The sequence below is a fragment of the Eikenella sp. genome (genome assembly GCF_057315495.1).
On sequence record NZ_DBHKXY010000062.1, the window covers coordinates 1 to 47,300 of the forward strand.

Here is a 47,300-nt window from a genome sequence, read left to right on the forward strand (position 1 = left end):
TTGCAGGCTTACTTTTCTCAACCTGTGGTGTAAACAACGCGACGATTTCCTACAGATCAGGCTACCTGAAACACTGCAAGGGCAGGTTTTATCCCTACCCGCCGCCTGCTTCCTTTTCAGGTAGCCCGCCTGAGGCACGCTGGCACCGCCCGCCCTTTCCCGTAAGAGGGGCCAGGGCGGGAGGGGATAGGCAAGCCGCAGGACGGCACTTTGCCGCGCACCCCTTTTCAGGTAGCCCCATGCGGCATAAGGCGGCAAAGGCTACCTGAAAAAGCAGAGTTGGTTTGAACTCCGCAAAAATTTACGTTTTCAGGTAGCCCCACCTGAATACGGCTGCAAAGGCATCGAGGCTACCTGAAACCGCCAAATCCACACTAAATAAAGGAATCCACCATGTTCACCCCCGTCAAAACCCTGCCCCAAGGCACCATTTTTTACACCGACCTGGTCGGTGTTTCCCTGTTTGCCGCCTGGCTCGACGCATTCGAAGTGCTGCTGCAAAGCCACCCGCGCCTGGCCACCGTGTGCGCCCCGATGCGCCTGCAAAAGGAAGAAGCCCAGATTGTGGCCGACCGCAAGCTCTATCTCGACTGGATACGCGCCCACCGCCCGCTGCTGGACGAACGCTGCGCCGCCATGCTGCTGATCGAGCCCGATGCCGAACAACTGGACCTGATGCGGCAGCAGTCGGGAAAAATGGCGCCCACGCTTGGTGTGAACTACATTGTGGAAGCCGACTACGCCACCGCCATCCGTAGCGCCGAAGCCGCGCTGGCCGCCTTCAGCCCGGAAAAAGCCTGAGGAGGCCGCCCGTGGCACATGATTCATCCCGCCCGAACCGGCGCGACTGGCTGCTGCTCGCCACCGCCGGCACCTACAAATTCACCCTCATCGGCTTTTATCTGGTGGCGCTGATGACCATCCTCAAAAGCGGCGGCTTCAACCTGAAGCAGCTAGGCTGGATTTACCTAATCGGCAGCGTGGAGAGCGGCAAAATCCTGTTTTCCACCCTGATCGAGCGCTACCGCATCGGCCGTTGCGGACGCTTTCGCGGCTGGATGCTGGTGTCGCTCGGCGGCATCGGCCTTGCCCTGCTGGTGTTGCTCGCCATCAACCCGCTGCACAGCTTCCCGCCGCTGGCCGCCGCCTGCCTGCTGCTGTGCGCCTGCGGCACGCTCTACGGCTGCGCCGTGCTCGGCTTGAGCTGCGTTTTGCTGCCCTACCGCGAGCGCGGCTTCGGCGGCGTGATTCAAACCGTTGCCGCCCGCGCCGGAAAGATGGTGGGCGGCGCGCTGGTGCTGCTGGTGTTCCGCCGCTTGGGCTGGCAGGCCGCCGTGGGGCTGGTGTTGCTGTTTAACGTTTTGCTGCTGCAAGTGTGGTTTTACCGCGAGCCGGAGGCCGATACGCCGCCCGCCGCCGGGTTTGGCACGCTGTTTGCCCGCATGCTCGGCTTCTGGCGGCTGCCCGGGCGCGGCCTGCGCTGGCTGCTGCTTTTGGCCGCCGCCGCCACGCCCTACGCCTGGATTGCCGCCACCTTCGTGCCCAAACTGGGCGATTTGGGCTTCAGCCCCGCGCAAACCGGCACGATTCTGGCCGTGGCCATCCCGCTCTCCTGCATGACGGTTACGCCGCTGGCGGGCTATCTGGCGCGCAAGCAGTCGCGGCGGCGCATCGTAACCGCGCTGTGTGTGCTGCAGCTGCCGTTGGTGGCTTCGTTTGTTTGGATAGACCGTGCCGCCGCGCTGCACCATTGGCTGCCGCCGCTGCAAATCGTGGCGCTGAGCCTGATCTATACCCTGCTGCTGCCCGTGATGCTGGCGCTGATGATGGACAAATCTGAGCCTGCCACCGCCGCGCTGGATAGCAGCCTGCAATTCTCCGTGCTGCTGGCCGGCACTTACGCCGCGGGCTTCGCCAGCCTGCGCTTGGCCGAACGGTGGGGCTATCCTGCTTCTAACAGCGTGGCGGCAGTCTGCGCCGCCTTCGCCTTTAGCGGGCAGCTGTTTGAATATAAGGCACAAGGGAGGAATGTGGTGGGTTGATTAGCTCAGAAGTTGAGAAAGAAAGCTAGCTGAAATATGGTTATCAGGTAGTTTCAGACAATAAAGGCTACCTGAAAAGTGGGTACAGTTTATCTGTATTTTCAGGTAGCCTTTTTTGATTTTTGCTATATACGCTTGGGCGGCGGCTGTGGCAAAATGCCAGCTTGATTTTATCCCCGCATATTTAAGGAGTGCCACCATGTCCATCAGCAATGTAGTTCGCATGATTGAAGAAAACGATGTCCGTTTCGTTGATTTGCGCTTCACCGACACCAAAGGCAAACAGCACCATTTCACCGTACCCGCAGCCGTGGTGCTGGACGATCCGGAAGAATGGTTTGAAAACGGCCAGGCTTTCGACGGCTCGTCTATCGGCGGCTGGAAGGGCATTCAGGCCTCCGATATGCAGCTGCGCCCCGATCCGGCCACTGCCTTCATCGACCCCTTCTACGACGATGCCACCGTGGTGCTCACTTGTGATGTGATCGATCCGGCCAGCGGCCAGGGCTACGACCGCGACCCGCGCACCATCGCCCGCCGAGCCGAAGCCTATTTGAAAGCCAGCGGCGTGGGCGACACTGCCTATTTCGGCCCCGAGCCTGAGTTTTTCGTGTTTGACGGCATTGAGTTTGAAACCCATATGCACAAAACCCGTTTCGAAATCAGCTCCGAAAGCGCCGCCTGGGCGAGCGGTTTGCATCTGGACGGCCAAAACACCGGCCACCGCCCGATGGTGAAAGGCGGCTATGCCCCCGTGGCGCCGGTGGATGCCGGGCAGGATTTGCGCTCCGCCATGGTCAATATCTTGCAGGAAATCGGCATTGAAGTGGAAGTGCACCACGGCGAAGTGGGCACCGGCAGCCAGATGGAAATCGGCACCAAATTCAGCACCTTGGTACACCGTGCCGACCAAACCCAAGACATGAAATATGTGATCCATAACGTGGCGCACAACTTCGGCAAAACTGCCACCTTCATGCCCAAACCCTTGATGGGCGACAACGGCAGCGGCATGCATGTGCACCAATCCATTTGGAAAAACGGCCAAAACCTGTTCGCCGGCGACGGCTATGCCGGCTTGAGTGACACCGCCCTCTACTACATCGGCGGCATCATCAAGCACGCCAAAGCGCTGAATGCCATCGCCAACCCCTCCACCAACTCCTACAAACGCCTGGTACCGCATTTTGAAGCGCCCACCAAGCTAGCTTATTCCGCCAAAAACCGCTCCGCTTCAATCCGCATTCCCACCGTGCACAGTGTGAAGGCCCGCCGCGTTGAAGTGCGTTTCCCAGACCCCACCGCGAACCCCTATTTGATGTTCGCCGCGCTGCTGATGGCCGGGCTGGACGGTATCCAAAACAAAATTCACCCCGGCGATCCGGCCGATAAAAACCTCTACGACCTGCCACCGGAAGAGGATGCATTGGTGCCGACCGTATGCGCCTCTTTGGAAGAAGCCCTGGCCGCTCTCAAAGCCGACCACGAATTCCTGCTGCGCGGCGGGGTGTTCAGCCAAGACTGGATCAACAGCTACATCGCCTTCAAAGAAGAAGACGTGCGCCGCATCCGCATGGCACCGCACCCGCTGGAATTTGAAATGTATTATTCGCTGTAAGGCAGAATGGCAAGGCTACCTGAACAATCAGGTGGCCTTTTTTATACCAAATATCGCAAGCCAACTTTCGCTACAGTGTTGTTTCGCTTTGCCGTATTTCCGTACTGCCTGCGGCTCACCGCTTTGTATCGAAAGTCGATTTTTCTTGCTAGATTTGCCGAAGCTGCCGCTTGTTGAATGTTTCAGGTAGCCTGTATCCCGTAAGTGCACGAGACAAAATGGCGGCAGATTGAGCAAAATCGGATAGTTTGAAGCAGGGGAGTGCCAGTATGATGCCGCCTGTTTTAAATTATCCCGGCAATAAAGGAACACATCATGGGCGCACGCCGCAAATTTCCGATTCCGCTCAGTTATTTCAGTACCACCATCGGCCTGTTCGCTTTGGGTTTGTCGTGGCGCTATGGCGCAACGGCAGGCCTGATGCCGGCTTGGCCTGGCGAAGGGCTGCTGGCGGCGGCGTTTTCGGTGTGGCTGGTGCTGGTGGCGGCTTATGCGTGCAAGATATTGGCTTATCGCGAGGACTTTTTAAGCGACCTTGGCGATTTGGTGCAATGCTGTTTTCTCAGTGCCATCCCGATAACCACCATCTTGGCCGGTATTGCCGGGCTGCCCTATGCCGCCGGGGCGGCACGCGTGCTGGTATATGCCGGCATTGCCGGGCAGCTGGCGTTTGCCATGTATCGTGCTGCCGGGCTATGGCGCGGGCTGCACAACTTGGCCGCCACCACGCCGGTGATTTATCTGCCTACGGTGGCCACCAATTTTGTGAGCGCCACAGCGCTGGGCGTACTAGGGCTGCATGATTATGCGGTGTTGTTTTTCGGCGCGGGGATGCTGTCTTGGTTTAGCCTGGAGGCGGCGATTTTGGGCAGGCTGCGCACGGAAGTGGCAGTTGCGCCGCAAGTGCGCGGGATAGTGGGCATCCAGCTTGCGCCGGCCTTTGTGGGCTGTGGGGCGTATTTTGCGGTAAATGGCGGTGCAATCGACACGTTTGCGCTGGCCTTGATGGGCTACGGCTGTTTGCAGTTTCTGCTTTTGCTGCGCCTGCTGGGCTGGTTTGCCGAGGGCGGGTTTAGCATGAGTTGGTGGGGCTTCTCTTTCGGCTTGGCGGCCATGTGCGGCTGCGGGCTGCACCTCTTGGCCGCAGGCAAGATGGTATGGCTGGGCACGGCGTTGGCAGTAAGCGGCTCGGCCGGGGTGGCGCTGCTGCTGGCGGGAACGCTGTATTTGGTGTGGCAGGGGCGGTTTTTGGTGCGTTAGGCTGCTTATGCCCTTGTTGTAAAGGCTACCTGAAAACAGTTGATACGGTTTCAGGTAGCCTTTTTGTATCGGAGGAAGGTATCAGAGTAAATCTAATTGCGCTAAAGCCTGTTGCAGCTGGTCGGTCGTCCAGCGGTTGCTGGCAGCGAGGGTCATGAGGGCGGTGGCGGTTTCGATATTGCATTTGCCGCCGCCCACTGCGCCGGCCTGGCGTAGGGCGTTGCCTTGGGCGTAGGCGGTGCCGGTGCGGCCGTGGTGGGCTTGGCTGATGTTGAGCAGCAGGCCGCCGTTTTGGCTGAAGTGTTGCACGGCAGCGAGCAATTCGGAGCTGGCGGGGGCGTGGCCTTGGCCGTAGGAAAGTAGGATGGCGGCTTCTTGGGGGAAGTGGCGCAGGCTGTGGGCGATTTGCTCGGGGCTGCTGCCGGGGGTGAGCAGGTGACTGCACACGCTGGCGCCGGGGTTGAAGCGGGTGGGCAGGCCGTTTAGGCGACGGGGTAGGGTGCCGGGCTGCCAGGTGCCGAAGTGGGCGTTGTCGAAGCCTTGGTCGAGCTCGGTGCTGCATTTGCTGCTGCCAATGGCGGGGTAGAGCCGGCCGCCGAAGGCGATAACGGTGTTGTGCAGCTGGGGGTTTTGCAGGGCGGCGATGGCGGTGCGGAGGTTGGCCGGGGCGTCGCTGTCGGCGGCATGGTAGGGCTTTTGCGCACCGGTGAGGACGATGGGTTTACCGCCGCTGTCGAGCGCAAGGGCGAGGAGGTTGGCGGTGTAGGCGAGGGTGTCGGTGCCGTGCAATACGAGGATGCCGTCGTGCGAGGGCAGGGCGGCTTGTAGGATGGCGAGCCATTGGGCCCAATGCTGGGGGGTGATGTTAGAGCTGTCGATCAGGGGCTGGCAGATGTGCCAGTGGAACACGGCTTGTTCGGCATAGGGTTGCAGGGCTTGTTCGGCGAGCTCGGCATCGGGCACCAGACCGGCGGGGCTGGGCTTCATGCCGATGGTGCCGCCGGTGTAGAGGACGAATATTTTTTGCATGGCGGAGTGTTTTGTTGGAAATGGGATATGGGATTATAGGGGCTAGCTGAAAAGTTGGGGTAGGGGATTGGGGTTTCTTTTTCAGGTAGCCTAGGTGTGTTGGGAGGATGGATTAAAGGCTACCTGAAAAGTCTTTTGCTTTTCAGATAGCCTTTTAGTTAGCTGATGGAATTACTGAACTTTAATCAGTTTAACATCGAATACCAGCACGGAGTTGGGCGGAATGCTGGGGTTGCCTTTGTCGCCGTAGGCGAGTTCGGCAGGGATGTAGAGGGTGTATTCGCCGCCTTCTTTCATCAGCTGCAGGCCTTCGGTCCAGCCTTTGATCACACCGTCGAGCTTGAAGGTAGCAGGTTCGCCACGCTTGATGGAGCTGTCGAACACGGTGCCGTCGAGCAATCTACCTTCGTAGTGTACGGTTACAGTGCTCTTGGCAGTGGGCTGTTTGCCGGTGCCTTCGGTTTTCACGCTGTATTGCAGGCCGGAGGGCGTAGTTTTCACGCCTTCTTTGGCTTTGTTGGCTTCGAGGAAGGCTTTGCCTTCTTCCAGCTGGCGGGTGGCCAGTTTGCCCATCTGGGCAGTGTGGTATTGCTGCAGGATATTGTTGGCTTCTTCATCGCTTACAGGCAGCGGCTGGCTGGCCATGCCGGCCTGCAGGCCTTTAATCAGGGTGGCTTGGTCGAAATCTAAGATGGTGTTGGCATCGCCCAGCTGTTGGCCTTGCAAGTAGCCGATGAGGTAGCTGGCTTTTTGCTGTTCGGTCATGCCGGCCAATACGTCGGAGGCAGCGGCAGGGCTTGAAGCGGCAGCGGGGCCGGAGGCAGCTGAAGCGGCGGCAGGGGCGGATGAGGTCGGAGCAGAGGCGTTGCTGGAAGTGGGCTGTTGGTTACAGGCGGCCAAGGCGAATACCACGGCGGCGGCCAGCAGGCCGGTGCGGAATGTGTTGGTTTGCATAAAACTCCCTAATGTGAATGAAAGGAAACAACAGCGGGCATTACATCATTTCCGCCGTGCCGTTTCAATCGGTTTTACCTGAATTAAAAGGCCTCGGCTTGTTTTTTCGCGGCGGAAGTGATGAAATCCCGTTTTTGCACCGAACACACAGAAAGATTTGCTATGCCACCCGTTTGCCTGCCGCGCGGCCCGATTATGGCCGATGTTGCCGCCCACCGCCTGAGCGAGGAAGAAAAACAACGCCTGCTGCACCCAGCCGTGGGCGGCGTGATTCTGTTTCGCCGCAATTACCAAAACCGCAGCCAGCTTCAGGCTTTGTGCGCCGAAATCAAGGCCTTGCGTACGCCGGAATTGGTGATTGCCGTGGATCATGAGGGCGGTCGGGTGCAGCGCTTTATCGAAGGCTTTACCCGCCTGCCGGCCATGAGTACGCTGGGCGGCATTTGGGAAGAGCAGGGCCAATCGGCAGCCGAAGCGGCAGCAGAGCAGGTGGGCTGGGTGCTGGCGGCAGAATTGCGTGCCTGCGGGGTGGATTTGTCGTTTACGCCGGTGTTGGATTTGGATTGGGGGCAGTGCGCCGTGATCGGTAACCGCAGTTTCCATTGCCAAGCTGATACCGTTACCGCGCTGGCACTGGCGCTGCAACGCGGGCTCAACCGGGGCGGCATGCAAAGCTGCGGCAAACACTTCCCCGGCCACGGCTTTGTTTCCGGCGACAGCCACCACGTGTTGCCCGAAGACCCGCGCAGCTTGGCCGAACTGATGGCGGCAGATATCCAGCCTTTCCGCGCTTTGGCTGCCGAAGGCATGGCCGCCGTGATGCCCGCGCATGTGGTGTACCCGCAGGTGGACAAACAACCGGCCGGTTTTTCGAGCATCTGGTTGAAGCAGATTTTGCGCCAGGATTTGGGCTTCAACGGCGTGATTTTTTCCGACGACCTCACCATGGAAGGTGCCAGCATGGCCGGCGGTATCCGGGAGCGGGCGGCACAATCTTTTGCCGCCGGCTGCGATATCGTGTTGGTGTGCAACCGCCCCGATTGGGTGGACGAGCTGCTCGAAGGCTTCAGGCTGCCTGAAAACCCGCAACTGGCCGAGCGCTGGCAATACATGGCCGGGCGCGGCACACCGGACGATTACGCCGCAGTAATGCAGCAGCCCGAATTCCAAGCCGCCCAAGCCTTCACCGCCGCACTTTCCTCGCCGCAAGATTTGGCCGGCGGGGTGAAAGTGGGCGAGGCGTTTTAAGGAGCATACCTATGTTGAACCCGGAAATTTTCAGCCTGCCGGAAGAAGAGCTGCCGGTAAAAAGCGTGCCGCAGGGCTATGCCATCGTGTCCGACCAGGTTGCCAAAGAAGGCATGCCGATCCGTTTTCTGTATCGCGAAGAGCCTGATGCCGCCTTTTCTCCCGACAGCGGCTGGCGGATGTTTTCCGGCTTTGAAGACGATGACTACGCCGACAATGCGGCCAACTTCCACCTCTACAGCCTGCAACGCATGGCTAACTACCAGCCGGCGATCGCCAAATTGCTGCACAGCCCCACCGGCTCGGTGTTTGAGCAGGATTTACACCAGCCGGATTTTGTGGCGGTAAGCGATTGGGAGATTCCGCAGGAGTGAGTTTGGCGGAGTCGCACATAGCAAATAAGGCTACCTGAAAAAAGTTTTTGCTTTTCAGGTAGCCTTTCTTCTTCCTAATATCTATATCAAAGCCGACTCACTCCCCAGACGGTGCGGCATAATATGCCCGTTCCCGCTGCATCTGTTCGCGGCGCAGCGGAGCGAGCAGGGTTTTGAGCAGCGCGCCGATCGGCGCCACGGTGAGAATCATCCCCAGCAGAAACACGATATACACGCACAATACCAACCGCCGCAACGGCGGCGACACGCGCCCTGCAGCCATCACCAGCTTGCCCCACACCAAAAAGCTGCGGTGTCCCACGCGCTCGCTGGCCATCAGTTTTTCGTTTATCTTCACTGCACCCATGTGTTGCAGCAGCGTTTCGTCTAATGTTTCATCACGCTGCAAAGCTTCGGCGGTGCGCTGCCCGAAACGCGCCACATCGGCGATTTCCGCTTCGCTGATGCCCGCAGGCGGCAGCCAATGCACGGCTTGCCGCTTGCCGGTAAACATCCACAGCGGTGTGGTGATGAAGCTGGCGGCGCTGCCGCATTGGTCGATTTTCACCACATTGCCCACCAGCCGCGCGCCCGCATCGGCCAGTAAGCGTTTCATTTTCTCCTGCGCCATCAGCCACATATTGCGGCAGCCGATTAATGTAAGTACCGGCGTATCACGCAACACCCGCCGCGCGGTTTCGCTTTGCAGAAACGCGGTAATCGGTTGGGCAGGAGATAAAAACCACACGCTGTAGGCAATCACTACCAAGTCATACCGCTCGTGTGCCAAAACAGGCGGCTCGATGGGGGCGGGTTGCAAATGCACGGTTTCGGGAAAGGCATCGAAAAACGGCAGGAAGCGCCAGGGAAAAGCAAACGGCTGCGCCGGCCGCAGCACCACATCGTCCACTTCAATCCCTGCCGTGCCGCGTATATCGCGCAGAAAACTCTCTTTCAGGCGTGCCAGCTGCCCGCTCTGCGAATACGACACCACCAACACACGTTTGCTCATCGTTATCCCAGCTTCCCAATTCAAAACGGCGGGATTCTAAATTTTAGCGGTTTTATTGTCAAATCAACGGGTTTATTCGGCTGTTTGGCTGCAATAGGCTACCTGAAACCATTTTGGATTCTGTCAGAACATGGTTTCAGGTAGCCTGTTGGGAGGCTAAGGCTAGCTGAGAGCCTAATCCGCGGCATAGCAGGAATCGCCATGCCCGCCGCCGCACCAATCCGTTATAATTCCGCCTTTCTATTTCCAGATAAGGCTTTCGGCTATGCAACACATCCACATTATCGGCATCGGCGGCACATTTATGGGCGGGCTGGCCGCCATCGCTCAAGAAGCGGGCTTCAAGGTGAGCGGCTGTGATGCCAAAATGTATCCTCCGATGAGCACACAGCTGGCCGATTTGGGCATTGCCGTGCACGAAGGTTTTGATGCCGAACAGCTGAACGAATTTCCCGCCGATGTGTATGTGGTCGGCAACGTGGCCAAGCGCGGCATGCCGGTAATCGAGGCCATTTTGAATCGCGGCCTGCCTTATGTGTCCGGCCCGCAATGGCTAGCTGAAAACGTGCTGCACGGCCGCTGGGTGCTCGGCGTGGCCGGCACGCACGGCAAAACCACCACTGCCTCCATGCTGGCCTGGGTGTTGGAATACGCCGGCCTGGCTCCTGGTTTCCTCATCGGCGGTATTCCGCAAAACTTCGGCATTTCCGCCCGCCTGCCGCAGGCGCCCAAAGCCGATCCGGCCAGCCGCTCGCCGTTTTTCGTGATCGAAGCCGATGAATACGACACCGCCTTCTTCGACAAGCGCAGCAAGTTTGTGCACTACCGACCGCGCACCGCCATTCTGAACAACCTCGAATACGACCACGCCGACATTTTCCCCAACCTCGCCGCCATCCAAACCCAGTTCCATCACCTGGTGCGTACCATTCCCGGCCAAGGCCTGATTGTGTGCAACGGCCGCGAAGATAGCCTGCAAACCGTGTTGGCGCAAGGCTGCTGGACGCCGGTGGAAAACTTCGACAGCGCAGAAGGCTGGCAGGCCGGTGAGCCGGACGGAAACGGCGCATTCGATGTGTTGCACCACGGCCAAACCGTCGGCCATATCGCCTGGCCGCTGTTGGGCGAACACAACCGCCTCAACGCGCTGGCCGTCATCGCCGCCGCCCGCCATGCCGGCGTGAGTATTCAGGTAGCCTGCGAAGCGCTTTCGCAATTCCAAAACGTGAAGCGGCGCATGGAAGTGAAAGGCTGCGTGCGCGGCATCACCGTGTATGACGATTTCGCCCACCACCCTACCGCCATTACCACCACCGTGGCCGGACTGCGGCAGAAAGTGGGCAGCGCGCGCATCCTGGCCGTGCTCGAACCGCGCTCCAACACCATGAAGCTCGGCAGCATGAAAGCCGCCCTGCCGGAAAGCCTGGCCGAAGCCGACCAAGTGTTCTGCTACGGCGGCGGCGTGGAATGGGACGTAGCCGCTGCCCTTGCCCCGCTCGGCAGCAAACTGCACACCGGCAACGATTTCGACGCTTTCGTGCAAAGTATCCTGAGCAATGCCAAGAGCGGCGACCATATTCTCGTGATGAGCAATGGCGGCTTTGGTGGGATTCATCAGAAATTGCTGGATGGCCTGGCAGAGTAGGTGTAACGCTGGTAAAAGTTTGAAATTACGTTTAAAATTTCAGGTAGCCTCCCCTTCGGGAAAGCTACCTGAAATTCAAGCCATCAATTAACCGTTCACCGAAAGTCAGCCATGAAACCCATCCTCACCGCCCTCCTCATCGCTGTCCTGTCTACCCCTGCTGCCGCTGAATGTCTGATTCAGGCCAATAGCATCGGCGGCATCCGCCTCGGCCAAACCCCCGCCCAAGTCAAGCAGCAATTCCCCCGCGCCCGCTTGCGGCGCACCAGCGACGGCGAAGGCGTCTCTTATATTGCCATTGCCCTGCCGAACGGGACGGAAATTATTGCCCATCAGGCAAGCGTGGAAGATGACAGCAGCCCATCTATTCAACCAGCGTGCCAAAATCACCATGCTCCAAACCTCCAGCCCAACCTGTAGCACCGCCTCCGGAGTTCGCCCGGGCATGACCCTGCAATCCGCAGTCGGCAAACTTGGCCGCGTGAAGCAGATTATGCAAAGTGAAATCGAAGCACGCGAGTTTGCCACCTTTGAGCGCCAGCCCGCTTGGTTGACCATCCAAGTGGAAGATGCCGGTCGCTACCGCCCTGCGGATGATGGCTCGCCTCGCAGCACTAGCCGCTACCGTCCCAACAGTAAAATCCTCTCTTTGTGGATTGGGCAATAAACCTGCTTAAGGCCGCATAAACCTAAGGCTACCTGAAACCGCCATAGTCGTTTAACTCCGTTGCAGCTAGCGCTTTCAGGTAGCCTGTTTTATCTATCGGCATACACAATCTGCTGCGATTTTGTGCGTACGGCATTGCTACGCTACACCACCCGCCATGGCATCCGTGCAAACAACGATTGAACAGCCGACATTTTTTCAGGTAGCCTCTCACTCCCCCAAGGCTACCTGAAGCCCAAATCAAGCGAACCCACCATGCCTCACACCCTCACCTGGCAAGAACAAGGCCAAACCCGCCAAGCCCCGTGGTGCAACACCGCTGCCCAAAAACCGCCTGCCGCGCTGACCGTGGCCGAAGCCGGCCTTTCTGCCAAAGCTGCACTCAAAAGTTTTCGCCAAGGCTGCGCTCTGCTTTGGCGCGGCGACTATCATCAGGCCGTGCAGCTGCTCTCCGCCGTGAAACGCCAGCTTCCCGACGCTGCATCGCCCGATTTCCACACCCACCGCATGCAGCAGGCCCAACGCAGCCGGCTGGCCAATATGCTGTTGGTGGAAATCGATGCCGGCTATCGGCTGAATTTGCGCCGTGCTCCCGATGTGGCTGCCGCCTTAGCCGACGTATTCGGCGAACCGAACAGCGAGCCATTCCTGTTGCCGCTCAATCTGCTGCTTGGCTTCATCGGTGCCCACCAATGGCACAAAAAAGGCGTAGAAATCCCCGCCCTCGGTGCGCACATCCATGTGCCGTTCGGCGTGTTCTCCCCATTGCGCGGCGAATATCTCAATCTGATCGCCGCCGCACCCCTGCCGCCCAGCGTCCAGAGCGCCTTCGACATCGGCACCGGTAGCGGCGTGATTGCCGCCCTACTCGCCCGGCGTGGCCTCCAAGCGATTACCGCCACCGACAACAGCCCCCGCGCCATCGCCTGCGCCCGCGCCAATTTCCAACGCCTCTGCCTGCCTCAAATCAAGCTGCTGCAAACCGATCTTTTCCCCGAAGGCTGCGCCGACCTTATTGTTTGCAACCCGCCTTGGTTGCCCGCCAAACCCGCTGCCGACATCGAAACCGCCCTCTACGACCCCGGCAGTGCCATGTTGCAAGCCTTTTTGCAGCAAGCCCCCGCCCACCTCAATCCCGGCGGGCAAATTTGGCTTATCATGTCCGACCTTGCCGAACACCTCGGCCTGCGCCAACCGAATGAATTGGCCGAACGCATCGCCGCCGCCGGCCTTACCGCCAGCCAACGCCTCGACACTCGTCCGCAACACCCCAAAAGCCGCGATGCTGCCAACCCACTCGCTGCTGCCCGCAGCCGCGAAACCGTGAGCCTGTATATTTTGCAACCGGCCGCAGAGGCTACCTGAAGCTTGAACTTCAACGAAGTGAAAACGCAGTAGAGTGCAGCATTAGCCAAATCGCTGCCAGAGTAGGCTGTTCTTCAAATCGTATTAAAGTTTCAGGTAGCCCATTACCCGATATAGGCTACCTGAAACTACCCAACACAAACAAAGCGCACCACAACGGTTTACGGTAGAATACGCCCCTCACACAAACCCCTTAAGAAATCAAAAGGAATCCCACATGCTCACCCCTGAACAAGTCCAAGCCATGATTGGCGAAGTCATCAATGCCGAAATGATCCAAGTGGAAGGCGACGGCCATCACTTTTTTGCCGCCATCGTTTCCGCCGATTTTGAAGGCCAACCCCGCCTCGCCCGCCACCGCCTGATCAAAGACGGCCTCGCCGACCGGCTAGCCAGCAACGAATTGCACGCCCTTTCCATCTCTGTAGCCGCCACCCCCGCCGAGTGGGCAGCCAAAAACGGGCAGTAATACAGCGAGCTTTATTAAACCAACCGCCGGCCTGATTATTTCAGACCGGCGGTTTTGTTGAGAATTAATCAGTAGCATATACCGCAATTGCCCAATACCCAGCCAAACAGTATAGACGGTGGGGGTTGCTGTGGTGTCTAAGCGGTTTAAGCAAACTCAGGTGCCTTTATTCACTTTTGTAAGGAACTATCTGGCTGCTTCATGTACCGACTAGCAGCTGTAAGGCTACCTGAAAGATGGCTTCGCAAGTTTCTGTGAGACTAAAAGTTTCAGGTAGCCTTTTGTGCGTTAAAACCGGGCTTTGATGCCGAGGGTTACGGTGCGGCCGGGGCCGGGGGTGGGGACGTTGCTCATCGGGTCGAGGTAGTAGCGGTTGGTGAGGTTGCCCACGCCGAGGTTGATGCTGAGCCTGTTGCCGATGCGGTAGCGGGCGTAGGCATCCCAGATGGTGGAGGCATGCCAGTGGTAGGCCGTACCGGTGGAGAACAGCATATGGCCTTTGCCTTCGGCAACAAGCTGGTCATGTTGTTTGCTGCTGCGGCGGCTGTGGTGGATGCCGCGGATGCCGAGCTCGAGTTTTTCGCCGAAAAGGCGCACGCCCAAGTCCAAATTAATAGAGTATTTGGGCTGGATGGATTGGTAGAACCTGGTTGCGCCTATGCCGCCTTCGATGCAGGTGGGCGCGCTGTTGTAGAAAATATCGTAGGCGAAGGCAAGGTTGGCATCACAGGTTTCTTGTTTTAAACGGTATGTGCCGCCGAGCGACATAAAGAAGCGGCCGAAATCGAGGCGGCTTTGCAGCTCGATGCCTTGGGTGATTTTTCGGTCGTACTGCATCAAATCTTTGTTTTCGTTGGTGTCGATCACATTTTTGATGGTGTTGGAGAAATAGGTGAGGCGCACGTCGCCTTCACGCAACCTGCCCCACAGCGGGGCGAAGTTGTAGGTGTAGCCGACTTCCCAGTTGGTGCTGCGCTCGGGCTTGAGGTCGATCGAGGGTAGCATGGGGTATTTATATACCGCGCCGGCAGACATATTGGTGGCCTCGTAGATACTGGGGAAGCGCGTCATCTGCGCCCAGCGCAGGTGCAGGCGGCTGTTGTCGGTGAGGTCGTAGCTGAGGGCGATCATGGGCGACCAGGCCGAGCCGTTCATGCGCTTCACCGGCGGGAAGTTGGCATCGCTGTTGGGGTCGATATAGGTATAGATACGCCCCGCTTCCATCTCATTATCGGTGCTGGCAATATCGCCCCGCCTGGTGCGGTAATCCGAATTATTGCCAAACGTTACCCCTTCCGTGTACATGCTCTGTCTATAGTTGTCATGTGTAATGTCAAGCACGCGGCTTGACGACCAATAGTGAAAACTTCCAGATTCAACCCGCAGGTGGCGGTAGAAGCTGCCCTGCCTGCCCTGCGGGTTTTCCACGCGCTGCTCAAAAAAGCCGTTTTCGAAAACGGGGCCGCTGAATTTCCGGTCGCGGTAGTGCGAGATTCTGGCCGACATCGGGCGGTAGAGCACGGTTTGGCTTTCGTCAAAATCCTGGTATTGGTCGTTGCTATCGACATAGCTGGTATTGCCGTCTTGGTTGTGGCGTGAAATGCTGTCATCGGGGAAGAAGCCGTGGCGGCGGTAGAAGTCGCGGTAGATTTCTTCCCAATCGTTCGGGCGGTTTTGCAGCTCAACTTTGGCGCGGTTATAGGCATCGATTTCCTCTTGGGTCATCACTTGCAAATAGGGCAATGCCAATCCGCTGATAACATTATCAATACCTTGGGTAACGGAGTAGATGGGGTCGCGGCGGGCACGGGCGCGGGCGAGTGCGTCGTCAAATGCCCAGAAGCGGTCGTAACGGATGCCAGCCTCAATCCGCAGGCGGCTGGTCGGCCGCCAGTCAAAACTCAGTTGCGCGCCCCACTCTTTGCGCCGCCCTGCACGCGGGCCGGTGAGCTTGGTGAGCGCGGTTACGGCATTCATGATGCCGAAAATGTCTTTGTCGTTGTTGGCCATAATGCTGGATTCATCGAGCTTTTCATATTGGTGGCGGCCGGAAAGGGTGAGGCTGAATTGGTCGCTCAGGCGCATGCGGTTGCTGAGGTTGAAGCCGGTGCGGGAAACCTTGGTGGTTTGGCGAGAACCGGCAAATACGGTGTTTGCTCCCTCAAACATAGGCGGGTCGTTGGGCGGTGTGTCGGCATTATAGCCTTCGTTAAGCAAATCTTGGCAGCTGTAGCCTTGTGCAAGATCGGGCTCTACATTGTGGCGGAAGCAGCGTGCCCAGGCATCGTATTTGGGATCGCCGTAGGGCACGGCCAAATCGGGGCCGCCGCTTTGGTGGCGGATACTGGTGGTGTTGACGCGCCATAAGTCGGCTTTGAGGTCTATCCAGCGGCTGCCTTCGGGCTGCCATTGGTAGCCGAGTTTGTAGGTACGGCTGTGGATATTGGAATCAATGCCTTGTATCGGCACGATTTCATAACGTTTCTGAGTCGTGTTGTTCCACAATCCGCTGAATCCAATCAATAAGGTATTGATAAAAGGATTTATCTCGCCGAAGCGGATTTTGGTATCCATGTAATGTAGGTTGATTTGCTGGTTGCGCGGCAAATACCAGTTGTTTTTTACAAGCAGGCTGCGGCTGGCCACGTTGCTGTTGGGCACTTGTTCACCCGGACGGTAGAGTTCAGCCATGTCGGGAACCAGCGTTTCGGAAAGCCCTGCACGCGGGTCTTCAGAGAGCACGCTGTTGCCCTGATAGCCTTCAAAATCGTGCTTGCCACTGAAATAAGTGCCTTTGCGCCGGTCGCTGTAGGCAATCAGGCCGTCTGCAATATCGGTTTTAAATGCAGCGGAAAACAGTAAGTTGCGGTCGTTTTTAAATTCGGCAAAACGACTGCCGGTACGCGGCTTGTCGTTATCTGCACCGTAGAAAGTCAGGCCGGAAAAAGCCACACCGCCATCCATCATGCCGGCTGCACCATCGGCAGTAGGATTGCCGGGCAAGGTGCGGTAGTCTTTGCCCAAATAATCGTTAAACCTATGAATTTGCTCGGTAGTATTATTGGAAAACTCGGTTTTCACTTCCACGCCCCAGCTTTTGCCTTCGGGGATGATGTCGGCAGGCTCGATGGTGCGGATGGACACCGCGCCGCCCACGCCGGACTTCACGCCGCGCGTCATGGCCGGGCCTTTTTCCACCGTAATACTGCGGAACAGGGCGGGATCGACATAATTGCGGTCGGCGATGCCGTAGTTGTTCATCCACACGTCCACGGTTTGCTCCGTGCCGTCGATGGTAACGGGGATGCGGCCTTTGCCGCTGATGCCGCGGATATTGGGCGTAATCGCACTGCCGGCGTTGCGGGTGTTCATGTTGTACACGCCGTTTAAGCCTTTGAACACGTCGCCGGCGGCATCCGTGCGGTAGCGTTCTAGGTATTCGCGGCCGGCGTAGACGCTGGAAACGTTTTTGCGGTACACGTTGTCTGCCCCGCGCTGGTCGCGGCTGCGGGCTTTGATTTCGATGGTTTCGAGCTCGGCAGAAGTATCGGCGGCGGCCTGCATGTGGGCAAAGGCGGCGGCCAGCAGCAACACCAATGCGCTGGGGCGAAAGACTTGCGGCTTCATTTGTTAGTATCCTGTAAATATTAGTAATCAAAATAGAAGATGAATAATGTTTATTCCTTATTTTTTTACAGCTATAATGAGAACAAACGTTAAGAACATTCTTATATTATTTAATTTGAGAATTATTTTCAATAGTAAAAAGGTATTAGTTCAGAGATGGGACGTGGAGGAACAACGAATCAATAGTTGTATACGGTTTGGAGAAACCAGAAGTTGGGCGAAGAACGTGCCTTATCGGCTACGATTTTGAAAAACACAGCAGTTTTCTTTACAATACCGCCCAGCAGCAATGCTGCCTTATTCAACCAATATTGAAAGAAGGAATGACTTTATGAAATCTAAACAAGCACTTTGGTTGTTGTGTGTATCTGCCGTACTCGGCCTTTCCGCTTGCGGCGGCAAAGGTGGTGAAGAACAGGCTCCGGCGCCGCAGCAACAAGCTTCGCAAAGCCAGGAAGCCAGCCAGCAGGCTGAAAGCAGCAGCCAACAGGAAGCCGCTTCTATGGATAACTTCCTGAGCAACGCCCAAGCTTTGCAGGCGGCAGAAGATTCCCTCAAAGCCTTGCCGCAGTTCTCCGGTAAGGAATTGAATGTATTCCAAGACGTTCAATTCTATGGCAGCAGCCGCCCGCGCATTGAAATCGACATCCAAGACCCTGAAAAACCGGACAATATCGACCACTACACCTATGAAGACGGCAAGTGGAGCGAACCGCAACCGGTACAAATTTCCGGCGGCGGCGACATGAAAGACAACGTGACCCCGCTGAACGACATCAAGTTTGCCACCGTGGCCACCATCGCCAAAACTTGGAGCGAGAAAGCCAAGGAAGTGGAAGCCACTGAAACCGAGCTGGATTTCGCCAGCTTTCAATTGTGGGTACCGGACCAAACCCGCCGCTGGATTACTTCCACCATTGAAACTCCGCGCGCCAAATACTCTGCTGATTTCAATGTAGACGGCACTTTGAAAGACTTCAAAAAGCAGTAATACAAAGAATAGCTTAGAGAGTAAGCAAAGGCTACCTGAAGGTTTCGGGTAGCCTTTTTCTTGGATGGGTAAAACCAGAGACCACCATATGCAGCCAAAGGCTACCTGAAAAATATGTGCTGCATCCGCTATATTTTCAGGTAGCCTTCATCCATTAAAACACTCTGCTCAAGCCACGGCCTTTTCCGCCTCTTCCAGCTGTTGCACTCGGTATTGCTTCGGCGTTTGCCCGAAATACTGCTTAAACGCGCGGTTGAAATGCGATTCGGACACAAAGCCGTTTTCCAGCGCAATACGCAAAATCGTATCCGCACTTGCCGCCAGCTGCACCGCCGCCTGTTGCAGGCGGATCGACAGCACAAAGCGGTGCGGGCTCTCCCCGATTACCGATTTAAACAAGCGCATCAGCTGTGCCCGCGAGAGTTTGGCCATTTCCGCCATCCGCGCAATCGACCAATCCTCCTGCGGCGCGAGCAACACCGCCTGCAACAGCCCGCTGAGGCGCGGGTCTTCCAGCTGCGACAAAAAAGAAGGATCGCTACTCTGCTGCCGGTAGCGCCGCAGCACCGCCACCAGCATCACCTGCGAAAGCGCATTCACCACCGTGCCGCTGCCGTAGCGCAGCCTTTCTGCTTCATCCAGCATCATCGATGCCGTTTGCCGCATTTCCGGCAGCGGCAGCAGCAGGCATTCCGGCATCCCCAGCCACAGCGCCGCATGGCGCGTGTAGCGGTATTGCCCGCACAATAATTGCAAGCGGTTGCCGCCGCAGTCTTTCACTGCCAGCACGCCATTTTCGTGAAGCTGCGGCTTGCCAGCCGGTTGCGCCAAGCCCTCCAAACTGTCGGCAATGCTGTGCGCCGTATCGTAGGGCAGCAGCACCGCATCGCCCGTGCTCAACGCCACTGCCTGCCCGTTGCCAACCTGCAGCCAGCCGCTGCCCGACACCACCCAATGCAGCCGCGCCGTTTCCGGCTCGGTTTTGTGTTCCAAATGAAACCCGCCACCCAGCCGGCAGCATACATCAATCCGACCACGCAGCCGCGCCAGATAAATTAATTTGTCTAACACATCCATTTCTCTTCTCCTTATTGGTCGGTGGCGGGAATATATCGCTAAAACGCTTTACTTTATGCAGTGTTGGCTCTCTTTGCCATGCTGCTTGTATTGCCGCTGAGCAGGAAAAATAATTGTTTCAGCTATAGCGCGCAGTCAAAAGAATGAGACGATCAGTCAATCCCTGCACTAAAACTTATGCCATCATACGCCCCATCAAACGGTTTCGGCAAAAGCCGTCCGTTCAAATTTTATTTCAGTTTATTTGTTAGGAGAACACCATGTTTTTAGATTGGAAAAAACACGCCGCCCACGTTAAACAATCATTTGCCAAGCTCGGCAAAAACCACCCCAAAATGCTGGCCGGCTACGCCGCCCTCGAAAGCGCAGCCGCAGCCGAAGCGCTGGATGCCAAAACCCGCGAACTTATCGCCCTGGCCGTAGCCGTTACCACCCGCTGTGAAAGCTGCATTTCCGTGCATGCCCAAGCCGCTGTGAAAGCCGGTGCCACCGAGAGCGAAGTGGCCGGTGCACTCGCCACTGCCATCTCCCTCAACGCCGGCGCCGCCTACACCTACTCTCTGCGTGCTCTCGAAGCCGTGGAAGATGCCCGCGAAGCCTAAACCGATTTTCAGGTAGCCTTTAATGAATAAAAGGCTACCTGAAATTTTCCTTTCCATCATCAAGAGAAAGATCCCCATGAAGAAAACCCTCTCTCTAGCCGCTATCGCCCTTTTGGCCGTATTTCCCTTAGCTGTCTCAGCTCACGGCCAGCACAGCCGCAAGCCTGCCCAGCAGCAAAGCCAGCCGCGCCAGGCCCCCGCCCGCCAAGAAGCTGTGTGGATCGACGTGCGCACGCCCGAAGAATATGCCGCAGGCCATCTGGAAAACGCCAAAAATATTCCGCACGACCAAATCGGCCAACAGATTGCCACCCACGTTCCCAATAAAAACACTCCCATCAACCTCTACTGCCGCAGCGGCCGCCGTGCCGAAACCGCCAAACAAGTGCTGGAAAGCATGGGCTACACCAACGTGCAAAACCGTGGCGGCTACGAACAGCTCAAACAATCTGGCATGAGATGATGGTTGTGGTTTGACCGCATCACACCCACTACCGAAACTACTGCCCCAAAGGCTACCTGAAACTTAAAAAGTTCAGGTAGCCTTTGCTTTTGCAAGAGGCTACCTGAAGTTATGCACCGGCGCGGCAATATAATTGGTGTTGCCGGATGTAGCCGAGCACGGCGGGGGGGATGTCGGGGCTGGTGTGTCCGGTGGCGAGCTGTTGGCGGATTTGGCTGGAGCTGATGGGCAGCGGCTCGGATCGCAGGATGTGCAGACGGCCTTGGGGTAGGGCTTCGGCCAGCCAACTTTGGAGTGGGGCGGGAGCTTGGGCGAGGCTGCTGCCGGGGCGGGGGGCGGCGGCGATGCGGCATTGTCGCACGAGGTTTTGCCAGCGGTGCCAGGTGTGCAGTTGCAACAGGCTGTCCATGCCGATGAGCAGCCAGAGCTCGGCGGCGGGGAAGTGTTGGCGGAAGATTTGCACGGTGTCGTGGGTGTAGGTGGCGCCTTGGCGGACGATGTCGCAGTCGCTCACTGCAAGGCTGGAGTCTGCTTGGGCGGCGATTTCGGCCATGGCGAGGCGGTGGTGGGCGGCGGTGCGGGGGGTGGTTTTGTGGTAGGGGTCGCCGGCGGGCAGGAGAATGACGCTTTCTAAATCCAGCTCGTCGGTAAAGCGGCGGGCGATGTGCAGGTGGCCGTTGTGGATGGGGTCGAAGGTGCCGCCAAAGAGGCCGATGCGGGGCATGGTGGGGTTCCTTTGCTGGGGCTTTCAGGTAGCCTTTGGGTGGGTATGGCAATAAGTTAAACTTTTGCTACGGCGTTGGCTCACTTGCTGCATGTGTGCATTGTTTGTGGCTTGCCGCTTTGTATTGACTGTGTTGGTTGGCTATTAAGAGGCTACCTGAAAATGGTTGGTTCAGTTTCAGGTAGCCTTTATCTGTTTATTTCAGCAGGTTTTTCAAGGCTAGGCGCACGCCTTCGCCCACTTCGGTATCGGCTGGGATGCCTTTGGCGGCGGCGCGGGCTTCTTTTTCGTTGTAGCCGAGGGCGAGCAGGGTGCTGACGATGTCTTCGCTGCTGTCGTCTGCTTGGGCGGCGAGCTGGGCTTGGACACCGCTAGAGGTAGTGAGTTTCCCGCGCAGTTCGAGCACCATGCGTTCGGCGGTTTTCTTGCCGATGCCGGGGGCGGAAGAGAGGCGTTTAATGTCTTCGGCGGCAATGGCGGCGGCGAGTTCGTCGGCATTCATGGCAGAAAGAATGCCGAGCGCGGTTTTGGCGCCGATACCGCTCACTTTAATGAGCTGGCGGAAGGTGTTGCGTTCGCTGTGGCTGCCGAAGCCGAACAGGAGGTGGGCGTCTTCGCGCACGATAAGCTGGGTGTAGAGCGAGACGGTTTCGCCCACGGGGGGCAGGGTGTAGAAGGTTTGCATGGAAACGTCGGCTTCGTAGGCGACGCCGTTTACGTCGATTACAACTTGTGGGGGGATGGCTTCGATGAGTTTGCCGGTGAGCTTGCTGATCATGGGATGAGGCTACCTGAAAAATGGGAAGAGGGGCATTATATCGGTTTATTCAAACGGGTTATAATTCGGGCATTGATTTTGATTGGGTTTAAGGGGGGAATTGTCATGAAAAAACGGAATTTTGCGGCCGGCGCCTGCATTTTGCTGTTGGCCGGCTGCTCGGGCAGCAATGTGCTGCTGGGCTTGGGTTTTGCCGGCCGCCATCTGGGCTTGGGCACGGGCTTGAGCATTCCGGTGGGCAGCCGGAATAATGGCAGCAATGTGCAGGATTTGGGCGGTTTGCGCATTATTGAGGAGCAGGTGGTCACGTATTTCGATGCGCAGGGTAAGGCGGTGCCAAACGAAGTGAAGGGCGGCTACTACCGCCAGCTGTTGAGACGCCAAGGCAGGAGTTATTTGGTGCAGGATTTTTACGAGAGCGGGCAGAAGCGCAGCGACGCCATGCTGCTCACCCGCGAGAGCCTGTATGATTTCCGCGCCCATCCGCAAAACGGGGTGCTCACCACTTATGCCATCAACGGCAATATTCTGTATCAGCAGAATTTTAGAGACGGTAAGATGGTGTCGGCTTCGTATTAAAACAGGTAATATTGGCGAACCGGGCTGCCTGAATGGCGGCCTGGTTTGCTATAATCTGCCCGATTTTTTGCCGCTGCGGCGGCTGGCAACCCAACAGATAGAAGGACTTTGCAATGTGCGGTATTGTGGGCGCGGTGCGCGCCAAGCAGAATGTGGTGGATTTTCTCACCGACGGCCTGAAGCGGCTGGAATATCGGGGCTATGATTCTTCCGGTATCGCGGTGGGCACGGAGCAGGGCGTGATCGAGCGCGTGCGCCGTGTGGGTCGTGTACAGCTGATGGAAGACGCGGCTAAGGCTGCCGGCTTGTGCGGCCACATCGGCATCGGCCACACCCGCTGGGCCACGCACGGCGGCGTAACCGAGCCCAATGCGCATCCGCATATTTCAGGTAGCCTGATTGCGGTGGTGCACAACGGCATCATCGAAAACTTCGAGGAAGAGCGCACCCGCCTGCAAGGCTTGGGCTATGTGTTTGAATCGCAAACCGATACTGAAGTGATTGCCCACAGCGTACACCACGAATACACCACTAACGGACACCAGCTGTTTGCCGCGGTGCAAACTGCTTGTGCGCGTTTCCACGGCGCGTATGCGATTGCCGTGATGGCGCAGGATAAACCGGCAGAATTGGTGGTGGCACGCATGGGCTGCCCGCTCTTGGTGGCCTTGGGCGAGGGCGAAACCTTTGCTGCATCAGACGTTTCTGCCGTGGTGGCTTTCACGCGCCGCATTGTGTATCTGCAAAACGGCGACATTGCCGAATTGGGCAGCGAAGGCATCCGCCGCCTCGTCGACCGCAGCGGGCAGGAAGCCAAACGCGAAGTGCACGTGTCCGAGTTGTCGCTCACCTCGTTGGAGCTGGGCCCTTACAGCCACTTCATGCAGAAGGAAATTCACGAGCAGCCCAAGGCGATTGCCGACACCGCCGAAGTATTCCTCGGCGGCGGCTTCGAGCCGGAAAACTTCGGCGCCAAAGCACGGGAAGTATTCGAATACATCCGCAGCATCAAAATCTTGGCCTGTGGCACTTCCTACTACGCCGCGCTCACCGCCAAATACTGGCTGGAAGCCATCAGCAGAGTGCCGACCGATGTGGAAATCGCCAGCGAATACCGCTACCGCGACGTGATTGCCAGCCCCGACCAACTGGTGATTACCGTATCCCAATCCGGCGAAACGCTGGACACCATGGAGGCCCTGAAATACGCGCAATCGCTGGGGCAGAAGCACAGCTTGTCCGTGTGCAACGTGATGGAATCCGCCCTGCCGCGCGAGAGCGAACTGGTGCTCTACACCCGCGCCGGCATGGAAATCGGCGTGGCGTCCACCAAGGCCTTTACCACCCAGCTGGTGGTGTTGTTCGGGCTGGCGGTTACCCTGGGCAAAATGCGCGGCCACGTTTCCGAGAAGCAGGCGCAGTCTTATATGGAAGAGTTGCGCCAGCTGCCCGGCAGCATCCAACACGCGCTCAACCTCGAGCCGCAGATTGCCGCCTGGGCGCACAAATTCGCCGAGAAAAACAGCGCCCTGTTTTTAGGGCGCGGCATCCACTACCCCGTGGCCTTGGAAGGTGCGCTGAAACTGAAAGAAATCACTTATATCCACGCCGAAGCCTACCCCGCCGGCGAGCTCAAACACGGCCCCTTGGCGCTGGTGGATGCGAATATGCCTGTGGTGGTGATTGCGCCGAACGACAGCCTGCTGGATAAAGTGAAGGCCAATATGCAGGAAGTGGGTGCGCGCGGCGGCGAGCTGTTTGTGTTTACCGATTTGGACAGCAACTTCCAGCCCAGCACCAATGTGCACATCATCCGTACCCCGCGCCACGTGGGCGTGCTCTCGCCGATTGTGCACACCATCCCGGTGCAGCTTCTGGCCTACCACGCCGCCTTGGTGCGCGGCACGGATGTGGACAAACCGCGTAATCTGGCTAAATCGGTAACGGTGGAGTAGAGCGGCTGGAATGGAAAAAGGCTACCTGAAAGTTTTGGGCTTTCTGGTAGCCTTTGGTTTGGGGTACATATAAGTTGGGTTGGGATTGCTGTACCAACTAGTGGTAAAGGTAATTTCCTGGTTAGCAGCGACAGGGTAAGTTGGCACGAATAGGTATAGTGAATTAAACCTAAACTAGAAAGGCTACCTGAAACGAGTGTTGCTAATTTTTGCGCAGCTTGTTTCAGGTAGCCTTTTTGCCATATGCCTTTATTCGGCAGCGGTTTCGTCGTCTTCCGGAGTGATTTCGGTCAGCACCAGCTGGCGTTGCTGCTCGGCCTGATCGGGTTTGTCCATTTCGTCAAACACTTTGGCCAGCACCAGGCGTGCCTGCGGGGTGGCTTGGGCTTGCAGGCTGGCTTCGAGGTAGCCTTGGGCTTTGCCCCACAGTTGTTTGGCGTAGGCCATTTGGCCGAGGTGCAGCAGCAGGGCGGCATCTTGCGGGGCGTCGTGCAGCCAGCCTTCCACGGTATCCATGATTTTCTGCTGTTCGCGCGGGCTGAGGTAGCGGGCGGCTTCGATCATGGGCGGCAGGAGCTGGGCATTGCGATGCTTGGGATAGTGGGTTTTCACCCATTTCACCACGCGGGGATACTGGCCGATTTGCAGCATTTTTTCGGCAATCGGGGCGCAGAGTTCGCCTTCCTGCATTTCTTTGGGAATGCGGCCGAGGCAGGCTTTGAGCGCGGGATAGTCGGTGGCGAGGGCGAGGAGTTCGCGCCAGGCCCATTCGCGGTATTGGGCGGCTTCGGCGGCGTTGAGGGCGGAAGCTTTTTCCAGTTTGGCTACGCGGTCGAGCACTTCCAAGGGGTTGTTTTGCTCAAACATATAGCGCAGTTGCAGGCGCACCAGGCGGGTGAGCTTGGGATTGATGGCGGCAGCGGCAGCCAGGGCGGCCTCGGCGGCGGGATAATCCTGCCGGTTGAGTGCGGATTCGGCTTCGAGCAGGTGGCGCGAAAGCTGGGCCTTATGCGGCAGCTGGGCGATTTCTTTCAGGTAGCCTTCGCGCTTGGCATCGTCGCCCATTTGGTCGGCGCTGTGTACGGCGAGCATCAGGGCGAGGGTGCGGTTGTGGCCGGCTTCTTTGTTTTCCAGCACTTTGGCGGCTTCTTGCTCGGCGTGTTGGAATTTGCCTTCGAAGTAGGCGAGACCGGCTTTGTTGAGCGCGGTTTCGGCATGATGCGCCTGGCGGCTGCGGCCGAAGCGGCGCATGCGGCCGGGAATGTTGATGATGCCGTTAATCAGACGCAACAGCAGATAAAGCAGCACCACGAACACGATCATGGCGCCCACAAACAAATGCAGGTTGACCGCAATCTGGGTTTGGGTTTGATCGATAACGATATACACGTTGCCGCTGTAATGCTGCGCAACAATGGTGAGGCCGACGGCGGCGGCAAACAACACGATAATCCAAATCAGGCCTTTCATGATTCAATCCCCTTGCGAGTGGCGGAAGCCTGAGCCGGCGCCGGAAGTGCGGGGGCAGAGGCTGCCGGAGTAGGCTGGCTGGCTGGCGCGGGCACGGAAACGGGCGCGGCAGGCTGCGAAGCGGCGGCTTCGGAAGCGGCTTCAGGCTGGCTGAGGATTTCGCCTTGGCGCTGCTGGCGGTAGTCGGCGATGGCTTTCAGGCTGGCAGAAAGGCTGTCGCCCACGTTGCCGCTACCCGGCTGGATGGCCTTGAGCTGGGCAATTTCGCGCAGCCAGGACTGGGCAGCGGGAGTGGCGGCGTCAAAGTATTGGCGCACGGCATTTTCCGAGGCGGCCAGGTCGTTTTGGTAAATATCGTTTTGGCGCTGCATCAGGGCCACGCGGGCGGAGAGCAGGTGCAGGCGTAGGTTTTCGCGCACATAAAACGCTTGTTCGGGCGACATCAGGAGCGCATCGGTGCTATTGAGGCGGCGGATTTCCACCATGCCTTTGAGGCCGCCGAGAGTGCGGTTCCAGGCTTGGCGCCACCACGGATCATTCGGCGAGGTAGCAGCAGGTGCGGCGGCTTGCGGCGGGCGCAGGCTGGAATCGGCCAAGAGCGGCAGTGCGCCTACGGCGGCTTCCAGGCGGCTCAAGCGCAGCGCGGCGTTGGCGGTGTCGGTGAAGGGGCGCTGGCGCAGTTTGGCCAAGTCGGCGCTAACGGCCTGTTTCAAAGGCAGCAGCTGCGGCTGCTCGAAACGTGCCAAACGTGCATCCAGCCCTTCGAGCACGGCCACGGCGGCGGGCACGTTGTCGGCAATCACTAACTGCTGGCCGGCCAGATTGAGCGCGGCTTCGGCTTCGTCCACCACCCAGTCGCTGCGGGTTTTCAGCAGCTCTTGCAGGGCGCGGTTGTTGGCGGCGGCTTCGGCCTGCTGGGTTTGCATATCGCTTTGCAGCTGCTTGATTAGGGCTTCGTTGTCTTGCAGCTTGCGGCCGGCATCGGCTAACAGGGCGGCATTTTGCGATTCGCCCAAGGCAGCCTGATTAATTTTCTGATCGAACTGGATTTCTTGGCGTTTGAGCAGGTTTTGCCCCTGCACAAACAAAAAGCCGCTGGCGCCCAGGCCGAGCACGGCCAGCACGAGGGCAAACGCGCCCAAACCTTTACCGCCGGATTTAACAACCACCGGTGCAACAGGGCTGGCCGGGGCGGGAGCGGGAGGCTGTACGGCGGGTACGGATTCGTTTTCCGGTTGACTCATGCTATTCCTTTCATATTATTCAATCGGTTGTGAGGCTGTCTGAAAAGCCGGTGCGGCGTTTGCGCACATTGGAATTTCAATTTTCAGGTAGCCTGAGTTAGGTGTTGCCGTTCGGCAATTAAAGCGTTTTCCAGCTCTGCGGCCGAACGGAGCAGGCGGATGCGTGTCGCGCCGGCTTGGCTCAGTGCCTCGGCAATGCGCGGATGATGGGCGAAGTATAGCAAGGATTGCAGCTGCTGGGTTAGGCTTGCAGGTGCCGCGGCAAACAGCAGGCGCACTTGTTCGGCAGAGGTAATCCACGCAGCGGCGGGCTGTGCTGCGGCAAACAGCGTCCAATCGGGCGTGAGCGGCTGGCGTTGGTAAATATCGGCACAGGCTACCTGAAAACCGCGCCGGCATAAGGTATCGGGTAGGGTGTTGCGGCCTTCCCGCCCGCGGATAATCACCACGGATGCACCCTGATTCAGGCGCTGCCATAGCGGCAGGGCGAGCACGGCTTCGCTGTCGTGGCCGCTATCGGGCGAAACGATATGGGCAAAACCGGCTTGCTGCAAGGCTTTGGCTGTGCCGCTGCCTACGGCGATTTGCGGTTGCGACAGGCTGTGAAGGAGGCTACCTGAAAAAATGGGTGGGTTCGGTTTTATATTCGGCAGAAGGCTGCTTGGTTCGTTTTCAGGTAGCCCGGTGTTTGTGGCGGAGTGGTTACCTGAAAGCAGCGGCAGGGCGGTTTCCACGGTGGTGGGGCTTATCCAAACGGCAGCCGAAGCTTGCTGCAACTGTGTGGGCAATCCGGCCAGCGCGTTTGCTTCGGGCCGGATATGGATGATTGGGAAGGGTACGGGTTGCCAGCCGGTGCGCCGGCATAGGTCGGCATCGGCGGGAATGCGATTGGCGGGGCGGATGATGAGTAGGGCAGGCGGGTTGCGCATCAGTGAAGATGGATTCGGGAATGGTTGGTTTGATGTTTTTGCTTTGCAGAAGCTCAGCGGTAGATTAACGATGCCGAAATCTCGTTTCAGGTAGCCATCATGTAATAGTAGAAGGCTACCTGAAAAAAGGGAGGATTGCCAAGCGGCATTCCTCCCTTTTGTTTGCGCTTAAAACAATTTCATGCGCCTTGTGCCCAGCCAGAGTAAAGGCAGGCTGACGGGTAGGGTAACGATGTCGAGGGCGGCGGTGAATGGGGTGGCGAGTGCGCGGCCAACCCCTCCCGCAGATATGGATGAAACGGGTTTGGTTGTGGTTATTGTGGTACTGATGGTTACGGGCAGCGGCGTTTCAAAACGGTAGTCGTAGTTCATACCGTTCGGGCGGGCGTAGAGCCGGCCACACACCCGAATCGTGCGGGCATAGCGGGATGCGCCTTTGCTGTCGGTAACCTGCCTGAATTGCAGCCGTCGCAATTCGGCGAGTTCGCGGCGGCGCTCGGTGGGAGAAAGGCGTGGGTTTTCTTGGTAAACCAAATCGAAATCCGCGCTGCAGAAGCGTTGCCCCGACGGACTGGTGTTCAGCCTGAAGCCTTCCCAAGGCGGGGTACTGCAGCAGTTTTTGGCGTCATCGGAGGGAGAGTACATTTGGAAGGGTTGGGACAGCTTCACGTTTAAAATCGCGCCCAAATCCACTTCCCGGGCTGTTTCGCCGCTTCCAGCCCGAGGGTTGCTGCCTTTGGTCATCACATAGATATAGCGTTCGCCCAACATGACGATGCTGTTGGGCGGCAGTTTTTGGCTGTCGGGCTTGACGCGGGCGAAGCCGACCACGGTGTCGTTTTCGGTGTGGGTTGAGGTTGAGACGGTGTAATCTGGCGACGAATCATGATTTTCCCACAGCGCATAAGTGGCGCAGCCGTTGAGCATCAGCAGGGCGGCGGCGAGGAGGAGGGGTTTCAACAGGGATTTTGCAAACATGGCTTGATCCTTATCTGATGTGATGAGTGTCGGCCTGGATGACCGTTTGCGAATATTAACATTGAACTATGGAAAAGGCTACCTGAAAAAAGGCCGTAGGAGTGATGCCTGGTTTTAAGTAGCCTTATATTTTCTGCAAATTTTCAGGGAACCTGCTTGAAGGGGGAGGCTACCTAAAAATTTGAATGGCGCATGGATGGCCATATGCTGCGCAAGGTTATTTATGTTTTCAGGTAGCCTCTTTTGTGTGAGAGGCTACCTGAAAAATATGAGGCTTCGGCAGGGTTGGTTAATGGCGCGTGCAGTGTGTTCAGCCGGCTTCGGGCGGACGGGGCTGTTTGAATTCTTTGGCGGCCATTTTGAGGTAGTAGAACATCGACCACAAGGTGAGCACGCAGGCAGCGAACATGAGGGCGTTGCCCAGCCAGATGAAGTCGAGGCCGAGGGCGGGCCAGCTTTGCAGCAGCAGCAGGGTGATGGCGGCCATTTGGGCAGCGGTTTTGAATTTGCCAACGGTGGCCACGGCCACGCTGTTGCGTTTGCCCAGCTGCGCCATCCATTCGCGCAGGGCGGAGATGGTGATTTCGCGGCCGATGATGATGATGGCGCAGATGGCCCAGGTGCGGTCGAGCCGCACCAAGAGGATGAGGGCGACGGCCACCATGAGTTTGTCGGCCACGGGGTCGAGGAAGGCGCCGAAGTCGGATGTTTGTTTCCATTTGCGGGCGAGGTAGCCGTCGAACCAGTCGGTTACGGCGGCGAGCACGAATAATGCGGCGGCGCAGGTGTTTACGGTTTGGATGCCCACTCGCCAAGAGGCGGGCAGGTAGAACAGGGCGGTAAACAGCGGAATCATGAGGATGCGCGACCAGGTCAGCAGGATAGGGATGTTCCAGGGCATGTTGCGGTCTTTCAGTGTAGGGCTTCGTAGATTTTTTCAGCCAAGGCGCGGCTGATGCCTTCGGTTTGGGCCAAGTCGTCGATGCTGGCGGCTTGGATGCCGCGCAGGCCGCCAAAGCGGGTGAGTAGGCTGCGGCGGCGCTTGTCGCCCACGCCGGGGATTTCGGCCAGCGAGGAGGTAACGCGGGCTTTGCCGCGTTTGCGGCGGTGGCCGGTGATGGCAAAGCGGTGGGATTCGTCGCGCACGGTTTGCAAAAGGTGCAGGGCGGGGTGATGCGGCGGGAGCTGGGTGGTGGTGCCCAAGTGCGGAATAATCAGCTCTTCGAGTCCGGCTTTGCGCTCGGGACCTTTGGCAATACCGACCATGGACAGGCGGATGCCTAAATCCTGCCATACTTGCTGCGCCATGGCCACTTGGCCTTTGCCGCCGTCAATCAGCACCAGATCTGGCCATTTGCCGTCTTCTTCGTTGCCTTCGGCCAGTTTGCCGTAGCGGCGGGTAAGCACTTCGCGCATGGCGGCGTAGTCGTCGCCGGCTTTGGCGGTTTTGATGTTGTAGCGGCGGTATTGGTCTGGGCGCATGCTTTGGTTTTCATATACCACGCAGGAAGCGACGGTGGCTTCGCCTTGGGTATGGCTGATGTCGAAGCATTCGATGCGGTTGAGCTCGGCGGTGGGCAGTTGTAGCAGCTCGGCCAAGGCTTGGACGCGTTGTTCTTGGTTTTGGTTTTGCTGCTGTTTCTGGCGCAGGGCGAGCAGGGCGTTTTGTTCGGCCATTTGCAGCCACACGCGCCGCTCGCCGCTGGTTTTGGCAATAAAGCGGATTTGTTTGCCGTGCTCTTCGATTAGGGCGGTTTGCAGGTTTTCAGGTAGCCTGAAGTTGCTGATGATGATGTCGGGCTTGTCGCGGCCGAGATAATGCTGGGCAGCAAAGGCTTCACCATAGGCGGCGGCTTCTTCGGGAGCGGAGTGGCGGCTGTCGGGGAAAAAGCTTTTTTCACCCACGCGCCGGCCGTTGCGGATGCTGACCCAGTGGATACAGATGCTGCCTTGCTCGGCAGCGAGGGCGAGGATATCGATGTTGTAGGCAGCGTTGGGGTTGTTACTGTCGATAAATTGCTGGCTCTGGATTTTGCCTAGGGCTTGGATTTGGTCGCGGTAGCGGGCAGCGTGTTCGAAGTCGAGCGTTTCGGCGGCCTGCTGCATTTTTGCGGTGAGGCTTTGCATCAGGCGGTCGGCTTTGCCATTGAGGAAAGTGGCGGCTTCTTCCACGCTGGTGCGGTAGTCTTCCTGTGAAATATGGCCGACGCAGGGAGCGGAACAGCGTTTGATTTGGTAGAGCAGGCAGGGGCGGTCACGGTGTTCGAATACGCTGTCTTCGCAGGTGCGCAGCAAGAAAACTTTCTGCAAAATCTGAATGCTGTCGCGCACGGCGTAACTGTTGGGGTAGGGGCCGAAGTATTGGTTGGTTTTCTTCAGGCTGCCGCGGTAGTAGGCCATTTGCGGGAAGGCATGGCCGGTAAGCATGAGATAGGGGTAGGACTTGTCGTCGCGGAACAGGATATTGTATTTCGGCGACAAGGCCTTGATGAAGTTGTTTTCGAGAATCAGCGCTTCTGTTTCGGAGCGGGTTACCGTGATTTCGATGTGGGCAATCTGCCGCACCATCAGGGCGATACGCGGCGCTAAGTCGTTTTTTTGAAAATAGCTGCCCACGCGGCGTTTGAGGTTGACGGCTTTGCCGACGTACAAAACCTGCCCATCCTTATCCGAAAAGCGGTAAACGCCGGGCAGGTTGGGCAGGTTGCTGATGATGGCATGCGGGTCGAAATCAGACATGGCCGAAGGTTTGCTGGAAAGTGAAACGGCAAGACCGAACGGCCGGCTGAATCAAACCGGCTGGAGCGCCGTTAGTTGCAATATTGGTTTACGTTGTTCTGGTATTGCTGGATAAGCTGCTCGCGGTTTTGGATGCGGGCGGTTTGCGCGTATTGCAAGTTAATTTTTGCAACGTTGCAGTTGCTGGCGCGGGCAGCATTGTTATCTTCAATTACTTTGCGGTTGGATTCTTCCCTAGCCTGGTTTTCTTCCATCTGTTTCTGGTTGGCCATGGCCTGCAAATCGGCAGCGGAGATTTCGCCATTATTATTCTGCACTTGCGGCAGCTGGTTTTGCTGCTGGCCGGGAGGCGCAACGGCAGGGCGCGAGGTTTGGGTGCGCACGTTCACGATGTTGCTACTGGCGGGGATGAGGTTTTTCGGCACGTCGGAATAGTTGGAAACGCGGCCAGTTTTCCATTCATACACGTCTTCTGCCATCAGGCTACCTGAAAACAACATGGTTGCGGCGCAGGCGGCCAGCAAGGTTAATTTTTTATTCATTTGGTGGTCTTCCCGTTGAATATGGTTACATAATCAGTTTCATTGTACTTCAACTGACGGGCGAATGTCATTTTTGGAGCCTGATGCTTACTAAATGCCGACAAATTTGCTACAATGCGGCCGCATTATTAGCAACCGACAAGAAGGTTTTAATCATGCGAATCGTTGAAAAAGCCTACACCTTTGATGATGTATTGCTTGTTCCCGCCCATTCCCAAGTGCTGCCCAAGCACGTCTCGCTGCAAACCCGCCTCACCCGCAACATTTCCATTAATATGCCCCTGATTTCCGCCGCCATGGACACCGTTACCGAAGCGCGCTTGGCCATTTCTATGGCGCAGGAAGGCGGCATCGGTATTATTCATAAGAACATGAGCATCAAACGCCAGGCTGAGGCCGTAGCTAAGGTGAAGCGGCACGAGAGCGGCGTGGTGAAAGACCCGGTAACGATTGCGCCGGAAATGTTGGTTGGCCAGCTGTTGGAAATGCGTGCACAACGCAGGCGGCAAATGTCTGGCTTGCCGGTGGTGCAGGATGGCAAACTGGTGGGCTTGGTTACTAACCGCGATTTGCGCTTTGAAACCCGCCTCGACCAACCGGTGTCCGCCATTATGACGCCCCGAGCCGAATTGGTTACCGTGCCCGAAGGCACCAGCATTGAAGACGCGCGCGAACTGATGCATCAGCATAAGGTCGAGCGTGTTTTGGTTGTAAACGCCCAAGACGAGCTCAAAGGCCTGATTACGGTGCGTGATATTTTGAAAACCACCGAATTCCCCTATGCGAATAAAGACCAAGACGGCCGCTTGCGCGTAGGTGCGGCGGTGGGTGTGGGCCCGGAAACCGACGAACGCGTGGCTGCTTTGGTGGCTGCCGGAGTGGATGTGATTGTGGTGGACACCGCACACGGCCACAGCCAAGGCGTTTTGGATCGGGTGCGCTGGGTGAAGGCACACTTCCCGCAAGTGCAAGTCATCGGCGGCAACATCGCCACCGCACAAGCAGCCCGCGATTTGGTGGCTGCCGGGGCAGACGCAGTGAAAGTGGGCATTGGTCCGGGCTCGATTTGCACCACCCGCATCGTGGCCGGCGTGGGCGTGCCGCAGCTGACGGCGATTCACAATGTGGCCGAAGCGCTCAAAGGCACCGGCGTGCCGCTGATTGCCGATGGTGGCATCCGCTTCTCCGGCGACGTAGCCAAAGCCTTGGCGGCCGGTGCCTCCACCGTGATGCTGGGCGGTATGTTTGCAGGCACAGACGAAGCGCCGGGCGAAATCGAGCTCTATCAAGGCCGCTCCTACAAATCCTACCGCGGCATGGGCTCGCTGGGCGCGATGAGCCAAGGCTCGTCCGACCGTTATTTCCAAGACAAACAAGACAGTACCGACAAATACGTGCCCGAAGGCATCGAAGGCCGCGTGCCGTATAAAGGCCCGATTGTGAACATTATTCATCAGCTGGTGGGCGGCCTGCGCTCCAGCATGGGCTATTTGGGCTGTGCCAATATTGCCGAAATGCATGAAAAGGCCGAGTTTGTGGAAATCACCGCTGCGGGCATGAGCGAATCGCACGTGCATGATGTGCAGATTACCAAAGAAGCGCCGAACTACCACGGGCGCTGATTAGGCTTTTAGATATCAGGCTACCTGAAAAATCTAAATGCTAGTTTCAGGTAGCCTGTACGCTGTCATGGCAATACTCTTAATACAGAAGGAAACCCCATGTCTTTTGCCTTTTTCTTCCCTGGCCAAGGCTCGCAGAGCCTGAATATGATGGCCGGTTTCGACGGCAGCGCTGTTGTGCGCCAAACCTTTGAGCAGGCCTCCGCTGCGCTGGGCGAGGATTTGTGGGCGATGATGAACGGCGAAGATGCCGCGCTCATCGGCCAAACCGTGAACACCCAGCCCTTGATGCTGGCCGCAGGCGTGGCCACTTACCGCGCTTACCTCGAAGCCGGCGGCAAAACCCCCGCCGCCGTAGCCGGGCACAGCCTGGGCGAATACAGCGCACTGGTGGCCGCCGGCAGCCTGGATTTTGCCGATGCCGTGCGCCTGGTGCGCCTGCGTGCCGAGCTGATGCAGTCGGCCGTGCCGCAAGGGCAGGGCGCGATGGCTGCTATTTTGGGGTTGGAAGACGATGCGGTGCGACAAATCTGCGCCGCCGCCGCGCAAGGGCAGGTGGCCGAGGCGGTGAACTTCAATTCGCCCGGCCAAGTGGTGATTGCGGGCGATGCCGTGGCGGTGGAACGCGCCATGGCTGCAGCCAAAGAAGCCGGTGCCAAACGCGCGCTGCCGCTGCCCGTGTCTGTGCCGTCGCATTGCAGCCTGATGAAGCCTGCTGCCGAAAAACTGGCTGCCGCGCTGCAAAACGTGGCATTGAATGCGCCGCAAATCCGCGTGATCAACAACGTGGACGTGGCTTCCTACACCGACCCCGCGCAAATTAAAGACGCGCTGGTGCGCCAGCTTTACAGCCCGGTGCGCTGGACGGAAACTGTGGCGCTACTCGTGCGCGAGGGCATCACCGAATCCGCCGAGTGCGGCCCCGGCAAAGTGCTGGCCGGCCTGGCGAAACGCATCGATAAAGCCGCTGTGTGCGCCGCGCTCACTTCGCAGGAAGCAGTGGACGCATTTATCGCCGCCCATTAATTTTCAGGTAGCCTTATACACTTGGGGCTACCTGAAACCCTATTTCCCACTTAAAAGGAATCCCGATATGCTTACCCAAAATCTCTCTCAGAAAATCGCCTTGGTAACCGGCGCCCCGCGCGGTATCGGCGCGGCCATTGCCGACTCGCTGGCGCAAGCCGGGGCAACGGTGATCGGCACGGCCGTTAGCGAAGCAGGTGCGGCTGCCATTGGCCAGCGCTTGGCGCAATGGCAGGGGCATGGCCGCGTGTTGCAAATCAATGAAGAAAACAGCATCGAAAATTTGATTGCCGACATCGAAAAAGAGTTTGGCAAGTTGGATATCTTGGTAAACAATGCCGGCATCACGCGCGACAACCTATTGATGCGCATGAAAGAAGAAGAGTGGGACGAGATCATGCAAGTCAACCTCAAATCCGTATTCCGCGCCAGCAAAGCCGTATTGCGCGGCATGATGAAGCAGCGCAGCGGCCGCATCATCAACATCACTTCCGTGGTGGGCGCGATGGGCAATGCCGGCCAGAGCAACTACGCCGCCGCCAAAGCCGGTCTGATGGGATTCTCCAAATCGCTGGCGCGCGAAGTGGGCAGCCGCGGCATCACCGTAAACTGTGTGGCTCCCGGCTTCATCGATACTGCCATGACTCAAGCCCTGCCTGAGGAAGTCCGCGCAGCATTCACCGCCCAAACTTCGCTGGGCAAATTCGGCGAAGCAGACGATGTGGCCGCCGCCGTTTTGTTTCTCGCCTCCGAGCAGGCACGCTACATCACCGGCCAAACCCTGCACGTGAACGGCGGTATGCTGATGCCCTAAGCAGCGCAGCTATATTTTCAGGTAGCCTGCCGCAGGGCATCAAGGGCTACCTGAAAATTTATCTACATTAGAATTCAAATCTTTATCGAGATAAACATGCAACCCACAGTCGAACTCAAGATCCTCAACCCCAAAATGCAAGAACACCTGCCGCACTACGCCACCCCCGGCGCCGCCGGCCTCGATTTGCGCGCCTGTTTGGACGAAGCCGTAGAGCTGCCGCCCGGCGGCACATTCCTCGTGCCCACCGGCATCGCCATCCATCTGGCCGACCCGGCCTACGCCGCCATGCTGCTGCCGCGCTCCGGGCTGGGCCATAAGAACGGTATCGTGTTGGGCAACCTGGTCGGCCTGATTGATTCCGACTACCAGGGCGAACTCAAGATTTCATTGTGGAACCGCAGCAGCGAAACGTTCACTATCGAACCGATGGCACGCGTGGCACAAATGGTGATCGTGCCTGTGCTGCAGCCGCAGTTTAAAGTGGTGGAAGAATTTGCCCAGAGCTCACGCGGCGAAGGCGGCTTCGGCAGCACAGGGAAGATGTGAAGCAGGTTTGAACAAAGGCTACCTGAAAGCGAATGCAGTGAGTTTTAACTCTTTTGAAGCTGCGTTTTCAGGTAGCTTTTTTATTTGCTTATGCCGTCTAAGCGGCCGCTGAAGCGGCGTTTGGGTTTCCAGAAGGCCCAGCCGCTGCGGGCGTGGATTTCGAGGTTGCCGCCGTGTTCGCCGTCGGTGAGGAGGCGGGCGGCAGGGAGGTGATTGCGTTGCAGGGCGTGCCACAGGGGGGCGAAGAATTGTTCGTCCAATTGTTGTAGGGTGTGGGTGTAGGCGTGCGGGTCGCCCAGTTCGGCGGCTTGTTGCAGTTCGTCGAGATAGAGGGCGCTGTGTTCGATTGGTGTTTGGCTCTCGGCGGCGCTAGCTTGCCAATCGGGGAGGCTGTCGGGGGCGGGACGGATTTGCGGGCTGCGGCTGTAGGCGGCCCAGGGGCTGTTGCTGCCGATTAGGGCGGGGGGCTCGGCATGGGTGTCGGGCATTTCGTCCCACAGCCAGAGGGCGTTGACGGGGAGCCTGCCTGCGGCTTGGCGGCGTTGGTTGACGGGGTGTTCGTGCAGCCACATTTGGATTTCGGTTTGGCGTTGCAGCCATTGACCGCGCTGGGGGCCGCCGGCTTGGGGCAGGTCGGCGTGTTGGCCGGTGATGTTGAGGATGCAGGGGGCTTGCCAGGCGGCGTGGCGGGGCAGGCGGATGCTCCACAGCTCGGGGGAGAGGGGGGCGAACTGCCAGCCGTCTTCGCCGCAGAAGGCGTTGAGGCCGTGGCACAGCACTTCGGCTTCTTCGGGGCTGATTGAGAGGCCGCTGCTTTGCAGCTGGGCACTATGCAGCCCGAGCTGCTGGTGCAGGGGGCTGGCGAAGGCGTAGGGTTCGGCGAAGAGGTGGTTTAGCTGCACGCCGAGGTGGGCAAAGCAGAAATCGGCAGGTTCGGCAGGGATAGGTTGGAAACGGCCGAAACGTAGCAGGCGGTTGAGGGCGGGGGTGTGCAGGCTGGGAAGTTCTTCGGGCTGCGGCCAGTTGAGGCCGGGGAGGAATAGGGTGAACATGGGTGTGCGGCGGGTTGTTTTTTAAAGGGGAAATTTTTCAGGTAGCCCCAATCGGGATATGGGCTACCTGAAAAATCGGGCGCAGGCAAACGGGCTGTGCGGCAGGTTTCGGGCAACTGGATGCGGAACAGGCTACCTGAAAAATAGCCGGTCTTGCGCGACAGGATTGCGCAGCATGGCGTTGCCGGGGTGGCAGGGGCTTCAGCCTGCCTTTTGATGCTGGCTGGGCTGAAGAGGCTACCTGAAAACGGGCGCTGTGAGATTCTGCGGAGCTAAAATTTCAGGTAGCCTCTTGCATGGGCATCAATGCACTTGGTAGCGCTGCAACACGGCGCGGATTTGCGGCAGGGCGGCGCGGGTAGCATCTTCGCCAAGCTTGATGGCGTGGGCTTTTTCATCGAAGCCGCCTACAGCGCCAAGGTGCTGTACCTGCGGTTTGATCACCACGTCGGCCTTGGCCAGCTCGCTGTTGAGGGCCGATGCGCTCATGATGTTGAGGCTTTGGTCGAGATAGGAGAAGAAGCCGCTTTGGCTGATACGGGCGGGTTTGGCGGAAATGTCCACCGCAATCACCACGTTGGCGCCCATCTGGCGGGCGGCAGATACGGGCACGGGGGCGGTGAGGCCGCCGTCCACATAGCGCTTGCCGTTGATTACTGCAGGCTGGAACACGTTTGGGATGCTGGCGGAAGCACGCACGGCCTGGCCGGTATTGCCGCTGCGGAATACCACGCTGCGGCCGGAGTCGAATTCGGTGGCCACGGCGGCGAATTTGCGCGGCAGGTTTTGGATGGGGCGGTTGCCTACTTGGCGGTTGATGTAGTTTTGCAGTTTTTCGCCGCGGATAAAGCCGCTGGTGGAGAGGGTTAAATCCACCAAATCAGCGCGTTGCAGGTTTTCTGCTTCGCGCTGCAGGCGGGGGGCGTTCATGCCGGAGGCGTAGAGGCTGCCCACCAGGGCGCCTGCGCTGGTGCCGGTAACGATTTTTATGGGGATATTGTTTTCTTCCAGCACCTTAATCACGCCGATATGGGCGAAGCCTTTGGATGCGCCGCCGCCCAGAGCCAGGCCGATAACGGCTTGGGGCTTGCGGGTGGCGGTGAGCGGCTGGCGGGATGGAGTTTGCGAGCCGCTGCCGCTGCCGAGAAGGCCGCAGGCGGAAAGGGAGATGGTGAGCAGGGAAATGCCGATACTGCGGCGCAATAGGCTGTTCATGGGGAATCCTTTGTTCTTAGGCAGGGAAGGGCGATATTGTATAGCAAATTCACTCAACTTTCGCGCTTGCCTTGCGGCAGTTTTATACGGTCTGCGGCTTGCTGTGTAGCATTGGAAGTCAATTGAATCTGTAGTGGATTGAGGCGGGGTTGGATAAGGTGGTGGGTTATGCAATATAAGAAAAGGCTACCTGAACGCCCGCTCTTCGTAGCAATACACGGAGCTTGTTTCAGGTAGATTGTAGAAATCAACAGCGTTGTTTACACTTTCGGCTTTTGCTTGAAGACCCGTTTGAGCAGCTATCCGGCATTGTCAAGAATGTCGATAGACACGGGAAACCAGCTTTGTTCTTGATAATGACGGATAGCTGCTTAAAAATCATTCAAGCAAAAATAAAAGTTGTCCGCCGTAGAAAAAGTGTAAACAACGCGACGATTTCCTACACCTTTATGATGTGCTAACCAATTTATTTCGGCAGGTAATCCATCGGATTAACGGCTCGGTTGTTTACGCGTACTTCGAAGTGCAGTTTCACGCGGTCGGTGCCGCTGCTGCCCATGGTGGCGATGGTTTGCCCGGCGGATACCTGCTGGCCTTCGCGCACGCTGATTTGGCTGTTGTGCGCGTAGGCGGTGAGCATGCCGCCGGTGTGGGTGATGAGGACGAGCTTGCCGTAGCCGCGGATGCCTTCGCCCACATAGCTCACGCGGCCGGGGGCGGCGGCTTTCACGGGGGTGCCGGCGCTGCCGGCGATGTCGATGCCTTTGCTGGAGGAGCCGTTAAACTGGGTGATGATTTCGCCACGCACCGGCCATTGCAGGCTGCTGGGCGCGGCGCTGGTACGCTCGGCCGGGGTGCGCGTTACTGTGCGGTTGGGCGTATTGCTGGCGGGTGTGCTGCGGTTGGTGCTGCTGCCCACGCGCAATCGTTGGCCCACTTCGAGCTGGGAGGAGTTTTTCAGGTTGTTCCAGGCCATTAGGCGGGAGATGGGTTGGTTGAAGCGTCGGCTGATGCGGTAGAGCGTGTCGCCGCGCTGCACGCGGTAGTATTGATCGCCGGAGGTGGTGCCGGCGCAGGCGGCCAGGAGGGCGGTGCATAAGAAGGCGGTGCAGGCGGAAGAGAATTTCATGAAGCGCTCCGTGTGATGGGGCAGCTGGGCTACCTGAAAAATGAAAGATACAGCGGGTGTGAGCTAGGCAAATTTGCCATGTGCTCAAGTGTGCTGTAAAGAAGTGCTTCTATCATACTATAGGAAACGGCAGGTAAACAAACCGGCTGGTCGGGCGGAGTTGGTGCGAACAGGGTATGATGTGGTTGTTTGCAAAATATAGCGCGAGGAGATGACTATGCCTTCTGCATTCAATCCGCAGGCCGCAACTAATGTTTATTGCTTGCTATTTGAGCAATACGAAACGTTAGATTTAATGGGCCTGGTGGAGTTTTTGTTCCACCTGCCGCAAACTAGATTGAAGCTACTCCTTTCAGGTAGCCTTTGAATGCAGTGGGCTTGGGAAAACTTTGCAAAATACCCGCTTGATTTTATGTATGGCGGGCAGATATAGGGGTGGCTGTTGTGCCCTAGGGTTCAAGCTTTGGATAAAGCCGAATCAGCCTCAGTAGATGTGATGGCGCCGGATGAGGCTGTCTGTGAGCGGCATTAGCTCTCAAATGTCGATTTGATCGCTGTTTGGTGCCAGCAGGCTACCTGAAAGCGCAGCTTTAACGGAGTTTCCGAAGAAAGCTGAGTTTCTGCGAAGCTAAAAATCATTTCTTTGTTTGAAAAGGAAAAAACGATGCGTTACCTTGGAATTTGGCTTTTGTTGCTGGCGGGAGCGGAGGCGGCCTCGATAGTGATGGTGGCCGAGCAGCTTGGCGGAATGCCTACGCTGTTGCTGATGGTGTTGTCGTTTATGGCCGGTATGGTGATGCTGCGCAACTTGGGTTTTTCTTCGGTGATGCTGGCCGGCTCGCTGTTTAATAATCAGGGCGAGGTGTCGTTTTACCAATTGCTGTGGCCGCTGCGCTATATTGTGGCGGCGCTGCTGTTGATGTCGCCCGGCTTTGTGTCCACCACTTTGGCCTTGGTGCTGATGCTGCCGATTAAGGGCGGCCCGGCGGCGGTGCGGCCAAACCAGATGGGGCAGAACTACCGATCTTCCGGCTACAGTACAGACGGCGACATCATCGACGGCGAGTTTGAAACCGTGCGCCCGCAAGAGGAGCGCGAAGAAACCCGCCTGCTGGAGCAGCACGATCACGAGCCGCAATAAGGCTGATTCACCTCAAAAGGCTACCTGAAAATCGAGACAAAGATTTCAGGTAGCCTTTCGCTTATCCGCCGCGCGTGTACAATACGCCTTTTCCCGCAACAGCAAACCCAGCAACATGAAACCGAACAGCCTCACGCAGCGCCCCATCGGCGTATTCGATTCCGGCGTCGGCGGGCTCACCGTGGTGCGCGCGCTGATGGAGCGGCTGCCCAATGAAAACATCGTTTATTTCGGCGACACCGCCCGCGTGCCCTACGGCGTGAAATCGCGCAGCACCATCGAAACCTACACCGCGCAAATCGTTGAATTCTTAATGCAGCACGACGTGAAAGCACTGGTGATTGCCTGCAATACCATCGCCGCCGTGGCCGGTGCCAAAGTGCGGCAAACCGTCGGCGGTATGCCCGTGCTCGACGTGATTGCCGCCGGTGCGCAAGCCGCGCTGGCTACCAGCCGCAACGGCCGCATCGGCATCATCGCCACGTCCACCACCGTCAATTCCAACGCCTACGCCCGCGCCATCCACGCGCAAAACCCGCAGGCGCGCGTGCCTTCCCAAGCTTGCCCGCTGCTGGTGCCGCTGGTGGAAGAAGGCTGGCTCGAGCACGAAGTCACCCGCCTCACCGTGCGCGAATACCTCAAGCCACTGCTCGCCGAAGACATCGACACCCTCGTGCTCGGCTGCACCCACTATCCCCTGCTCAAACCCCTGCTGCAAAGCGAAGCTCCGCATCTGGCGCTGGTGGATTCCGCGCTCACCACCGCCGAAGCCACTGCTGCCGCTTTGGCCGAAGCCGGCCTGCTCAACCCCAGCCAAACCCCCGCCGACTACCACTTCTATGTGAGCGATATCCCCCTGCGCTTCCAAACCATCGGCGAGCGCTTCCTCGGCCGCAGCCTCGAGCAGATTGAAATGATGCGGCTAGGCTAATTGCCCCTAATCTTTTCAGGTAGCCTGAGTAACGCCACAGGCTACCTGAAACATATCCCAACCACTTTTCCAACTACTCCGCCATGACCAAAACCGTCATCCTCATTTCCGGCCGCGGCAGCAATATGCAGGCCGTGGTGCAAGCCAATATTCCTAATCTGCACATCGCTGCTGTGCTCTCCGACAATCCCCAAGCCCCCGGGCTGGCCTGGGCGGCAGAGCAGGGCATCCACACCGCCGCCCTCAATCCCAAAGACTTCTCCAGCCGCGCTGATTTCAACCAAGCCATGCTCGAGATGGTGGCCGGCCACGCGCCCGACCTTGTGCTGCTTGCCGGCTATATGCGCATTCTCCCGCCCGAGTTTTGCAGCCGCTTTGCCAATCAAACCATCAACATCCATCCCTCTCTGTTGCCTGCCTTCCCCGGCCTGCACACCCACCAACGCGCCATCGACGAAGGCTGCCGTCTCGCCGGCTGTACCGTGCACTTCGTTACCGCCGAGCTCGATTGCGGCCCCATCATCGCCCAAGGCGCCGTGCCCGTGTACGATACCGACACTGCCGATACCTTGGCCGAACGCGTGCTGAAAATCGAACACCAGCTGCTGCCGCAAGCCGTGGCCGATTTTGCCGCCGGCCATCTGAGCATCCACGGCAAACGCGTACACAACCGGCGCACCGCAGGCGAAGCCGGGCAAGGTTGAGCATATGGCAAGCAGGGGCAACTTAATAGTGTCCAAATCAAAATGTTTTGTTTAACTTTTTCAGGTAGCCTCTCCGCAAGAGGCTACCTGAAAATTTTTGGGCGGCTATTTTGCCGCATTCCCCGCCGCCAGCAGATACCGCTATAATCCATCCAAGTAATAATCTAATCAAACTATTTTGGCGAAGCCCGCTGTGTTCGCTTTCAGGTAGCCTGTGCGCTGCCGCCCAAACGAGGTGTGATATGGCTTTTGTCGTAACCTTATTGCTGTTGATGTTCGGTGCTTTTGTGGTGATGTTGTTCCAAACGAGGATGCAGCAGCAGGAGATGGCCGAACAGCTATCGCGCTTGCAGAAAGAAGTGGAACAGCTGCGCCGCCGCCAGCCCCTGCGGGAGCAAAGGCTGGCTGAAAGTGAAAGTAGCGAGCTGCGCCAAAGCGGGCAGGCGGTGCCTCAACACGTTGGGCAGGCCGGGCTTCAGCCCAATGCGCCTAGTGCGCCGCAGCCTGATTTCAGCGGCTGGCCGTACAACCCGAACGTGCCCACTTCCGCTGCTTCGGGCGCATCGCAGCCGAGTGTTGCCGCGTTTGATGCCATTCCTTCTGCGGCAGCCGGCCCGGCTCAATCAGCGCATCTGGCTGCCCATTCCCAAGCGGTAGAAGTGTCGGTACATCCGCTTCCTGCCCAATCTGGTCAACCTAACCCATCCACATTCGAACAACCTGCCGCGCCTGCGTTTTCAGGTAGCCTCACGGCTGCTGCTTCTGCAGCGGGAGAAAATGTGCCGCCTGCTCCGGCAGCGCAGCCTGCTCCCGCCGCACGGCAGCCTGAAGCGGCTGTTGAGGAACATGGCGTGATGCCGGGCAGCCGACCGGGCACGGTGAGAATCCGCAAACGGGGGACGGCGCAAACCGCAGCCCAAACGCCTGCACGCACTCCGGCTCAAGCAGCGATGGCGGCGCAAAGCCAAGCTCAAGCGGCTGCCCAAGCATCGGCCGATCAATCCGCCCAGTGGCGCCGCGTTGCCCGCCCGGCCGAGCGGGAGGAAAGTGCGTTTGCTCCGCTGATCGATTGGCTGATGCACGGCAACCTGCTGCTGAAAACCGGCGTGGTGGTGCTGTTTTTGGGGCTGGTGTTCTTGCTGCGTTTTGCTTCGGAGCGGATTCATGTGCCGATTGAAATGCGCTATCTGAGCGTGATGGGCTCGGGTTTGGCGGCTGCCGTGGCGGGCTGGTTTTTGCAACGTCGCCGCCGCGAATATGGCCTGATTTTGCAAGGCTTCGGCATGGCGGTGATGTATCTGACCACGCTGGCGGCGGTGAAGCTGCACCCGCTTCTGCCTTCTGGCACGGCTTTTATGTTGATGGTGGGGCTGGTGTGCGCAATGGCGGCGCTGGCGGTGCGGCAAGATGCGAAAATCATGGCGCAAGTGGCGCTTATCGGCGGTTTGGCCGCGCCGATTCTGGTGAGCGATGGCAGCGGCAGCCATGTGGTGCTGTTCACTTATCTGGCGCTGCTCAACACTGGCGTGGCGGCGATTGTCCGCTTCAAAACCTGGCGCAGTCTGAACCTTATCGGCTTTATCGGCAGCCTGTTTATTGCCGTGATGTGGGGCTCTGCTGAATACACGGGCGAGCATTTCGCCAGCACCGAGCCTTTCCTGATTTTCCACTGGTTGCTCTACACGCTCTTGGCCTGCCTTTACGCGCTGCATCGGCGCGATGAGGCTGATGAGGCAGCCGTGCCGGATAACGCTGGGTTGGACGAACTGATTGATAGTTTGGTACGCCACGGCATGACTATCGGCGCGATAGACGGCACGCTGCTGTTCGGCTCGGCTGTATCCGCGTTTGTGCTGCAATATCATATGCTGCCCGAGGGCGGCCATTGGGCGGCCGGTGCGGCGCTGGGTTTTGCCGCGGTATATGCCTTGCTGGCCGGGGTGTTCACCGGCAGCCGCGATTTCCCGCTGTTGCGCCAAGCGTTGGCGGCGCTTTCGCTCGTGTTCGCCACCCTGGCGGTGCCGCTGGCCTTTGAGCAGGCGGCCACGGTGGCGCTGTGGTCGCTGGAGGCTGGGCTGGTGTATGTGTTTGCACTGCGACAGCAGCGGCCGCACACGCGGTTTTTGGCGGTGGTGGTGTATGCGCTGTCGCTGGGTGCATTGCTGTTTGGCGGCGAATTGGGCTGGCAGATTGTGAGCGAAGAAAGTGTGCCGCTGCTGGTTGGTCCGTTGGTGCCCACATTGGCGACGGCCTCGACCGGTTTGGCCATGTATGCCGCTTGGCTGCGTTGGCGCTGCCGCGGTTCGGCCTATTGGGAAAGCTGTGCCCAGCGCGGCGCTTTGGGCGCAGGCCTGTTGCTCGCGGGGCTGCTGCCGCTGATGTGCCTGCCGCGCCATTGGGCAATGGTGGCTTTGGCCGCATTGGTTTGGGCGGCGGTGCGGGTGCAGGCGGTGTTACAGGATGCGTTTGCGCCCAACCCGCTGGCCGCACTTTCAGGTAGCCTCTCTGATGAAGGCGGGGCAGACGAAGATGCGGATGAGGCAGACGAATCCGCCTGGCTGCCCGGCAGCGGTTTGTTTGCAGTGGCCGCAGTAAGCTGGGGGATGCTGGCGATGCTGTTGCTGGCAGTTGTGTCCGGCGGGGAAGGCTGGCTGTCCACCATCTGCTGCTTTGCCGCCACGCTATTGTTGGGTGCGTCGGCCTACGCTTTGCACCACCAGGGCGAAGCATGGCTACCTGAAAATGAACCCGGTGCGCTTCTGCGCGGCAAACACAGGCGCAGCAGGCAGCAGCACGATACCGCGTTTCCACTCCCTCTGCTGCTGCACCAAGCTGCCGGCTGGTTGCTGCTCGGCTTGGCATTCTTGGGCACGATACTCTCTTCAGTCAACCTGCTGCACCATCTGCCGGAAAGCCTGGCCGGCAGCGCCCCGCTGTGGACTTTGCCGTTGCCCTTCGCGTTGTGGACGGCGGCAGCCTGGCTGCTCGATTGGCGGCAGGGCAGGCGCACTGCGCTTTTGCTGGTGCCGCTGCTGATTCCGAACGCCATGCTGCTGTTTGGCGGATTGAGCCGTGCCGATTTGGTGGCGCACGCGCTTTCAGGTAGCCTCATGCACCTGGCCTTGGCTGCCTTGTTGGCATGGGTTTTGCGCCTGCAAGGCTTCCGTTCGCACGATACCGAACGCGGCTGGAGCATGGCGGCGTTTGCGCTGTGGGCGGCTTCGGCCACCGCCTTCTGCGGCATCCTTGCCGGCGAAATACTGGGCGGCGTGTGGGGGCAAATCGGCTGGCTGGCGCTGCCGCTGGCGTTGTGGCTGCTGCTGTATCTGGGCCGGGAACGTGCCGCATTGCGCCCCTATGCGGCCGCCTGCTCGCTGCTGTGCGGCGGCTACGCCCTGATGTGGCTGGTGGCAAACAATGCGCTCGAGCCGCGCACTGTGCAACCCTTCACCTACTTGCCGCTGCTCAATCCGATGGATTTGGCCGGGCTGTTGGTGGGGGCGCTGTGGCTGCGCTGCGTTGATTTGTGGCAGGAAGAATTTGAGCTGGAAAGCGAGGGCCTGCGGCTGCACCTGGCCGGTTCGGTGCTGCTCGGCCTCACCCTGGTGAGCGGCGCGGTGCTGCGCCTGTGGTATTTCTATATGGGCGTGGGGTGGACGCTGCACGGCATCATGGCTTCCTTCAGCCTGCAGGCGGCGCTGTCGATCGTGTGGGCGACCACCGCCATCGGCCTGATGGTGTCCGGCCACCGCTTGAGACGTCGCATCCGCTGGATGGCCGGCGCCGGACTGATGGGCGTGGTGGTGCTGAAGCTGTTTACGGTGGAACTGGGTGGCAGCGGCGGCATCGCACGCATCGTATCGTTTATCGGTGTGGGGCTGCTGCTCCTGCTGGTGGGCTGGTTCGCACCCGTGCCGCCGAGGGAGGGGGAAGACTAGCAGCGGGCTGGTTGAAATGAGAAAGATACCGTAATCGAAAGTCAAGAACTTTTTAAAAACGCAAGCAACAGTAATGCAGCGGTAGCCATCGGCTGCCGCTTTTTTGCAACAGTTTAAACTGCTGTTTTACGCTGGTTTGTGCCGATTCTCGTCAAACGGCTGACCTGTTTTAATCACGGCATAGGCGTATTTGACGATTTTGCACATCATCAGGACATAGATTTGCTTTGGGTGTTTGCCCTGTTTTATCTTTTGTTCAAACCAAGGCCGCCACAGTTTGGATCTTAGACAAGCTGCCCGAGCCGGATAGTAAAGCGCTTTCCTTACTTTCTTATCGCCCATCTTGGATATTTTGGCTTGTCGAACGCTTGTGCCTGAATCTTTGATTACGGGCGATAGTCCTAAATAGCTGATTAACTTCTTTGAGTTCTCAAATTTATCTATATCAACCAGCACGGATAACAACCATGCGGCCGTTGTCTTTCCTACGCCGCTGATTGTTTGTAAAAGCTGTTGGTTATGGCTTAACTCTTTATCGGAATCTATCAAGCTTTGAATAGCGCTTTTACAGCTTTCTATCTCTGTTTTTATTACATCAATTATCCTGTTTATGCCTGACTTTATTACTTTGTCAGATACATCTTTTCTATTGCTTTCCATGTTAAGCAATACGTTTAATTGCTCAATGCGCCTACTTAATACCTTTAAAGTATTACGTTTTTCTGATAGCGGTTTCCATAATGGGGCATAAGTAACAAAAAAGGTGCTAAAGCCCCCCGCAAGCCTTATCCTGCAAGG

42 protein-coding genes are annotated in these 47,300 nt (G+C 58.1%); 24 read left to right on the forward strand and 18 right to left on the reverse strand.

Annotated elements, in window-relative coordinates; translation table 11 throughout:
• Positions 1–393: 393 nt before the first annotated feature.
• The 4 genes from ACO6EE_RS10005 to tehA all read left to right on the forward strand — a co-directional run bounded on the left by ACO6EE_RS10005 (position 394) and on the right by tehA (position 4,920).
• Positions 394–801 carry an extensin gene (locus ACO6EE_RS10005; RefSeq protein WP_485960868.1) on the forward strand — a complete coding sequence of 136 codons (408 nt, stop codon included), beginning with the start codon at positions 394–396 and terminating at the stop codon, positions 799–801.
• 11 nt (positions 802–812) lie between these two features.
• A complete protein-coding gene (locus ACO6EE_RS10010; protein WP_485960869.1) occupies positions 813–2,042 on the forward strand; it encodes an MFS transporter in 1,230 nt (409 codons plus the stop codon).
• Between the two features lie 199 nt (positions 2,043–2,241).
• Entirely contained in the window at positions 2,242–3,660 is a 1,419-nt protein-coding gene (gene glnA, locus ACO6EE_RS10015; RefSeq protein ID WP_485960870.1) for a type I glutamate--ammonia ligase, read from the forward strand.
• A gap of 315 nt (positions 3,661–3,975) precedes the next feature.
• Entirely contained in the window at positions 3,976–4,920 is a 945-nt protein-coding gene (gene tehA / locus ACO6EE_RS10020; protein WP_485960871.1) for a dicarboxylate transporter/tellurite-resistance protein TehA, read from the forward strand.
• 81 nt (positions 4,921–5,001) lie between these two features.
• On the opposite strand, the gene ACO6EE_RS10025 is transcribed toward tehA, so the two are convergent.
• Both ACO6EE_RS10025 and bamJ read right to left on the reverse strand, forming a co-directional pair.
• Positions 5,002–5,949 carry an asparaginase gene (locus ACO6EE_RS10025; RefSeq protein ID WP_485960872.1) on the reverse strand — a complete coding sequence of 316 codons (948 nt, stop codon included), beginning with the start codon at positions 5,947–5,949 and terminating at the stop codon, positions 5,002–5,004.
• 171 nt (positions 5,950–6,120) lie between these two features.
• Positions 6,121–6,903: a BamJ family beta-barrel-assembly machinery protein gene (gene bamJ, locus ACO6EE_RS10030; RefSeq protein ID WP_485960873.1), complete on the reverse strand. Its 783-nt coding sequence runs from the start codon at positions 6,901–6,903 to the stop codon at positions 6,121–6,123.
• A gap of 162 nt (positions 6,904–7,065) precedes the next feature.
• On the opposite strand from bamJ, the gene nagZ reads away from it, so the two are divergent.
• Together nagZ and ACO6EE_RS10040 are read left to right on the forward strand one after the other, a co-directional pair.
• Positions 7,066–8,151 carry a beta-N-acetylhexosaminidase gene (gene nagZ, locus ACO6EE_RS10035; RefSeq protein WP_485960874.1) on the forward strand — a complete coding sequence of 362 codons (1,086 nt, stop codon included), beginning with the start codon at positions 7,066–7,068 and terminating at the stop codon, positions 8,149–8,151.
• A gap of 11 nt (positions 8,152–8,162) precedes the next feature.
• Entirely contained in the window at positions 8,163–8,525 is a 363-nt protein-coding gene (locus ACO6EE_RS10040; protein WP_485960875.1) for a DUF2185 domain-containing protein, read from the forward strand.
• 97 nt (positions 8,526–8,622) lie between these two features.
• On the opposite strand, the gene ACO6EE_RS10045 is transcribed toward ACO6EE_RS10040, so the two are convergent.
• Positions 8,623–9,537: a dialkylresorcinol condensing enzyme gene (locus ACO6EE_RS10045; RefSeq protein ID WP_485960876.1), complete on the reverse strand. Its 915-nt coding sequence runs from the start codon at positions 9,535–9,537 to the stop codon at positions 8,623–8,625.
• 265 nt (positions 9,538–9,802) lie between these two features.
• Here ACO6EE_RS10045 and mpl point away from each other — a divergent pair, with 265 nt between their 5' ends.
• The 5 genes from mpl (at position 9,803) to ACO6EE_RS10070 (ending at position 13,683) form a co-directional block, all read left to right on the forward strand.
• A complete protein-coding gene (mpl, locus tag ACO6EE_RS10050) occupies positions 9,803–11,182 on the forward strand; it encodes a UDP-N-acetylmuramate:L-alanyl-gamma-D-glutamyl-meso-diaminopimelate ligase (protein WP_485960877.1) in 1,380 nt (459 codons plus the stop codon).
• A 111-nt stretch (positions 11,183–11,293) separates the two neighbouring features.
• The gene (locus tag ACO6EE_RS10055) at positions 11,294–11,602 is read left to right on the forward strand and encodes a hypothetical protein (protein ID WP_485960878.1); all 309 of its coding nucleotides are present in this window, start codon (positions 11,294–11,296) and stop codon (positions 11,600–11,602) included.
• 25 nt (positions 11,603–11,627) lie between these two features.
• Positions 11,628–11,849 (forward strand): hypothetical protein, encoded by a 222-nt coding sequence (locus ACO6EE_RS10060; protein ID WP_485960879.1) that lies wholly within the window; start codon positions 11,628–11,630, stop codon positions 11,847–11,849.
• Between the two features lie 255 nt (positions 11,850–12,104).
• Entirely contained in the window at positions 12,105–13,214 is a 1,110-nt protein-coding gene (locus ACO6EE_RS10065) for a methyltransferase (RefSeq protein WP_485960880.1), read from the forward strand.
• A gap of 217 nt (positions 13,215–13,431) precedes the next feature.
• Positions 13,432–13,683, forward strand: coding sequence for a BolA family protein (locus tag ACO6EE_RS10070; protein ID WP_485960881.1), 252 nt, complete (start codon positions 13,432–13,434; stop codon positions 13,681–13,683).
• A gap of 288 nt (positions 13,684–13,971) precedes the next feature.
• Here the strand turns inward: ACO6EE_RS10070 and ACO6EE_RS10075 are convergent, their stop codons facing one another.
• Positions 13,972–17,310 carry a TonB-dependent receptor domain-containing protein gene (locus ACO6EE_RS10075; protein WP_485960882.1) on the reverse strand — a complete coding sequence of 1,113 codons (3,339 nt, stop codon included), beginning with the start codon at positions 17,308–17,310 and terminating at the stop codon, positions 13,972–13,974.
• A gap of 331 nt (positions 17,311–17,641) precedes the next feature.
• Here ACO6EE_RS10075 and ACO6EE_RS10080 point away from each other — a divergent pair, with 331 nt between their 5' ends.
• Entirely contained in the window at positions 17,642–18,301 is a 660-nt protein-coding gene (locus ACO6EE_RS10080; protein ID WP_485960883.1) for a hypothetical protein, read from the forward strand.
• Between the two features lie 168 nt (positions 18,302–18,469).
• Here ACO6EE_RS10080 and ACO6EE_RS10085 read toward each other — a convergent pair whose 3' ends face one another.
• Complete coding sequence (locus ACO6EE_RS10085; protein WP_485960884.1) at positions 18,470–19,378, reverse strand: AraC family transcriptional regulator; 909 nt, start codon at positions 19,376–19,378, stop codon at positions 18,470–18,472.
• Between the two features lie 260 nt (positions 19,379–19,638).
• Between ACO6EE_RS10085 and ACO6EE_RS10090 the strand changes: the two genes are divergently transcribed.
• Positions 19,639–19,980 carry a carboxymuconolactone decarboxylase family protein gene (locus ACO6EE_RS10090; protein WP_064090811.1) on the forward strand — a complete coding sequence of 114 codons (342 nt, stop codon included), beginning with the start codon at positions 19,639–19,641 and terminating at the stop codon, positions 19,978–19,980.
• A gap of 76 nt (positions 19,981–20,056) precedes the next feature.
• A complete protein-coding gene (locus ACO6EE_RS10095) occupies positions 20,057–20,443 on the forward strand; it encodes a rhodanese-like domain-containing protein (protein ID WP_485960885.1) in 387 nt (128 codons plus the stop codon).
• Positions 20,444–20,552: 109 nt separating this feature from the next.
• Here the strand turns inward: ACO6EE_RS10095 and nadD are convergent, their stop codons facing one another.
• Complete coding sequence (nadD, locus tag ACO6EE_RS10100; protein WP_485960886.1) at positions 20,553–21,167, reverse strand: nicotinate (nicotinamide) nucleotide adenylyltransferase; 615 nt, start codon at positions 21,165–21,167, stop codon at positions 20,553–20,555.
• 196 nt (positions 21,168–21,363) lie between these two features.
• Positions 21,364–21,945 (reverse strand): Holliday junction branch migration protein RuvA, encoded by a 582-nt coding sequence (ruvA, locus tag ACO6EE_RS10105; RefSeq protein WP_064084163.1) that lies wholly within the window; start codon positions 21,943–21,945, stop codon positions 21,364–21,366.
• 105 nt (positions 21,946–22,050) lie between these two features.
• On the opposite strand from ruvA, the gene ACO6EE_RS10110 reads away from it, so the two are divergent.
• Both ACO6EE_RS10110 and glmS read left to right on the forward strand, forming a co-directional pair.
• Positions 22,051–22,524 carry a NemA protein gene (locus ACO6EE_RS10110; protein ID WP_485960887.1) on the forward strand — a complete coding sequence of 158 codons (474 nt, stop codon included), beginning with the start codon at positions 22,051–22,053 and terminating at the stop codon, positions 22,522–22,524.
• Positions 22,525–22,637: 113 nt separating this feature from the next.
• On the forward strand, positions 22,638–24,479 hold the full coding sequence (gene glmS, locus ACO6EE_RS10115; RefSeq protein WP_485960888.1) for a glutamine--fructose-6-phosphate transaminase (isomerizing): 1,842 nt from the start codon (positions 22,638–22,640) through the stop codon (positions 24,477–24,479).
• 249 nt (positions 24,480–24,728) lie between these two features.
• Here glmS and ACO6EE_RS10120 read toward each other — a convergent pair whose 3' ends face one another.
• From ACO6EE_RS10120 to ACO6EE_RS10150, 7 genes are all read right to left on the reverse strand, one after another.
• Positions 24,729–25,949 (reverse strand): heme biosynthesis HemY N-terminal domain-containing protein, encoded by a 1,221-nt coding sequence (locus ACO6EE_RS10120; protein ID WP_485960889.1) that lies wholly within the window; start codon positions 25,947–25,949, stop codon positions 24,729–24,731.
• Positions 25,946–27,193, reverse strand: coding sequence for a uroporphyrinogen-III C-methyltransferase (locus ACO6EE_RS10125; protein ID WP_485960890.1), 1,248 nt, complete (start codon positions 27,191–27,193; stop codon positions 25,946–25,948). Before ACO6EE_RS10125 ends, ACO6EE_RS10120 begins: the two co-directional genes overlap by 4 nt.
• Positions 27,194–27,276: 83 nt before the next feature.
• Entirely contained in the window at positions 27,277–28,122 is an 846-nt protein-coding gene (locus tag ACO6EE_RS10130) for a uroporphyrinogen-III synthase (RefSeq protein ID WP_485960891.1), read from the reverse strand.
• Between the two features lie 168 nt (positions 28,123–28,290).
• Positions 28,291–29,100: a hypothetical protein gene (locus ACO6EE_RS10135; RefSeq protein ID WP_485960892.1), complete on the reverse strand. Its 810-nt coding sequence runs from the start codon at positions 29,098–29,100 to the stop codon at positions 28,291–28,293.
• A 310-nt stretch (positions 29,101–29,410) separates the two neighbouring features.
• A complete protein-coding gene (gene pgsA, locus ACO6EE_RS10140) occupies positions 29,411–30,001 on the reverse strand; it encodes a CDP-diacylglycerol--glycerol-3-phosphate 3-phosphatidyltransferase (RefSeq protein ID WP_003821972.1) in 591 nt (196 codons plus the stop codon).
• Between the two features lie 11 nt (positions 30,002–30,012).
• The gene (gene uvrC / locus ACO6EE_RS10145) at positions 30,013–31,839 is read right to left on the reverse strand and encodes an excinuclease ABC subunit UvrC (protein ID WP_485960893.1); all 1,827 of its coding nucleotides are present in this window, start codon (positions 31,837–31,839) and stop codon (positions 30,013–30,015) included.
• 71 nt (positions 31,840–31,910) lie between these two features.
• A complete protein-coding gene (locus ACO6EE_RS10150; RefSeq protein WP_485960894.1) occupies positions 31,911–32,381 on the reverse strand; it encodes a DUF4124 domain-containing protein in 471 nt (156 codons plus the stop codon).
• A gap of 155 nt (positions 32,382–32,536) precedes the next feature.
• Between ACO6EE_RS10150 and guaB the strand changes: the two genes are divergently transcribed.
• The 4 genes from guaB to dut all read left to right on the forward strand — a co-directional run bounded on the left by guaB (position 32,537) and on the right by dut (position 36,392).
• Positions 32,537–34,003 carry an IMP dehydrogenase gene (gene guaB, locus ACO6EE_RS10155; RefSeq protein WP_485960895.1) on the forward strand — a complete coding sequence of 489 codons (1,467 nt, stop codon included), beginning with the start codon at positions 32,537–32,539 and terminating at the stop codon, positions 34,001–34,003.
• Between the two features lie 99 nt (positions 34,004–34,102).
• Positions 34,103–35,029: an ACP S-malonyltransferase gene (gene fabD / locus ACO6EE_RS10160; protein WP_485960896.1), complete on the forward strand. Its 927-nt coding sequence runs from the start codon at positions 34,103–34,105 to the stop codon at positions 35,027–35,029.
• Between the two features lie 67 nt (positions 35,030–35,096).
• Positions 35,097–35,843: a 3-oxoacyl-ACP reductase FabG gene (gene fabG, locus ACO6EE_RS10165; protein ID WP_485960897.1), complete on the forward strand. Its 747-nt coding sequence runs from the start codon at positions 35,097–35,099 to the stop codon at positions 35,841–35,843.
• A gap of 96 nt (positions 35,844–35,939) precedes the next feature.
• Positions 35,940–36,392 (forward strand): dUTP diphosphatase, encoded by a 453-nt coding sequence (gene dut / locus ACO6EE_RS10170; protein WP_485960898.1) that lies wholly within the window; start codon positions 35,940–35,942, stop codon positions 36,390–36,392.
• 80 nt (positions 36,393–36,472) lie between these two features.
• Here the strand turns inward: dut and ACO6EE_RS10175 are convergent, their stop codons facing one another.
• The 3 genes from ACO6EE_RS10175 to ACO6EE_RS10185 all read right to left on the reverse strand — a co-directional run bounded on the left by ACO6EE_RS10175 (position 36,473) and on the right by ACO6EE_RS10185 (position 39,788).
• Complete coding sequence (locus ACO6EE_RS10175; RefSeq protein WP_485960899.1) at positions 36,473–37,444, reverse strand: hypothetical protein; 972 nt, start codon at positions 37,442–37,444, stop codon at positions 36,473–36,475.
• 303 nt (positions 37,445–37,747) lie between these two features.
• Positions 37,748–38,659 carry a patatin-like phospholipase family protein gene (locus ACO6EE_RS10180; protein WP_485960900.1) on the reverse strand — a complete coding sequence of 304 codons (912 nt, stop codon included), beginning with the start codon at positions 38,657–38,659 and terminating at the stop codon, positions 37,748–37,750.
• 466 nt (positions 38,660–39,125) lie between these two features.
• Entirely contained in the window at positions 39,126–39,788 is a 663-nt protein-coding gene (locus ACO6EE_RS10185) for a peptidoglycan DD-metalloendopeptidase family protein (protein ID WP_485960901.1), read from the reverse strand.
• 664 nt (positions 39,789–40,452) lie between these two features.
• Between ACO6EE_RS10185 and ACO6EE_RS10190 the strand changes: the two genes are divergently transcribed.
• From ACO6EE_RS10190 to ACO6EE_RS10205, 4 genes are all read left to right on the forward strand, one after another.
• Positions 40,453–40,929, forward strand: coding sequence for an FxsA family protein (locus tag ACO6EE_RS10190; RefSeq protein ID WP_485960902.1), 477 nt, complete (start codon positions 40,453–40,455; stop codon positions 40,927–40,929).
• Positions 40,930–41,044: 115 nt separating this feature from the next.
• The gene (gene murI / locus ACO6EE_RS10195) at positions 41,045–41,860 is read left to right on the forward strand and encodes a glutamate racemase (RefSeq protein WP_485960903.1); all 816 of its coding nucleotides are present in this window, start codon (positions 41,045–41,047) and stop codon (positions 41,858–41,860) included.
• Positions 41,861–41,943: 83 nt separating this feature from the next.
• On the forward strand, positions 41,944–42,564 hold the full coding sequence (purN, locus tag ACO6EE_RS10200; protein WP_485960904.1) for a phosphoribosylglycinamide formyltransferase: 621 nt from the start codon (positions 41,944–41,946) through the stop codon (positions 42,562–42,564).
• Positions 42,565–42,806: 242 nt separating this feature from the next.
• Positions 42,807–46,502, forward strand: a complete 3,696-nt coding sequence (locus tag ACO6EE_RS10205) for a DUF2339 domain-containing protein (protein ID WP_485960905.1) — start codon at positions 42,807–42,809, stop codon at positions 46,500–46,502.
• Between the two features lie 126 nt (positions 46,503–46,628).
• Here the strand turns inward: ACO6EE_RS10205 and ACO6EE_RS10210 are convergent.
• Positions 46,629–47,300 (reverse strand): transposase (locus tag ACO6EE_RS10210; protein WP_485960906.1); only part of this gene is annotated, 672 nt, incomplete at its 5' end.

Bases quoted from the DNA above. Each gene is read 5' to 3' on its own strand.
- bamJ (WP_485960873.1), bottom strand. From the start codon at position 6,903: ATGCAAACCAACACATTCCGCACCGGCCTGCTGGCCGCCGCCGTGGTA.
- purN (WP_485960904.1), top strand. From the start codon at position 41,944: ATGACCAAAACCGTCATCCTCATTTCCGGCCGCGGCAGCAATATGCAG.
- ACO6EE_RS10150 (WP_485960894.1), bottom strand. From the start codon at position 32,381: ATGAATAAAAAATTAACCTTGCTGGCCGCCTGCGCCGCAACCATGTTG.
- ACO6EE_RS10055 (WP_485960878.1), top strand. From the start codon at position 11,294: ATGAAACCCATCCTCACCGCCCTCCTCATCGCTGTCCTGTCTACCCCT.
- ACO6EE_RS10135 (WP_485960892.1), bottom strand. From the start codon at position 29,100: ATGTTTGCAAAATCCCTGTTGAAACCCCTCCTCCTCGCCGCCGCCCTG.
- ACO6EE_RS10125 (WP_485960890.1), bottom strand. From the start codon at position 27,193: ATGAGTCAACCGGAAAACGAATCCGTACCCGCCGTACAGCCTCCCGCT.
- ACO6EE_RS10025 (WP_485960872.1), bottom strand. From the start codon at position 5,949: ATGCAAAAAATATTCGTCCTCTACACCGGCGGCACCATCGGCATGAAG.
- guaB (WP_485960895.1), top strand. From the start codon at position 32,537: ATGCGAATCGTTGAAAAAGCCTACACCTTTGATGATGTATTGCTTGTT.
- pgsA (WP_003821972.1), bottom strand. From the start codon at position 30,001: ATGCCCTGGAACATCCCTATCCTGCTGACCTGGTCGCGCATCCTCATG.
- fabD (WP_485960896.1), top strand. From the start codon at position 34,103: ATGTCTTTTGCCTTTTTCTTCCCTGGCCAAGGCTCGCAGAGCCTGAAT.
- murI (WP_485960903.1), top strand. From the start codon at position 41,045: ATGAAACCGAACAGCCTCACGCAGCGCCCCATCGGCGTATTCGATTCC.
- nadD (WP_485960886.1), bottom strand. From the start codon at position 21,167: ATGCCCCGCATCGGCCTCTTTGGCGGCACCTTCGACCCCATCCACAAC.
- ACO6EE_RS10190 (WP_485960902.1), top strand. From the start codon at position 40,453: ATGCGTTACCTTGGAATTTGGCTTTTGTTGCTGGCGGGAGCGGAGGCG.
- ACO6EE_RS10175 (WP_485960899.1), bottom strand. From the start codon at position 37,444: ATGTTCACCCTATTCCTCCCCGGCCTCAACTGGCCGCAGCCCGAAGAA.
- nagZ (WP_485960874.1), top strand. From the start codon at position 7,066: ATGCCACCCGTTTGCCTGCCGCGCGGCCCGATTATGGCCGATGTTGCC.
- ACO6EE_RS10060 (WP_485960879.1), top strand. From the start codon at position 11,628: ATGACCCTGCAATCCGCAGTCGGCAAACTTGGCCGCGTGAAGCAGATT.
- ACO6EE_RS10065 (WP_485960880.1), top strand. From the start codon at position 12,105: ATGCCTCACACCCTCACCTGGCAAGAACAAGGCCAAACCCGCCAAGCC.
- ACO6EE_RS10080 (WP_485960883.1), top strand. From the start codon at position 17,642: ATGAAATCTAAACAAGCACTTTGGTTGTTGTGTGTATCTGCCGTACTC.
- ACO6EE_RS10070 (WP_485960881.1), top strand. From the start codon at position 13,432: ATGCTCACCCCTGAACAAGTCCAAGCCATGATTGGCGAAGTCATCAAT.
- ACO6EE_RS10005 (WP_485960868.1), top strand. From the start codon at position 394: ATGTTCACCCCCGTCAAAACCCTGCCCCAAGGCACCATTTTTTACACC.
- uvrC (WP_485960893.1), bottom strand. From the start codon at position 31,839: ATGTCTGATTTCGACCCGCATGCCATCATCAGCAACCTGCCCAACCTG.
- ACO6EE_RS10130 (WP_485960891.1), bottom strand. From the start codon at position 28,122: ATGCGCAACCCGCCTGCCCTACTCATCATCCGCCCCGCCAATCGCATT.
- glnA (WP_485960870.1), top strand. From the start codon at position 2,242: ATGTCCATCAGCAATGTAGTTCGCATGATTGAAGAAAACGATGTCCGT.
- ACO6EE_RS10040 (WP_485960875.1), top strand. From the start codon at position 8,163: ATGTTGAACCCGGAAATTTTCAGCCTGCCGGAAGAAGAGCTGCCGGTA.
- ACO6EE_RS10180 (WP_485960900.1), bottom strand. From the start codon at position 38,659: ATGAACAGCCTATTGCGCCGCAGTATCGGCATTTCCCTGCTCACCATC.
- dut (WP_485960898.1), top strand. From the start codon at position 35,940: ATGCAACCCACAGTCGAACTCAAGATCCTCAACCCCAAAATGCAAGAA.
- ACO6EE_RS10085 (WP_485960884.1), bottom strand. From the start codon at position 19,378: ATGGATGTGTTAGACAAATTAATTTATCTGGCGCGGCTGCGTGGTCGG.
- ruvA (WP_064084163.1), bottom strand. From the start codon at position 21,945: ATGATCAGCAAGCTCACCGGCAAACTCATCGAAGCCATCCCCCCACAA.
- ACO6EE_RS10075 (WP_485960882.1), bottom strand. From the start codon at position 17,310: ATGAAGCCGCAAGTCTTTCGCCCCAGCGCATTGGTGTTGCTGCTGGCC.
- tehA (WP_485960871.1), top strand. From the start codon at position 3,976: ATGGGCGCACGCCGCAAATTTCCGATTCCGCTCAGTTATTTCAGTACC.
- mpl (WP_485960877.1), top strand. From the start codon at position 9,803: ATGCAACACATCCACATTATCGGCATCGGCGGCACATTTATGGGCGGG.
- ACO6EE_RS10185 (WP_485960901.1), bottom strand. From the start codon at position 39,788: ATGAAATTCTCTTCCGCCTGCACCGCCTTCTTATGCACCGCCCTCCTG.
- ACO6EE_RS10045 (WP_485960876.1), bottom strand. From the start codon at position 9,537: ATGAGCAAACGTGTGTTGGTGGTGTCGTATTCGCAGAGCGGGCAGCTG.
- ACO6EE_RS10095 (WP_485960885.1), top strand. From the start codon at position 20,057: ATGAAGAAAACCCTCTCTCTAGCCGCTATCGCCCTTTTGGCCGTATTT.
- ACO6EE_RS10205 (WP_485960905.1), top strand. From the start codon at position 42,807: ATGGCTTTTGTCGTAACCTTATTGCTGTTGATGTTCGGTGCTTTTGTG.
- fabG (WP_485960897.1), top strand. From the start codon at position 35,097: ATGCTTACCCAAAATCTCTCTCAGAAAATCGCCTTGGTAACCGGCGCC.
- glmS (WP_485960888.1), top strand. From the start codon at position 22,638: ATGTGCGGTATTGTGGGCGCGGTGCGCGCCAAGCAGAATGTGGTGGAT.
- ACO6EE_RS10120 (WP_485960889.1), bottom strand. From the start codon at position 25,949: ATGAAAGGCCTGATTTGGATTATCGTGTTGTTTGCCGCCGCCGTCGGC.
- ACO6EE_RS10090 (WP_064090811.1), top strand. From the start codon at position 19,639: ATGTTTTTAGATTGGAAAAAACACGCCGCCCACGTTAAACAATCATTT.
- ACO6EE_RS10110 (WP_485960887.1), top strand. From the start codon at position 22,051: ATGAAAAAACGGAATTTTGCGGCCGGCGCCTGCATTTTGCTGTTGGCC.